57 protein-coding genes (1 of these 57 running past the window's edge) are annotated in these 57671 nt (G+C 64.4%); 11 read left to right on the top strand and 46 right to left on the bottom strand.

Features of this window, described 5'->3' with window-relative positions; all coding sequences use genetic code 11:
• On the top strand, positions 1-243 hold the 3' portion of the coding sequence (gene serB, locus EV698_RS01225; RefSeq protein ID WP_130502356.1) for a phosphoserine phosphatase SerB. Its footprint begins 990 nt before the window's first position; only the last 243 of its 1233 coding nucleotides appear in the window; the start codon falls outside the window, past its left edge; its stop codon occupies positions 241-243.
• 19 nt (positions 244-262) lie between these two features.
• Here the strand turns inward: serB and rplS are convergent, their stop codons facing one another.
• From rplS to ffh, 5 genes are read right to left on the bottom strand one after another with little or no spacing between them, the layout of a single operon-like run.
• Positions 263-640 carry a 50S ribosomal protein L19 gene (rplS, locus tag EV698_RS01220; RefSeq protein WP_130502355.1) on the bottom strand — a complete coding sequence of 126 codons (378 nt, stop codon included), beginning with the start codon at positions 638-640 and terminating at the stop codon, positions 263-265.
• A gap of 18 nt (positions 641-658) precedes the next feature.
• The gene (trmD, locus tag EV698_RS01215; RefSeq protein WP_130502354.1) at positions 659-1396 is read right to left on the bottom strand and encodes a tRNA (guanosine(37)-N1)-methyltransferase TrmD; all 738 of its coding nucleotides are present in this window, start codon (positions 1394-1396) and stop codon (positions 659-661) included.
• 4 nt (positions 1397-1400) lie between these two features.
• The gene (gene rimM / locus EV698_RS01210; protein ID WP_239016169.1) at positions 1401-1949 is read right to left on the bottom strand and encodes a ribosome maturation factor RimM; all 549 of its coding nucleotides are present in this window, start codon (positions 1947-1949) and stop codon (positions 1401-1403) included.
• The gene (rpsP, locus tag EV698_RS01205) at positions 1933-2202 is read right to left on the bottom strand and encodes a 30S ribosomal protein S16 (protein WP_130502353.1); all 270 of its coding nucleotides are present in this window, start codon (positions 2200-2202) and stop codon (positions 1933-1935) included. The genes rimM and rpsP overlap by 17 nt, the downstream gene beginning before the upstream one ends.
• Positions 2203-2256: 54 nt before the next feature.
• Positions 2257-3660, bottom strand: coding sequence for a signal recognition particle protein (ffh, locus tag EV698_RS01200; protein WP_130502352.1), 1404 nt, complete (start codon positions 3658-3660; stop codon positions 2257-2259).
• Positions 3661-3782: 122 nt separating this feature from the next.
• Between ffh and EV698_RS01195 the strand changes: the two genes are divergently transcribed.
• Positions 3783-4616 (top strand): cytochrome C assembly family protein, encoded by an 834-nt coding sequence (locus EV698_RS01195; protein WP_239016168.1) that lies wholly within the window; start codon positions 3783-3785, stop codon positions 4614-4616.
• Between the two features lie 7 nt (positions 4617-4623).
• Positions 4624-5913: an HlyC/CorC family transporter gene (locus EV698_RS01190; RefSeq protein ID WP_165385679.1), complete on the top strand. Its 1290-nt coding sequence runs from the start codon at positions 4624-4626 to the stop codon at positions 5911-5913.
• Positions 5914-5930: 17 nt separating this feature from the next.
• On the opposite strand, the gene cysS is transcribed toward EV698_RS01190, so the two are convergent.
• Together cysS and gltX are read right to left on the bottom strand one after the other, a co-directional pair.
• On the bottom strand, positions 5931-7325 hold the full coding sequence (cysS, locus tag EV698_RS01185; protein WP_130502351.1) for a cysteine--tRNA ligase: 1395 nt from the start codon (positions 7323-7325) through the stop codon (positions 5931-5933).
• Positions 7318-8745, bottom strand: a complete 1428-nt coding sequence (gltX, locus tag EV698_RS01180) for a glutamate--tRNA ligase (RefSeq protein WP_130502350.1) — start codon at positions 8743-8745, stop codon at positions 7318-7320. The genes cysS and gltX overlap by 8 nt, the downstream gene beginning before the upstream one ends.
• Positions 8746-8815: 70 nt before the next feature.
• Here gltX and EV698_RS01175 point away from each other — a divergent pair, with 70 nt between their 5' ends.
• On the top strand, positions 8816-9562 hold the full coding sequence (locus EV698_RS01175) for a UDP-2,3-diacylglucosamine diphosphatase (protein ID WP_239016167.1): 747 nt from the start codon (positions 8816-8818) through the stop codon (positions 9560-9562).
• Here the strand turns inward: EV698_RS01175 and EV698_RS01170 are convergent.
• From EV698_RS01170 to prmB, 22 genes are all read right to left on the bottom strand, one after another.
• Positions 9530-9907: a hypothetical protein gene (locus tag EV698_RS01170; protein ID WP_130502348.1), complete on the bottom strand. Its 378-nt coding sequence runs from the start codon at positions 9905-9907 to the stop codon at positions 9530-9532. The genes EV698_RS01175 and EV698_RS01170 overlap by 33 nt on opposite strands.
• A gap of 196 nt (positions 9908-10103) precedes the next feature.
• Positions 10104-10973, bottom strand: a complete 870-nt coding sequence (locus EV698_RS01165; protein ID WP_130502347.1) for a glycine betaine ABC transporter substrate-binding protein — start codon at positions 10971-10973, stop codon at positions 10104-10106.
• Positions 10974-11008: 35 nt separating this feature from the next.
• Positions 11009-11848: an ABC transporter permease gene (locus tag EV698_RS01160; protein WP_130503961.1), complete on the bottom strand. Its 840-nt coding sequence runs from the start codon at positions 11846-11848 to the stop codon at positions 11009-11011.
• A gap of 14 nt (positions 11849-11862) precedes the next feature.
• Positions 11863-13059, bottom strand: coding sequence for a glycine betaine/L-proline ABC transporter ATP-binding protein ProV (gene proV / locus EV698_RS01155; protein ID WP_130502346.1), 1197 nt, complete (start codon positions 13057-13059; stop codon positions 11863-11865).
• A 198-nt stretch (positions 13060-13257) separates the two neighbouring features.
• Positions 13258-14442 carry an O-succinylhomoserine sulfhydrylase gene (locus EV698_RS01150; protein ID WP_130502345.1) on the bottom strand — a complete coding sequence of 395 codons (1185 nt, stop codon included), beginning with the start codon at positions 14440-14442 and terminating at the stop codon, positions 13258-13260.
• Complete coding sequence (gene purF / locus EV698_RS01145) at positions 14439-15950, bottom strand: amidophosphoribosyltransferase (protein WP_130502344.1); 1512 nt, start codon at positions 15948-15950, stop codon at positions 14439-14441. Before purF ends, EV698_RS01150 begins: the two co-directional genes overlap by 4 nt.
• A gap of 4 nt (positions 15951-15954) precedes the next feature.
• Positions 15955-16545 (bottom strand): CvpA family protein, encoded by a 591-nt coding sequence (locus tag EV698_RS01140; protein ID WP_239016166.1) that lies wholly within the window; start codon positions 16543-16545, stop codon positions 15955-15957.
• A 27-nt stretch (positions 16546-16572) separates the two neighbouring features.
• Positions 16573-17085, bottom strand: coding sequence for an SPOR domain-containing protein (locus EV698_RS01135; RefSeq protein ID WP_130502343.1), 513 nt, complete (start codon positions 17083-17085; stop codon positions 16573-16575).
• A 27-nt stretch (positions 17086-17112) separates the two neighbouring features.
• Positions 17113-18405, bottom strand: a complete 1293-nt coding sequence (locus EV698_RS01130) for a bifunctional folylpolyglutamate synthase/dihydrofolate synthase (protein ID WP_130502342.1) — start codon at positions 18403-18405, stop codon at positions 17113-17115.
• 9 nt (positions 18406-18414) lie between these two features.
• The gene (gene accD / locus EV698_RS01125) at positions 18415-19299 is read right to left on the bottom strand and encodes an acetyl-CoA carboxylase, carboxyltransferase subunit beta (RefSeq protein WP_130502341.1); all 885 of its coding nucleotides are present in this window, start codon (positions 19297-19299) and stop codon (positions 18415-18417) included.
• Complete coding sequence (gene trpA / locus EV698_RS01120; protein ID WP_130502340.1) at positions 19296-20120, bottom strand: tryptophan synthase subunit alpha; 825 nt, start codon at positions 20118-20120, stop codon at positions 19296-19298. The genes accD and trpA overlap by 4 nt, the downstream gene beginning before the upstream one ends.
• On the bottom strand, positions 20117-21349 hold the full coding sequence (gene trpB, locus EV698_RS01115) for a tryptophan synthase subunit beta (protein WP_239016165.1): 1233 nt from the start codon (positions 21347-21349) through the stop codon (positions 20117-20119). Before trpB ends, trpA begins: the two co-directional genes overlap by 4 nt.
• Positions 21324-21953, bottom strand: coding sequence for a phosphoribosylanthranilate isomerase (locus EV698_RS01110; RefSeq protein WP_239016164.1), 630 nt, complete (start codon positions 21951-21953; stop codon positions 21324-21326). Before EV698_RS01110 ends, trpB begins: the two co-directional genes overlap by 26 nt.
• Before the next feature lie 9 nt (positions 21954-21962).
• On the bottom strand, positions 21963-22763 hold the full coding sequence (gene truA / locus EV698_RS01105; RefSeq protein ID WP_130502338.1) for a tRNA pseudouridine(38-40) synthase TruA: 801 nt from the start codon (positions 22761-22763) through the stop codon (positions 21963-21965).
• The gene (locus tag EV698_RS01100; RefSeq protein WP_130502337.1) at positions 22760-24319 is read right to left on the bottom strand and encodes a type IV pilus assembly protein FimV; all 1560 of its coding nucleotides are present in this window, start codon (positions 24317-24319) and stop codon (positions 22760-22762) included. The genes truA and EV698_RS01100 overlap by 4 nt, the downstream gene beginning before the upstream one ends.
• Entirely contained in the window at positions 24319-25431 is a 1113-nt protein-coding gene (asd, locus tag EV698_RS01095) for an aspartate-semialdehyde dehydrogenase (protein ID WP_130502336.1), read from the bottom strand. Before asd (EV698_RS01095) ends, EV698_RS01100 begins: the two co-directional genes overlap by 1 nt.
• A gap of 30 nt (positions 25432-25461) precedes the next feature.
• A complete protein-coding gene (leuB, locus tag EV698_RS01090; RefSeq protein WP_130502335.1) occupies positions 25462-26541 on the bottom strand; it encodes a 3-isopropylmalate dehydrogenase in 1080 nt (359 codons plus the stop codon).
• Positions 26538-27191, bottom strand: coding sequence for a 3-isopropylmalate dehydratase small subunit (gene leuD / locus EV698_RS01085; protein ID WP_130502334.1), 654 nt, complete (start codon positions 27189-27191; stop codon positions 26538-26540). Before leuD ends, leuB begins: the two co-directional genes overlap by 4 nt.
• Positions 27192-27194: 3 nt before the next feature.
• Positions 27195-28604: a 3-isopropylmalate dehydratase large subunit gene (gene leuC, locus EV698_RS01080; protein ID WP_130502333.1), complete on the bottom strand. Its 1410-nt coding sequence runs from the start codon at positions 28602-28604 to the stop codon at positions 27195-27197.
• Positions 28605-28670: 66 nt separating this feature from the next.
• Positions 28671-29849: an MFS transporter gene (locus EV698_RS01075; RefSeq protein WP_239016163.1), complete on the bottom strand. Its 1179-nt coding sequence runs from the start codon at positions 29847-29849 to the stop codon at positions 28671-28673.
• Complete coding sequence (gene aroC, locus EV698_RS01070; protein ID WP_130502332.1) at positions 29850-30953, bottom strand: chorismate synthase; 1104 nt, start codon at positions 30951-30953, stop codon at positions 29850-29852.
• A 31-nt stretch (positions 30954-30984) separates the two neighbouring features.
• Entirely contained in the window at positions 30985-31896 is a 912-nt protein-coding gene (prmB, locus tag EV698_RS01065; protein WP_130502331.1) for a 50S ribosomal protein L3 N(5)-glutamine methyltransferase, read from the bottom strand.
• Here prmB and EV698_RS01060 point away from each other — a divergent pair.
• Together EV698_RS01060 and asd (EV698_RS01055) are read left to right on the top strand one after the other, a co-directional pair.
• On the top strand, positions 31895-32608 hold the full coding sequence (locus EV698_RS01060; protein ID WP_165385678.1) for an SCO family protein: 714 nt from the start codon (positions 31895-31897) through the stop codon (positions 32606-32608). The two genes, prmB and EV698_RS01060, sit on opposite strands and share 2 nt — an antisense overlap.
• A 6-nt stretch (positions 32609-32614) precedes the next feature.
• The gene (gene asd, locus EV698_RS01055; RefSeq protein ID WP_130502329.1) at positions 32615-33520 is read left to right on the top strand and encodes an archaetidylserine decarboxylase; all 906 of its coding nucleotides are present in this window, start codon (positions 32615-32617) and stop codon (positions 33518-33520) included.
• Here the strand turns inward: asd (EV698_RS01055) and epmA are convergent.
• Positions 33479-34426 (bottom strand): EF-P lysine aminoacylase EpmA, encoded by a 948-nt coding sequence (epmA, locus tag EV698_RS01050; RefSeq protein ID WP_130502328.1) that lies wholly within the window; start codon positions 34424-34426, stop codon positions 33479-33481. The genes asd (EV698_RS01055) and epmA overlap by 42 nt on opposite strands.
• Positions 34427-34433: 7 nt before the next feature.
• Positions 34434-35003, bottom strand: coding sequence for an elongation factor P (gene efp, locus EV698_RS01045; protein ID WP_130502327.1), 570 nt, complete (start codon positions 35001-35003; stop codon positions 34434-34436).
• An 80-nt stretch (positions 35004-35083) separates the two neighbouring features.
• Between efp and epmB the strand changes: the two genes are divergently transcribed.
• Positions 35084-36088, top strand: coding sequence for an EF-P beta-lysylation protein EpmB (epmB, locus tag EV698_RS01040; RefSeq protein WP_130502326.1), 1005 nt, complete (start codon positions 35084-35086; stop codon positions 36086-36088).
• Between the two features lie 481 nt (positions 36089-36569).
• On the opposite strand, the gene htpX is transcribed toward epmB, so the two are convergent.
• From htpX to parE, 3 genes are read right to left on the bottom strand one after another with little or no spacing between them, the layout of a single operon-like run.
• Positions 36570-37454, bottom strand: coding sequence for a protease HtpX (gene htpX, locus EV698_RS01035; protein WP_130502325.1), 885 nt, complete (start codon positions 37452-37454; stop codon positions 36570-36572).
• Position 37455: 1 nt separating this feature from the next.
• Complete coding sequence (gene parC / locus EV698_RS01030) at positions 37456-39708, bottom strand: DNA topoisomerase IV subunit A (protein WP_130502324.1); 2253 nt, start codon at positions 39706-39708, stop codon at positions 37456-37458.
• A gap of 25 nt (positions 39709-39733) precedes the next feature.
• Positions 39734-41626 (bottom strand): DNA topoisomerase IV subunit B, encoded by a 1893-nt coding sequence (gene parE / locus EV698_RS01025; RefSeq protein ID WP_130502323.1) that lies wholly within the window; start codon positions 41624-41626, stop codon positions 39734-39736.
• Positions 41627-41698: 72 nt separating this feature from the next.
• Here parE and EV698_RS01020 point away from each other — a divergent pair, with 72 nt between their 5' ends.
• Both EV698_RS01020 and ispA read left to right on the top strand, forming a co-directional pair.
• On the top strand, positions 41699-41950 hold the full coding sequence (locus tag EV698_RS01020; RefSeq protein WP_130502322.1) for an exodeoxyribonuclease VII small subunit: 252 nt from the start codon (positions 41699-41701) through the stop codon (positions 41948-41950).
• Entirely contained in the window at positions 41934-42824 is an 891-nt protein-coding gene (gene ispA / locus EV698_RS01015) for a (2E,6E)-farnesyl diphosphate synthase (protein WP_130502321.1), read from the top strand. Before EV698_RS01020 ends, ispA begins: the two co-directional genes overlap by 17 nt.
• Positions 42825-42832: 8 nt before the next feature.
• Here ispA and typA read toward each other — a convergent pair whose 3' ends face one another.
• From typA to EV698_RS00990, 5 genes are all read right to left on the bottom strand, one after another.
• Positions 42833-44677: a translational GTPase TypA gene (typA, locus tag EV698_RS01010; RefSeq protein ID WP_130502320.1), complete on the bottom strand. Its 1845-nt coding sequence runs from the start codon at positions 44675-44677 to the stop codon at positions 42833-42835.
• Between the two features lie 95 nt (positions 44678-44772).
• Positions 44773-46239 (bottom strand): TrkH family potassium uptake protein, encoded by a 1467-nt coding sequence (locus tag EV698_RS01005; protein WP_165385677.1) that lies wholly within the window; start codon positions 46237-46239, stop codon positions 44773-44775.
• 4 nt (positions 46240-46243) lie between these two features.
• The gene (locus EV698_RS01000) at positions 46244-46924 is read right to left on the bottom strand and encodes a potassium channel family protein (protein WP_130502318.1); all 681 of its coding nucleotides are present in this window, start codon (positions 46922-46924) and stop codon (positions 46244-46246) included.
• Positions 46921-47913: a serine/threonine protein kinase gene (locus EV698_RS00995; RefSeq protein WP_130502317.1), complete on the bottom strand. Its 993-nt coding sequence runs from the start codon at positions 47911-47913 to the stop codon at positions 46921-46923. Before EV698_RS00995 ends, EV698_RS01000 begins: the two co-directional genes overlap by 4 nt.
• The gene (locus tag EV698_RS00990; RefSeq protein WP_130502316.1) at positions 47906-48739 is read right to left on the bottom strand and encodes a PHP domain-containing protein; all 834 of its coding nucleotides are present in this window, start codon (positions 48737-48739) and stop codon (positions 47906-47908) included. The genes EV698_RS00995 and EV698_RS00990 overlap by 8 nt, the downstream gene beginning before the upstream one ends.
• Before the next feature lie 116 nt (positions 48740-48855).
• On the opposite strand from EV698_RS00990, the gene EV698_RS00985 reads away from it, so the two are divergent.
• Together EV698_RS00985 and argF are read left to right on the top strand one after the other, a co-directional pair.
• On the top strand, positions 48856-50052 hold the full coding sequence (locus EV698_RS00985; protein WP_130502315.1) for an acetylornithine transaminase: 1197 nt from the start codon (positions 48856-48858) through the stop codon (positions 50050-50052).
• A gap of 18 nt (positions 50053-50070) precedes the next feature.
• Positions 50071-50973 (top strand): ornithine carbamoyltransferase, encoded by a 903-nt coding sequence (argF, locus tag EV698_RS00980; RefSeq protein ID WP_130502314.1) that lies wholly within the window; start codon positions 50071-50073, stop codon positions 50971-50973.
• On the opposite strand, the gene phoU is transcribed toward argF, so the two are convergent.
• The 7 genes from phoU to phoB form a co-directional block, all read right to left on the bottom strand.
• Positions 50970-51692, bottom strand: coding sequence for a phosphate signaling complex protein PhoU (phoU, locus tag EV698_RS00975; RefSeq protein WP_130502313.1), 723 nt, complete (start codon positions 51690-51692; stop codon positions 50970-50972). The two genes, argF and phoU, sit on opposite strands and share 4 nt — an antisense overlap.
• A gap of 39 nt (positions 51693-51731) precedes the next feature.
• Positions 51732-52610: a phosphate ABC transporter ATP-binding protein PstB gene (pstB, locus tag EV698_RS00970; RefSeq protein ID WP_130502312.1), complete on the bottom strand. Its 879-nt coding sequence runs from the start codon at positions 52608-52610 to the stop codon at positions 51732-51734.
• 5 nt (positions 52611-52615) lie between these two features.
• Positions 52616-53569, bottom strand: coding sequence for a phosphate ABC transporter permease PstA (gene pstA / locus EV698_RS00965; RefSeq protein WP_130502311.1), 954 nt, complete (start codon positions 53567-53569; stop codon positions 52616-52618).
• Between the two features lies 1 nt (position 53570).
• Positions 53571-54503, bottom strand: a complete 933-nt coding sequence (gene pstC / locus EV698_RS00960; RefSeq protein ID WP_207220468.1) for a phosphate ABC transporter permease subunit PstC — start codon at positions 54501-54503, stop codon at positions 53571-53573.
• Positions 54504-54562: 59 nt separating this feature from the next.
• The gene (locus tag EV698_RS00955; RefSeq protein WP_207220467.1) at positions 54563-55549 is read right to left on the bottom strand and encodes a PstS family phosphate ABC transporter substrate-binding protein; all 987 of its coding nucleotides are present in this window, start codon (positions 55547-55549) and stop codon (positions 54563-54565) included.
• Positions 55550-55611: 62 nt separating this feature from the next.
• Entirely contained in the window at positions 55612-56913 is a 1302-nt protein-coding gene (gene phoR, locus EV698_RS00950) for a phosphate regulon sensor histidine kinase PhoR (RefSeq protein WP_130502308.1), read from the bottom strand.
• A 12-nt stretch (positions 56914-56925) separates the two neighbouring features.
• On the bottom strand, positions 56926-57609 hold the full coding sequence (gene phoB, locus EV698_RS00945) for a phosphate regulon transcriptional regulator PhoB (RefSeq protein WP_130502307.1): 684 nt from the start codon (positions 57607-57609) through the stop codon (positions 56926-56928).
• Positions 57610-57671: the final 62 nt, after the last annotated feature.

Below are 57671 nucleotides of genomic sequence, written 5' to 3'. Positions count from 1 at the left end.
GACGCCGAAAGGAAGGCTGAGCTCCTCAAGCGCCTCGCCGGCGACATGGAGATTGATCTTGCACAGGTCATTGCCGTTGGCGACGGCGCCAATGACCTACCCATGTTGCGCAACGCCGGCCTCGGTATCGCCTTCCATGCCAAGCCTCTGGTCCAGAGAAGCGCCCGCCAGGCCATCTCGACGATCGGCCTGGATGGCGTCCTCTACCTGATGGGCATGAACGACGCCGAGAATCCGCACTGATCGGCGGGTCGGTGTCCGATCAGGAGGCGGTACGACGCTTGGAGCGCACCTTCTCCTTGATCCGCGCCGCCTTGCCACGCCGCTCGCGCAGGAAGTAGAGCTTGGCCCGGCGAACGTCACCCCGGCGTTTCACCTTGATGCTCTCGATGAGAGGGCTGTGGAGCTGGAAGACCCGCTCTACGCCCACGCCATGGGACACCTTGCGCAGCGTGAACGACGAGTTGACGCCACGGTTGCGCATCGCGATCACTACACCCTCGAAGGGCTGGGTGCGCTCGCGGTTGCCCTCGCGAACCCACACGTTGACGAGGACGGTATCGCCCGCGTTGATGTCATCAAGCGAGCGGCCGGTTTTCTCGACCTCTTCGCGCTCCAGTTCTTCGATGATGTTGGTCATGCCTGCATCCCCTTGTCTTTAATTCGATTGCAGTGCCCGATAATCCTCGAGCAATGCGTGTTCACTGTCACTCATCCCGCGCCTTTCAAGCAGGTCAGGACGCTTTTCCCGCGTTCGCCCCAGTGCCTGCTGCAGACGCCACCGGGCAACCGCCTGGTGGTCGCCGCTGAGCAGCACCGCCGGCACCTTCAACCCGTCGACCACTTCCGGTCGCGTGTAGTGCGGGCAGTCGAGGAGCCCGTCTGCGAATGCATCCTGCGAAGCCGACTCGGCATGACCGAGCACGCCCGGCACCAGCCTCGAGACTGCGTCGACGACGATCATCGCCGGCAACTCACCACCGCTGACAACGTAATCACCGACGGACAGCGTCGCGTCAACTTCCAGCTCGACAAGACGCTCGTCGATTCCCTCGTAGCGCCCGCAGAGCAGGATCACCCGCTCATAGCGGCCAAGCTCCTGCACGCGCGATTCGTTCAGCATCCGCCCATCAGGCGACAGGTAGATGACCGGCGCTGGATCCGCCGCCTCACGAGCGGCCCGAATCGTCGCCCGAAGCGGTTCGACCTTCATCACCATTCCCGGTCCGCCCCCGTAGGGCCGATCGTCGACCGTACCATGCCGATCATTGCTGAAATCCCGCGGGTTCCAGGTCACCAGCTCGATGAAACCCTTCTCGATGCCCCGGCCCACGACGCCATGCGTGGTCATGGACTCCACCATCCCGGGGAACAGCGTGATCACATCGAAACGCATCCCGTCAGAACTCCGGATCCCAGTCCACTCGCATCCGCCCGGCATCGAGCTCGACCGACTGCACATGCACACCCGGCGTATAGGGGATCAGTCGCTCTCGCTCGCCGCGAACCACCAGCACATCGTTTGCACCGGTCTCGATCAGTCCGGACACGACACCCAGATTAATGCCACCGAGTGTTTCGACCGCAAGCCCCTGGAGCTCGAACCAGTAAAACGCCTCCGGGCCGGCTTCGGGCATCAATGCCCTCGCTACCATGACATGGCTTCCAAGCAGTGCCCGCGCCGCCTCCCGATCGGCTATACCATCGAAGCGCGCAACAAGGTTCTTGCCTCGCCATCCACCGTCAGCAAGCGTCCAGTCACAAACTTCATCGCCTCGGCGGAGGGTCCAGACCGGATAATCGAGTATGTTCTCGCGTGGGCGCGTCCAGGAGTGCACTTTCAACTCACCGTTGACGCCCCTGACACCGGCAATCTCTCCCATCAGGACATGGGAGTCACTGAGCGCCACGCCCGCCTGTGCGGTTGCCGGTTCAGGCGCTCTCGGCACCCTCGGCCGCTCCACGGCGTGCCTGGCGGATCAACTGCCGTGCACGCTCGGACGGCTGAGCACCCTGCGAGATCCACTGCTCGGCGCGCTCCAGATCCAGCTTGTAGGAGATTTCCTGTCCACGGGCCACCGGATTCAGGAACCCGAGCCGCTCGATAAAACTACCATCGCGGCCGTTCCGGCTGTCGGTAACAACGACATGATAGAAAGGACGCTTTTTGGCGCCAGCACGCGCCAGACGAATCGTAACCATATTATTTCCCAGTCAGTTCTGGTGACTATTAAACCGCGCAGTTTACCTAGGTGTTCAGCGCCCGCCAAGTCCCGGCGGCAGACCACCCCCGGGCGGCATTCCTCCACCCGGTGGCATACCATTGCCACCGCCCATCTGGCGCATCATTTTTTTCATGCCACCGTTCTTGAACTGCTTCATCATTTTCTGCATTTGCTTGTGCTGCTTGAGCAAACGATTGATGTCCTGGACCTGCAGCCCGGAACCGCGAGCGATACGGCGTTTACGCGAGCCGTTGATGACATCCGGGCGCTGCCGCTCACCGGGCGTCATGGCGCTGATAATGGCTATCTGGCGCCGGATCTGGCTGTCGTCCATCTGCTGACTGGCCTGCTCGCTCAGCTGGCCCATGCCGGGGAGCTTTTCCATGACGCCGTTCATGCCACCCATCTGGGTGACCTGTTGTAGCTGGCTGCGCATGTCTTCGAGGTCGAAGCCCTTGCCCTTTTTCAGCTTGCCGGCCATGCGCTCCGCCTGCTGGCGGTCAACCTTGCGTTCGGCCTCCTCGACCAGAGAGAGCACGTCACCCATGCCGAGAATGCGTGAGGCCATACGATCGGGATGGAAAGGCTCCAGCGCGTCCGTCTTCTCGCCGATGCCGAGGAACTTGATGGGTTTACCGGTGATCTCGCGGATCGACAGCGCTGCGCCGCCACGGGCGTCGCCATCCGCCTTGGTCAGAATGACACCCGTCAACGGTAACGCCTCGTCGAATGCCCGCGCGGTGTTGGCAGCATCCTGACCGGTCATACTGTCGACCACGAACAGGGTTTCGATGGGGCTCACCGCCTCGTGCACACGGCGGACCTCGTCCATCATCTCGCCATCGATGTGCATCCGCCCGGCAGTGTCTACGAGCAATACATCGTAATATCCCGTGCGCGCCTGATCGTAGGCGGCCTGGACCGCCGCCACCGGATCGGCGTTGGCGTCGGTGGGGTGGAAGCCGATTGACACCTCATCGCTGAGACGTTGCAGCTGGTCAATCGCCGCCGGCCGGTAGACGTCGACCGAGACCGCCAGCACCTTCTTCTTCTCACGTTCCCGCAGCAGACGGCCGAGCTTCGCGATGCTGGTGGTCTTGCCCGAACCCTGCAGGCCGGCAACCATCACGACGGCCGGTGGGCGTGTATTGAGGTTGAGCGCATCATTCTGCTCGCCCATCACCTGCACAAGCTGGTCGTGCACGATCTTGACGAAAGCCTGCCCCGGGGAGAGGCTGCGGGTGATCTCGGTGCCAAGCGCCCGCTCGCGAACATTGGCCACGAAAGTCTTGACAACCGGCAGAGCCACGTCCGCCTCCAGCAGCGCCATGCGTACCTCGCGCAGCGTCTCCTGGATGTTGTCCTCGGTGAGTCGGCCCTTGCCCTTGATGCGCTTGCCAATCGCCTCGAGGCGATCACTCAGATTATCAAACATGTCCGTTGGGACCTCCGCGGCCACCTGCATTCAGTTTCCGGAATTGTATCAGCGCAGATCCGATCATCGCGCGCCGATGGTCGAAGACAGGGTTTTTCTGTGCGATGATCTTTCGGGTCGTAATGGCAGAAATCGGCGCGCAGATGATCCTTTCCCTGACTACCTGGATCGCGTTCGCGTTCTACGCGCTCGCGGTGGCGGTGCTACTCGCGGCACTGCGTGGACGCCTTGCCATGCAGCGGGCCGAGCCACTCGCGCTGGGCCTCGCGGCAGCAGCGGCACTGATCCATGGCGCGCATCTATGGTTTGCGCTCTGGACGCCGGCCGGCATTGATCTGTCACTGTTCAATGCGGTTTCGCTGCTCGGCTGGCTGATGGCGCTGATGCTGGTTGTCGCCGCCGTTCGTCAGCCACTCCATAGTCTGGGACTGGTTGTCTATCCGTTCGCCGCCCTGGCTCTCATCCTGGCACAGGCGCTCGGAGTTCCCACCGCGACAACGGTGCCGGTGGGGGCCTCCGTCGACATACACGTCATCACATCGGTGGTGGCGTACGCCATTCTCGGACTCGCCAGTGCCCAGGCACTGCTCCTCGCATGGCAGGAGGGCGCTCTGCGGCGACGTCGGGCGGGCCCCATTCTCGGGTTCCTCCCGCCGCTCCAGGGCATGGAGGCCCTGCTTTTCCAGCTCGTCGCGAGTGGTTTTGTCATGCTGTCCGTCGCACTCATCAGCGGATGGCTGTTCGTCGACAACCTGTTCGCGCAGGATCTCGTCCACAAGACCGTCATTTCGATGACCGGGTGGCTTGTTTTCGCAGGACTGCTGGTGGGCCGCAGTCTCGCCGGGTGGCGGGGGCGCACCGCGATCCGCTGGACACTGTGGGGCTTTGCGCTGCTGGCAGTCGCCTACTTCGGCAGCAAAATCGTACTTGAACTGATCCTCGGTAAGGCGGCGTAAAAAAACCTTGGACGTTATCCCCCTCCCCTTCCTGTTCGGAATGCTGGGCGTGCTCATCGTCCTTTCCGGCGCGTTTTCAAGTTCGGAAACCGCGTTGATGACCCTCAACCGCTACCGACTGCGCCACCTGTCCCGCCAGGGCCATCGAGGGGCGCAGCGGGCGGAACGGCTACTGGCACGCCCGGATCGACTGATCGGGATCATTCTTCTGGGCAACAACTTCGTCAACATCGCCGCCTCTTCAATCGCAACGCTTATCGCCCTTCGGCTGGGAGGACAGGGGGCGCTGGCAGCGGCAACCGGACTCCTTACGCTGACCATCCTGATCTTCGCAGAGGTGGCGCCGAAAACGCTGGCGGCGCTGCGGCCGGAACGCGTGGCCTTCCCCGCGGCCATCGTCCTCGGACCACTGCTCAAACTCCTCTACCCGCTCGTGTGGCTTACCAATATGGTCGCCAACACGCTGCTGCGTATTCTGGGCGTCAGCCCCACCGAAGGCGGTCAGACGGCCCTCAGTCGCGAAGAGCTCCGAACCGTGGTCAATGAGACCGGGGCCATGATCCCGCGTCGCCACCAGCGCATGCTGCTTGGCATCCTCGACCTGGACCAGGCGACGGTCGACGACATCATGGTGCCGCGCAACGAGGTGGTCGGCATCGACCTTAACGATGACTGGGGTCGGATCACCGAGCAGATCGCCGGCTCGGAGTACACGCGATTACCGGTCTTCGACGGCGGCGTGGATACGATTCGGGGCGTGCTTCATATCCGCCGCGTACTCACCGCCATGCTTGATGGCGCCCTGACCCGGGAGCGCCTTCTCGAGCATGTGCGCGATCCGTATTTCATCCCCGAAGGAACGCCACTGCACCAGCAGATGCTGAACTTCCAGGCGGAGCGGCGCCGGATCGGCCTGATCGTGGACGAGTACGGCGAGTTCCATGGCCTGGTTACCCTGGAGGACATCCTCGAGGAAATCGTGGGCGAGTTCACCACCGACCCTGCCGAGGCGATCCGCGACATACACCGTCAATCCGACGGCAGCTACCTCGCCGCCGGCAGTGCCAGTGTGCGGGAGCTGAAACGTCTACTGGGCTGGGAGTTGCCGGCGGAAGGGCCAAAGACCCTGAACGGGCTGATCCTCGAGCATCTCGAAACCATTCCCGAACCCGGCATCAGCCTGCTTATCGACGGCCACCCGGTCACCGTTCTCCAGGCAGAGGAAAACCGCGTGAAGGTGGCAAGGCTGGAACGTCGCGTCTATCCCCGGAATCGACCGGCGGGGATGGAAAACTAGCCGGATAGCGCCGGAAGTCACCCTCCGTCGCGACGCCAGACGGTGCCATCGGGCTTGTCCTCGAGCACGATGCCCTCGGCCAGCAGCGCATCGCGGATCGCATCCGCCCGCGCGAAATCCCGTGCCGCCCGGGCGGCGGCCCGCTCGGCTATCCTTTCCCGGATGCGCTCCGCACTGGCATCGTCCGCCGTCGCGCCGCCCTGGAGGTACTCCGCCGGCACTTGGTTGAGCAGCCCCAGGACCCGACCGAGTTCGCGCAGCGTGGTACCAAGCCCATCCGCCCGGTCCTCGTCATCGGCCTCGCGGGCCCGGTTGATCGACCGCGCCAGGTCGAAGAGAACCGCCATTGCCAACGGTGTATTGAAGTCGTCATCCATCGCCGACTGAAACCGATCCCGGAACGACTGGCTGTCGGTGTCCTCCGAACGCGCCCCGGGAAGTCCCCGCAGCGCGGTATAGAGGCGCTCCATGCCGCTGCGCGCCTGCAGCAGGGCGTCGGCCGTATAATTCAGCGGACTGCGGTAGTGGCTCGAGAGCAGGAACTGGCGCACCGTCTCCGCATCGTGCCGCGCGAGCACATCGCGGACCGTTGTGAAATTCCCCAGCGACTTCGCCATTTTCTCGTCGTCGATCCGGACATGACCGTTGTGCATCCAGTAGTTGACGAAATGCTCGCCGGTGGCGGCCTCCGACTGGGCGATCTCGTTTTCATGGTGCGGGAATTTCAGATCAATGCCGCCGCCATGGATATCGAACTGGTTGCCCAGACAGTGCGTCGACATCGCCGAGCACTCGATGTGCCATCCCGGACGCCCCCGCCCCCAGGGGGCATCCCAGCTCGGCTCGTCGGGCCGGGCGGCCTTCCAGAGGGCAAAGTCGGCCGGGTCCCGTTTCTCCTCCGCGGCATCGACACGGGCACCCGCGCGCAAATCCTCGAGGCGTTTGCCGGAGAGGCGGCCATACTCGGGGAAACGACCCACCGCATAATAGACATCACCCGCCGACTGGTACGCATAGCCACGCTCGATGAGCCGCTCGATCATGGCAATGATTTGATCGATGTGCGCCGTTGCACAGGGCTCTTCGTCCGGGCGTTCGCAGCCCAGCGCATCGGCGTCCTCGTGCATCGCGTCGATGAAGCGCGGCGTCAGCGCATCGATCGATTCACCCAGGGCAGCAGCACGGGCGATGATCTTGTCATCAATGTCGGTGATGTTACGGACGTAGCGAACGTCGTAGCCGCTGAAGCGCAGATAGCGCACGACCATATCGAAGACGACCATTGCGCGGGCATGTCCGAGGTGACAGTAGTCATAGACTGTCATGCCGCAGACGTAGAGATTGACGCGCGGCGGATCGATGGGCACGAAGGCAGACTTCCGTGCGCTCAGGCTGTCATGGATCTCAAGCATCCGAACCGGCTCCCGAGGCGACGGCCGCCGCCCGCTGTAAACGCAGCCGACGGATCGCCGCCGGCATGATGTGAATAATGGCGCCGAGCGCCGGCCCGTGATCGAGGCCGGTCAGGACCTGGCGCAGGGGCTTCATGAGGGCCCCGCCACGGCGGCCGGTCGCCTCCTCCAGCTGCGCACGAAGCGCTTTCCAGTCGCTGGTATCCGCCGACTCGAGCATCGTCAGGACGGTCTCGAAAAACTCTGGCCCCACCTCGGTGGCCCGCGCCCGGGTGGCGTCGGTCATAACGTCCCGATCGTCGAACAGCCGCACGGCCCAGTCGTTGAGCTCGCCGGCCGACTGGAGATTGGGCTGTACCAGGGCGATGAACGCCGGGATCAGTTCATGCGGGATGCAGCTCGCCTGCAGGGCCGGCCGCAGTGTCTCGAGTGGAGCCCGGGCCATGGCCAGGGATTGCCAGTGTCGCAACTGGCGCTCGTCAAAGCGGGCGGGACGCCGACTCAGCCGGGAGACGTCAAAGCCCGCTGCAAGCTGATCGAGCGTTTGCAGCGTCTCGTCGGGGACGGGGTTGCCGAGGCGGGCCAGATAGTTGCAGATCGCCTCCGGGAGCACCCCACGATCCCGCAGGTCATCGATGCCCGGTGCACCCCGGCGCTTCGACAGCGGCGCATCCCGTTCATCCACCACCAGCGAAAGATGCCCGTAGCAGGGTGCGTCCAGCCCGAGTCGTTCAAGAAGTACGAGCTGACGGGGTGTGTTGGAGAGGTGATCCTCGCCACGGAGCACATGGGTAATTCCCATCAGCGCATCATCCAGCGCGTTGGCAAAGAGGAAGGCCGGGCTGCCGTCGGCGCGCTGGATGACCGGATCATCCAGATCCGCGGCCGGAAATGACTGCTCACCCCGCAACCGATCGGTGAACCCGATTACCCCGTCCGCCGGCATACGCAGGCGCAACACCGATGGTTCGCCGGCCGCGACCCGCCGCGCCGCCTCCGCCGGATCGATGCCGGCGCAGCGGCCATCGTAACGCGGCGGTTCACCGGCACGCTGTTGTCGATCCCGCAGTGCCGCCAGGCGCTCGATGGAGCAGAAACAGGGATAGGCCGCATCAGCGGTACGCAACCGCTCCGCCGCATCGGCATGGAGCGCTGCCCGCCGGGACTGCTGCCAGTCCTCGGGGTCGTCGATGCCCGGACCGGCGTCCCACGCAAGCCCGAGCCAGCGCAGATCCGACTGCAACCCGTCGATCGCGGTGGCGTCGCTTCGTGCCGCGTCACTATCCTCGACCCGCAGCATAAAAACACCCTGGTGGTGTCGTGCCAGCAGCCGATTGAAGAGCGCCGTGCGGAGATTGCCGATATGCAGCCGACCCGAGGGGCTTGGCGCGAAACGTGTGCGGACGACCTTATCGTTCATCTTCTCAATGGTAATGGAACCACCGCTTGCATGCAGCCGTCGGCAACGTCATCTTGCCCGGATGGAGCGCATGCGTTTTGACACCGCTGAATCACCCGTCCTGTTCATTGCCGACCTGCATCTGGATACCGACCGTCCGGCGGCGACCCGCGCCTTTCTGCGATTTCTCGAAACCACGGCCGCCGAGGCCGCGGCGCTGTTCATCCTGGGCGATCTCTTCGAGGCCTGGGTCGGTGACGATGCCCGGCCGTCCGACGACCCCGTGGCGCCCGCACTGGCAACACTCAGTGCCCGGGGCACGCCGGTCTATCTCATGCATGGCAATCGCGATTTCCTCATCGGCACGGATTTCTGCCGGGCCGCACAGGCTCAATTGCTGGCCGAACCCACGGTTGTGGCGATAGACGGCGAGGCGGTGCTGCTCGAGCATGGCGATGCCCTCTGCACCGACGATGTCGCCTACCAGGCCTTCCGCCGGCAGGTCCGGGATCAAGACTGGCAGAGAACGTTCCTCGCCCAGCCCGTTGACCGGCGCATCGAACAGGCCCGGGATCTCCGCCGCCGCAGCGGCGAGGCCATGGCGGGGAAGACCGCGCGGATCATGGACGTCAACGCCGACACCGTCGACCAGCGCCTGAGGGACTGGGGCGTGCGACACCTGATCCATGGTCATACACACCGCCCCGCCATCCACCAACTGACAGTCGACGATCACCCGGGCACCCGCGTCGTGCTTGGCGACTGGTTCGAGCAGGGCAGCGTCCTGCGCATCGACAACGGTGTCTCAACGCTCGAGACGCTGGGTTTCGACGGCTAGGCGCTCGTCGGCCGCGGCCCGCACCGTTGCGTCGATATCGTGTTGACGGATCTCATCGAGCAGGCGTGGTTCGCGAATACGCCCGATCGCCAGGTGACGCAGGCATGGCTCCCGGGCGCTGCGCGCGACATGCGCGATGATCTGGTGATCGGAACAGGCCTGGAGTGCGGCCCGGCGATAACCGATATCGAGCATGTCACCGCCCGCCAGCAGCTGGCGGTAACGTGCGCGAGCCGCCTCGCGCACCGAGGCGTCGCGATCGCGCTCGAGAACCGATCGGAGGATCACCAGATCATGGAGCCGACCCACGGCCGCCTGCCGAACACCGTGGTCCGGATCATTCATCACGATCCGGCGAAGGGCGTTGTGGCCAACCGTGGCAGCGTCGATTGCCGCGCGGCGGCAGGCCGGATCGGTATCGTGAATATCAGGCCGCGGGCGTCGACGTAACCACATGCCGAGAGTGTAAAACAGAACACCCCGCGCGCGGCGGGGTGTGTATCGATCGGTTCAACCGATCAGGGTGCGTATGCACCATCCATTAGAACTCGCCGGTCAGCCAGTAGTCGACCTGCTCGGGGTTTTCGTCGATGAAGCGTGTAATCGCCTCTTCGTAGGAACCCTCGCGCGCCTCGAACATGTAGCCCTGGAGTTTCTCGAGTGACAGGTACATGCGCGAGAGGACCTGGGAGATTTCCGGGTAATCGGCGTCGAAGCCTTCGCGGGCAAGAATATGGACCCGTTCCGGTCCACCGAGTACGCCTTCCGGATCTTCCAGGTAACGCAGATCATAGGCACCGAACTTCCAGTGCGGGCTCCAGCCGGTCACGACAATCCACTCGTCGCGAGTCGTGGCCCGCTCCAGCGCGGCCGTCATGCCGGCACCGCTCGAGGTCTGCAGGCTGTAATCGTCCATGCCGTATTCTTCGATAGCCTTTTCGGAGAGCCGGGTCAGTCCGGCCCCCGGATCGATCCCGGTGATTGTCCCGTCGAGCTTGTCCTGAACGGAGTCCTTGCTGAGATCACTCAGCGAGTTCAGCTCTTCCTCCGGGACATGGTCCGGCACGATCCAGCCCAGTTTGGCACCATTGTAGAGCACGCCGAGGTTTTCAACGCCGGTTGCGACGTTCTCGTAATAGTCCTCGTGCGTTGCCGGCAGCCACGACATCATCATTGCATCGATGTCACCGGTCTCGATGCCCTGGTACTGCGGCGCGATGTCCGTCTGGATCAGCTCTACCGACTTGTCGGTGTTCTCATTGATAAGCCGGGACGCGAGCTTTGTCACGAATTCCGCATCGGACCAGGCCGTCCAGCCAATCTCGATCGTGTCGTCCTGAGCCTGGGCACCGCTTGCCACGGCCAGTCCCAGGGCTCCGGTCATAAGAAGTCGAGTTGATTGCTTAAACATAGAGTCTTCTCCTTTCTTCCATTGCATCGGAAACATCAATCCTTGCCACGGCGCAGGCCGAAGCTCTGCGTTAGCCGATCCAGCAGGATTGCGAGAATGACAACGCCCAGCCCGCCTTCGAACCCGAGGCCGACATCCAGCCGCTGAATGCCCGTCAGTACGGTGTTACCCAGACCACCGGCACCGATCATGGAGGCGATCACCACCATGGAGAGGGCAAGCATGATGGTCTGGTTGACGCCCGCCATGATCGACGGCATCGCCAGGGGGACCTGCACCTTGTAGAGCAGCTGGCGGCGGGTACACCCGAACGCGAGTCCCGCCTCGACGTTCTCCTGACTGACCTGGCGGATACCCAGGTTCGTCAGGCGCACCGCCGGCGGCATCGCAAAGATCACGGTGGCAATGGTGCCCGGCACCTTGCCCAGACCGAAGAAGATCGCCGCCGGAATGAGATAGACGAAGGGCGGCATGGTCTGCATGAAGTCGAGGATCGGGCGAACAACCATGGCCACCGAGTCCCGGCGGGCCATCGTGATTCCCAGCGGAAGCCCGGCCGCCAGAGCAATCAGACTCGCGCCGATCACCAGCGCCAGTGTCTGCATCGTCTCCTCCCAGAGACCGATGCCCATGACAAGGAAGAGCGCCAGGGCCGCAAAGATACCGAAGCGCCAACCAACCCGATTCCAGGCCAATGCGACCAGAAGCGGACCGAGCACGAAGTCCGGGAGAAACAGCAGCGTGTTCTCGAGGCCATCGGCAACAAACCCGACACCGGTGGCGAAGCCATCCAGCGGCCCGGCCAGGGTCGAACGGACCCATTCCACGCCGCCTTCCACCCAGTCCCCGATGGGAATATCGATCATTTCCCGCAGATCAGACGCCATTATTACTCTCCTGAGCGATCCAGTGTCTTGAGGACAGCCGTGCGGCTGACGCTTCCCACATAGCGACCGTCGGTATCGATGACGGGCAGGGGATAGCCGGTGCGTGCCGACTGGGTCACCACTTCATTGAGCGGTGTCTCCGCCGCCATCGACGTCACCGATTCCAGGAATGCCGCCCGGAAGCCGCCGTCACTACCGCTATCCATCGCCTGCCTGAGTGAATCCGCAGTGACTGTTCCCTGATAGCGCTGATCCGTGTCCAGTACCACCCCGAGGTCGCGATTATTGGCATGCAGCCGTTCCAGCGCCGCATGGAGACTCGTGCCCGGCCGGTCGAAGACCATTACCTGGCGACGATCGGCGAGATCGCCGGCGGAGAACACTCGGGTGACGTCAACCCCGTAGAAGAAGGAGCGAACGTATTCGTTAGCGGGCTGCGTAACGATTTCTTCCGGCGTACCGACCTGTACAACCCGTCCGCCCTGCATGATCGCGATGCGATCGCCGATACGCATCGCCTCATCAAGGTCATGCGAAATGAAAACGATCGTGCGACGGTTGTCACGCTGCAGTTGCACGAGCTCGTCCTGCATTTCGGTCCGGATCAACGGATCGAGCGCCGAGAAGGCCTCATCCATGAGCATGATGGACGGATCGGCCGCGAGCGCGCGGGCAAGACCGACGCGCTGCTGCATGCCGCCGGATAGCTCGTCTGGATAGCTCTGCGCATTGGGCTTCAGTCCGACCTGCTCGAGCGCCTGAAGCGCACGCCCTTCGCGCGTCTCCCGATCGGCACCCGCTACTTCGAGACCGAAGGCGGCGTTCTGCAGCACCGTCTTGTGCGGCATCAGGGCGAATGACTGGAAGACCATGCTCATCTCGTGCCGACGCAGATCGATGAGCTCGTTCCGCGGCATGGCGGTGACATCGCGACCATCGACGTACACATGGCCGGCGGTCGCATCGATCAGGCGGTTGAACATCCGCACGATGGTGGACTTGCCGGAGCCGGAAAGCCCCATGATCACGAAGATCTCGCCCTCTTCGATGTCGAAGGAGGCCCGCTGAACGCCCACGGTATTACCGGTCTTCTCGAAGATCGCGTCCTTTTCGTACCCGTCCCCGAGCAGGCGCATGCCCTCGTCGGGATTGGGCCCGAAGACCTTGTAGAGGTTATCGACGGAAATCTTGGTAGTCATCGCTGCATCGCCTGCTGGCGGCCGCGTGAGGGGAGTGAATCGGAGCGGATCACCGATATGCGCGGGACATCGGAGAGGGACTTGTAGCTTTTCAGCTGGCTTTTCATACTGCTCCGCAATGGCTTCGTTGCGTTAAACAGTACGTAACACCCGCCGGCGGTTCAAGCGGGGGCCAGACAACATTCAGTAGGGTGGCGTTCAGTTGGTCGGTTTGAGGCGCGATAATCCGCGGTCGAGATCGGTCTGTATATCGGCCAGATCCTCGAGCCCGACCGAGATGCGAACGAGGCCCTCGCGAATACCCATGGCCTCGCGCTGATCCACCGGCACCCGGCCGTGGGTGGTACTGGCCGGATGGGTAATGGTCGTGCGGACATCGCCCAGGTTCGCGGTGATGGAGAGCATTTCGGTACGATCGATGACCTCCCATGCGGCCGCACGGCCACCCGCAACCTCGAAGGAGACGATGCCGCCGAACGCCTTTTGCTGACGGGCGGCGAGGTCATGCTGGGGGTGATCGGCGAGTCCGCTGTAGAAGACGCGACTCACGGCCGGATGCGAGCGTAGCCATTCCGCCAGCGCCGCCGCCTGGTCACTGTGGGCCCGCATGCGCAGGTTGAGCGTTTCCAGTCCCTTGAGAAAAACCCAGGCGTTAAACGGGCTCATGGTCGGGCCGGCCGTTCGCAGGAAAGGGAAAACGTACCGATCAAGCGTATCCGCATCCCCGACCAGCGCACCGCCCACGCAGCGCCCCTGGCCATCCAGGTACTTGGTCGCCGAATGCGAGACGATATCGGCGCCCCAGTCCAGCGGGCGCTGCAGTGCCGACGTGCAAAAGCAGTTATCCACCACCAGCCGCGCATCGTGGGCGTGGGCCAGATCGGCCAACGCCCGGATGTCCGCCACTTCGGTAAGGGGGTTCGAGGGGGTTTCCAGGAAAAGCAGCTTCGTCTCCGGCCGCATCGCCCTCGCCCACGCCTCGACATCCGTGGGCGAGACGAAATCAGTAGTGACCCCGAAACGCGAGAGCTGGTTGGCGAAAAGCGAGGCGGTGGTCCCGAACACGCCAAGCGAGCAGATTACGTGATCGCCGGTACGCAGCAGCCCCATACAGAGGCTGAGGATCGCCGCCATCCCCGAGGCCGTACCGATGGCCCGTTCGCCGCCCTCCATCGCTGCCAGTCGGGTCTCGAAGGCGCGTACCGTGGGGTTGGTGAAGCGCGAGTAGATATTCCCGGATTCCTCGCCACCAAACCGCGCAGCGGCCTCGGCCGCGCTGCGGAAAGTAAAGCTGGAGGTGGGAAATATCGCCTCCGAATGCTCCTGCTCCGGTGTCCGCTCCCAGCCGGCCCGGAGCCCCGTTGTGTCCTCGCCCCGGGTCAAGAGCGCACCAGCCCCAGCTCGTTGACCGCGGTGCTCTCGTGGCCGACCTGCCGGGCTGCTTCACCGCGTTCGGCTTCGAGCCGGAGGAGGTAGTCGACACTGATGTCGTCGGTGACGTACTTGCCGTCGAAACAGGAACAGTCAAATGCCTGAAGATCGCGGTTGCCTTCTCGAACCGCCGTTTTCAGATCTTCCAGATCCTGGTAGATCATGCCGTCGGCACCGATGGTCTGGCGGATTTCCTCCACCGACCGGTCGTGGGCGAGCAGCTCGTGCGCCGCCGGCATATCGATTCCATAGACATTGGGATAGCGCACGGGCGGCGCTGCAGAGGCGAAGAAGACCTTGTTGGCGCCGGCGTCGCGGGCCATTTCGATAATCTGTTCCGAGGTTGTGCCACGCACGATGGAGTCATCGAGCAGGAGGACGTTTTTGCCACGGAACTCAAGCTCGATGGGGTTGAGCTTCTGGCGCACCGACTTCTCGCGCACCGCCTGTCCCGGCATGATGAAAGTCCGGCCGATGTAGCGATTCTTGATAAACCCCTCGCGGTAGCGGAGGTTGAGATCATTGGCCAGATCCAGCGCGCTTGTTCGACTCGTATCCGGGATCGGGATAACCACATCGATATTGTGATGCGCCCATTCACGCTTGATCTTCCGGGCCAGCATGCGTCCCATCCGGAGACGCGATTTGTAGACCGAGACGTCATCAAGCATGGAGTCGGGCCGCGACAGGTAGACATACTCGAAGATGCAGGGCGAGAGCTGGGTTTCCGAGGCGCACTGGCGGGTGTGCAGATTGCCTTCCAGATCAATGAATACCGCCTCTCCGGGGGCCACGTCCCGGATCAGCCGGAAGCCGAGCACGTTGAGTGCCACGCTCTCCGAGGCGATCATGTATTCGACCCCGGCGTCGGTCTCGCGACTGCCGAAACACAGCGGCCGGATGCCTTTGCGGTCGCGGAACCCGAGCACGCCGTAGCCATTGATCATCGCCACCGCGGCATAGCCGCCGTGACAGCGCTCGTGTATGCCGCTCACGGCATCGAAGATGTCCGACTCGCTCACCCGAAGCTTGCCGAGCTCGGCGAGTTTGTGGGCAAAGACGTTAAGCAGGATCTCGGAATCGGACGTGGTGTTGATATGGCGGAGATCTTCCAGGAACAGATCCCGTTTAATGTCCTCGGCGTTGGTGAGATTGCCGTTATGCGCAATGCTCAGACCATAGGGTGAGTTGACGTAGAACGGCTGGGCCTCGGCGGCGCTGGCACAGCCGGCCGTCGGATAGCGGCAATGCCCGATGCCCATGTTCCCCTGCAACTGCATCATGTCCTGGGTGCTGAACACGTCGCGAACCAGGCCATTGTCCTTGCGCAGATGCAGTCTGCCACGATCGAACGTCATGATCCCCGCGGCATCCTGGCCACGGTGCTGGAGGACCGTCAGGCCATCATAGAGGGCCTGGTTGACCGGATTTCGGGCCACCATGCCGATTACACCACACATAGATTCAGCTCCCGCTATCGCTATTCTGCTCCGAATTGATCTGGCAGTAGGCCTCCCAGTAGGCAAAGGCCGCCGCGCTGTTGACGGGTGCCCGGGCCACGCCGGGCATCTGCTGCGCCTGATCCAGCCAGCTTCCGACCCGGGCATGGCAGACCCAGGGCCGGTAGCCCTGGGCAATAACCGATTCCTGCCACCAGGCCTCGCCCGGAATCGCGGTCAGGCCGGCGCCCAGCACCACCGCGCCGGTGAGCAGCAACCCCCGCAGCGCACCGAACACCACGCCCAGCAGTCGATCGGTCCCGGTCAGCCCGGTGCGGCCCACCAGCACCCGCGCGGTGTAACTGATCAGTGCGCCGACCAGCAGGGTGAGGATAAACAGGCCCGCAAACCCTGCCACCAGCCGCAACATCGACGATGCCAGCCACGGCGAGAGATACTCCCCGACCTGGGCGCTGTAACGGGCGCCAATCCAGAAAGCCGCCACCCAGACAAGGACGGATATCACCTCGCGGACGAAGCCGCGGATTACACCGATGAGCACCGACAGGGCAATAACCCCGATAAACGCAAGATCAAGCCAGTTCAACGGTGTCATAACTTCACTATTGTAGCAGTCGATCCATCACGGCTCGACGATAAATCCGGGCAGGTCAAAGCCATCGGCCAGGCGCTGGGCCATCTGCTCCGCCGCCGCCTCACTGTCGAGGGGTCCGACCTGAACCCGGTAGGGCAACCGGCCCTCGCGGTCGTCTTCGGCGATGCGCACGTCCAGATCGTCATCGGTAAGGCGGCCGGCAAGCCGCCGGGCATTATCGAGACTGCCAAAGGCACCGACCTGGACATAGAAAGCGGAGCCGGCATCAGGACTCACGGGCGCCGGCGCCGGATCCGGAACCGCATCGCCCTCGCCCAGCGCTGGCTGGTCGGCCAGCGCACGGCCGGGCTGAGGTGATTCGACAGTCGATCCGTCGGGTAGCGCCGGGGCGTCATCCAGCACCGGCTCGGCGGGCATGTCCAGCTGGATATCGACGCGGGTCCGCTCCACCGGACCGCTCAGCAGCATAGGCAGGAATATGACACCGAGGGCCACGAGCACCACCGCTCCGACCAGCCGCTGTTTGATCCGCTGCTCCAACTGCGTGCTCCGCGTTATCCCACGTCGCTAGTCTCGGCCGCTGACGCGGTGGTTGCAAGGGACGACGCCCGCCCGCATGAAGGCCTCGACCACCCGGAACGACCCGGCCGCGACCGACAGATCATCCGCTTCGGCCCGTGCTTCCAGTATTGATCGGGCCAATCGCGCATCACCCTGCCCGATTACCGCCTGCCCCGCGTCATCCAGCGCCCGCTCGATGGCATCGGCTGAAAAACTCTGCGGATCATCGAGCGAGAGCGCGAACCACTCATCGACAACCGGGGCCAACCGGGCGATAAGCGCGCCCAGCGGTTTGCGGGCCATCAGGCCGAAGGCGAGCCGCACACGCCCATGCTGACGAAAGCCCTCGAGCCGGCGGGCGAGCAGATCGATGGCGGCCGGATTATGCCCCACATCGAGCAGCCATCCGGCGCCGCGCCCCGGCACCCATGTCTGACGACCGGTAATATGCGCATTCGCGAGCCCACGTGCGATGCTCTCTGCATCGAGATCAAGCGCCGGCAGTCCGTCGGTAATAGCGGCGATCGCACCCGCCGCGTTGGCAAGCGCATCCTCGCCCATCCAGTGGGGACGTGGCAGGTGGTCGAAAACGCGCTGGTCATTCCACCACGACCAGTCCGTTACCGTCGCCCGGTAATGGTAGTGCCGACCCAGTTGATGGAGCGGTGACGACAGCGCCCGGGCCGTTTCGCCAACCGGTGACGGTGGGTCCGGATCGGCACAGATAATCGGCCGACCCGGTCGGGCGATGCCCAGCTTTTCGGTCGCAATTGCCTCCCGCGTATTGCCAAGCCATTCCATGTGATCCAGATCGATCGCAGTAACCACTGCCACATCGGCGTCGAGGCAATTGGTGGCGTCGAGCCGGCCACCGAGCCCGACCTCCAGGATCCAGGGGCTGGCCCCCGCTTCCCGGAAACACCAGACGGCGGCTAGTGTCGCGAACTCGAAATAGGTCAGCGTGATTTCGCCGCGTTCGCGATCGATCGCCCGAAAGGCATCGAGGATGGCCTCGTCGTCCACCGGTTCGCCATCGATCCGGATGCGCTCGTTATAGGCGAGTAGATGCGGTGAGGTAAAGGCGCCGGGGCGGTAGCCACCGGCCCGCAACATCGATTCCAGGCAGGCGACGGTGCTGCCCTTGCCATTGGTGCCGGCCACCGTGATTAACGGGGCCTGCTCCGCCGGTAGATCGAGCCGCCGGGCCACCCTGCCGATGCGGCCCAGACCCAGTTCGATCTCGCGGGGATGCAGCCTCTCCAGCCAGGCCAGCCAGCCGTCGAGCGTCGTCGGCGCCACTGCGCCGGGTCAGCCCTGGCCGACAGCGGCCTGCTGCGGCGCCGGTGCCTGCGTAAGCATTGTGAGCAGCGACGCGATGCGCATGCGCTGCTCGCGTCGATCGACGATCAGATCCACGGCGCCGTGCTCGAGCAGAAACTCGCTGCGCTGGAAACCCTCGGGGAGCGTTTCGCGGACGGTCTGCTCGATCACGCGTGGACCCGCGAAGCCGATCAGCGCCCCGGGCTCGGCGACGATGACATCACCCAGCATCGCCAGGCTGGCAGAGACACCCCCCATGGTCGGATCCGTGAGGACGCTGACAAACGGGACACCGGATTCGGACAGGCGCTTCAGTGCCGCACTGGTCTTTGCCATCTGCATCAGCGAGAACAGGGCCTCCTGCATTCTCGCCCCACCGCTGGCGCTGAAACAGACCAGTGGGCAGCCGGTTTCGCGGGCCTGATCGACCGCACGGACAAAGCGCTCGCCAACCACCGCCCCCATGGAGCCACCCATGAAACGAAACTCGAATGCGACGGCGATCACCGGCTGAGCAACGAGCGTCCCTTTCATGGCGACCAGCGCGTCACGCTCTCCGGTAGTCCGCTGGGCCTGGGCGAGCCGATCCTTGTAGCGCTTGGTGTCCTTGAAACGAAGGGTATCCACCGGTTGTAGCTCGGCCCCGATCTCCTCCTGCCCGGCTTCGTCCAGGAAGACTTCGAGCCGCCGTCGCGCACCGATGCGCATGTGGGCCGCGCATTTCGGGCATACCTCCAGGTTGCGCTCGAGCTCCGGCCGATAGAGTACCGAGTTGCAAGCCTCGCACTTGGTCCAGAGCCCCTCGGGAATGCTGTGACTGCGCCCGCCCTCGGTCCGGATCCGCGAGGGCATGAGCTTTTCAAACCAGCTCAAGGCGCGGACTCCACCAGCGGCGAGTCCAGTCCCTGCCGCAACTCCTGCGTGATGGCATGGACCGCATCGCCGATCGCGGCATCGTCGCCCACATTCTCGGCGATCCGCGAGACGATGGCGGTACCGACAACCACTGCATCGGCCACCTGCCCCAGGCGCGCGGCGTCATCGCCGCTGCGGACGCCGAAACCGACGCCCACCGGGGTCTGCGTGGCTTCGCGGATGGTGTCGACATGGGAGCCCACGTCGTCGATATCCAGCGTGCCGGCACCGGTAACCCCCTTGAGCGAGACGTAGTAGACGAATCCTCGGGCCTGGTCGCAGATGGCATTGACTCGCTCCATGCGAGTGGTGGGCGCGATCAGCCAGATCGGATCGAGATCATGCGCGGTCAGCGCCGCAACGAACTCGCTACCCTCTTCAGGGGGCAAATCCACCGTCAGCACACCATCGACACCCGCCGCCGCGGCATCGCGGGCAAACGACTGGTAGCCGATCTGTTCGATCGGATTGAGATAACCCATCAGCACCACCGGGGTATCGTTATCCGTCCTTCGGAAAGCGCGAACCATCTCGAGCACACCGGCGAGACCGGTGCCGTTCTCGAGCGCGCGATCACAGGCGGACTGGATTACCGGTCCATCCGCCATCGGATCGGAAAACGGCATGCCGACCTCGATGATATCGGCACCGGCGCCCACCAGCCGGTGCATGATCGGGACGGTGGCCTCGGGATGCGGATCTCCGCCGGTAACATACGTGACCAGCGCCTTTCGCTGTTCGGCGCGACGCTGGGCGAAACGATGTGCGATGCGACTCATAGGTCCGCTCCCTCTACCTCGGCGACGGTGTCGATGTCCTTGTCACCGCGGCCCGAGCAATTGATGACGATAATCTGATCCGGATCCATCTGCGCGGCGAGCTTCTCGGCGTAGGCGATGGCGTGAGCGGTTTCCAGTGCCGGGATGATCCCCTCGAGCTGCGCCAGTCCATGGAAGGCCGCCAGCGCGTCGTTATCGTCCACGGCGACATAGCGCACACGTCCCGTGTCCTTGAGCCAGGCGTGCTCGGGCCCGACACCCGGATAGTCCAGTCCGGCGGAAACCGAGTGGGTGGGCATAATCTGCCCATCCGCGTTTTCCATGAGATAGGTCCGGTTGCCGTGCAGGACACCAGGGCGACCGGCCGACAGGGGCGCTGCGTGGCGCTCGGTCTCTACGCCCTCACCGCCGGCCTCGGCCCCGTAGATCTCGACGCCCGTATCACCGAGGAACGGATGGAACATGCCGATTGCATTGGAACCGCCGCCCACGCAGGCAACGAGTGCGTCCGGCAACCGTCCGTGTTGCTCCAGGCACTGTTCCCGGGTCTCGCGACCAATGACTGCCTGGAAATCGCGCACCATCTCGGGGTAGGGATGCGGTCCGGCGACGGTGCCGATGATATAGAAGGTGTCATCCACGTTCGCCGCCCAGTCACGGAAAGCCTCGTTAAGCGCATCCTTGAGGGTGCGCGTCCCGGACTCCACCGGCACGACTTTCGCCCCCATGAGGCGCATCCGGTAGACGTTGACCGACTGTCGGCGAACGTCCTCCGCACCCATGTAGACGATGCATTCCATGCCGAGTCGCGCGCAGACCGCCGCGGTCGCGACGCCATGCTGACCGGCCCCGGTCTCGGCCACGATTCGGCGTTTGCCCATGCGCGAGGCGAGCAACGCCTGGCCCATGGTGTTGTTGATCTTGTGAGCACCGGTGTGATCCAGATCCTCGCGCTTGAGGTAGAGCTGCGCCCCACCGACTTGCTCGGTCCAGTGCCGGGCGAAGTAAAGAGGCGTGGGCCGGCCGACGTAATACTGCAGATCGGCATAGAGCTCCGCCTGGAACTGCGGATCCGCCCGAAAATGCGCGTACGCCGACGCGAGCTCTTCGAGCGGTGCCATCAGCAGTTCGGGGACGAATCGACCGCCGTAGGGACCGAAATGCCCGAGCGGATCGGGAAACTCGCCGAAATCGGCGGGGGCTTCAATCGCCTGGATAACGTTGGACACGATAGACCTCTTCAATAAAGGCGGCGACGAGGCGCCGATCCTTGATCCCGGGGGCGGACTCGACACCGCTACTGCAGTCGACGCCCCAGGGCCGAATGGTTTTGACGGCCTCGGCGACATTATCGACGCGAAGCCCGCCGGCGACGATGATTCGGTGACTGGCAGGCAGCGGCTGACCCCAGTCGAAAGCCTCGCCACTCCCCCCTGCAGCGCCCGGCGGATGACCGTCGAGCAACAGGCCGGCAGCCCCGGGATGGTCACGGGCGATGGACCAGGGATCGCCACCGGCCATCCCGATCGCCTTCATGTAGCGGTAACCGAATCGTTCACAAAAAGCTGGCGACTCGGCGCCATGAAACTGCAACAGATCCAGCCCCACCTGCGAGGTTATGGCCCGGACCTGCTCGGCGTCGGCATCCAGAAACAGCCCCACCGCCGTCACCATCGGAGGCAGTGACGCGACGATTCGAGAGGCCTGATCCGCCGTCACATGGCGCCGGCTGGGCGGGTAGAACACCAGCCCGATGGCGTCCGCCCCTGCCTCGGCGGCCATGACCGCATCCTCGGGCCGCGTCACGCCACAGATTTTTACCCGACACCTCACATTCATATCCTACCCGTCGCCCCACGCCGGGGCAAAAACCGGTCCGGCCGGCGGCCCCGGCAACCCGAACCGCAGTGGATACCGCACACCCACGAGATATAGACCCGGCGCCGGCGCCGTAATTCCCGCGCGACGGCGGTCCCGCGCCGCGAGAACGTCACTCACCCACTCGACCGGCCGCTCACCGGTCCCCACCGCCATCAGTGTCCCCACGATATTGCGGACCATATGATGCAGGAAGGCGTTCGCCCGGATATCCACCATGATCACCCCCCGGTATCGCATGACCGTCAACGCATCAACGCGGCGAATCGGATGATGGGCCTGACACGCCGAAGCGCGGAAGCTACTGAAGTCATGCTCGCCAGTCAGCGACTCGGCGGCCTGCTGCATGGGTACGGTCTCCAGGGCTCGGAAGGTCCAGCCAACGCGATCGCGCAACAGCACCGGCCGCTCGGGGCTGTCGATGAGAAGATACCGATACACCCGCGAGGTAGCACTGCGTCGGGCATCGAAATCGTCCCCGGGATAGGCGATCCAGCGCACTCCGATATTATCCGGCAGGTGCGTATTGACACCCTTGACCCAGGCACGGTCGGGGCGGTTCGCGTCGGTATCGAAATGAACCACCTGCTCGCAGGCATGCACACCGGCATCGGTCCGCCCCGCCGCCACGGTGTCGATCGGGTGGCGGGCGATCGCACCCAGGGCCTTGTCGAGGTGCCCCTGAACAGAGTCGGCATGGTGCTGACGCTGCCAGCCGCTGTAGGCGGCGCCGTCATACTCGACGCCGATTGCGAGACGGGTCATGCCTGAAACAGCGGGTAGTCCGGTGACAGTCTCCGCCCCTGGATCGCGACCCGCTGCCAGCGCTCGTCCTCGGGATCGTTGATCTGCGCCTGCAGGACATGGGCCTCGGACTCGAAGCCGATCCGATCGTCCTGCATGGCCAGCACGTCAAGGAGCTTGACTCGCAGGTCGATGCTGTCCGGCTCCTCTCCCAGGGCCTCGTCGAGGATCGACTGTGCCCCCTCGAGCTGCCCGTAGGCGATTAATTCGCTCGCCCGTGAGAGCGGATCCTCGGGCGCATCGTCGAGTGGTCGCACCCGGGTCTCATTGAGCGATGGCTGCCAGTGCGAGGGCATGGCGGCGGCCGCTGCCTGCCGGGCGCGTCGCCGTTGTCGCATCCGGAACAGGATCAGCAGCAGCACGAACGCTGTCACCCCCAGCGTCCACTGTGCCCAGGGCATCCTGAGTGTGGAATGCGGGTTGTCGATGGCGGCTCGTGCCTGATCGACCAGCCACGCTTTGACCATCGCGGCCGTTACATTGTCGGCAGCCTCTTCCGTAGGAACGGCGGCGGTCGGCGCGGAAGCGGTCGGACGCGACGCCGATGTGGACTGCTCGAGGAGCCCCTCCAGCCGCAGAACATCCGACTGGAGCTGTAACAGCGTCGCCTGGAGGGAGCGGTTCTGCGCGCTCAAAGATTCATTGGACGTCTCGAGACGGTCCAGTTGTGACTTCAAGGGCGCCAGCGCCTCACTGACCGCTTGACTCCGCTCTGCCACCGCGTCCGCCGGCAGTAGCTCCAGCATAGGGCGAACATCGCCGGAGGGCTCAGCGGACTCTGTCGGCTCCGGGGGCGGCGCGGATTCGGATATTGAAGTCGGTCCCGTCTCCACCACTGACCGCTGGTCTGTCTGCCAGGCCCTTTGCTGGGCCAGCACGCGCTGGGTGGCCGTCGATTCATCCGGGAATCCGAGCGCTTCGCCACGCGGCACCGTCAGAAAGGCATCGCGTTGAAGCGCATTGACGTTGTTAGCATTGAAGCTGGCGCGGTTCTCGGCCAGCAGCGAGAGCATCATCTGATTGTTGGTGACCGCCCGGGGGCGCAGCTGCTCGGCAATACTGTAGAGCGTATCGTTGCGCCGGGTCGGACCGTAACGCGCGCTCGACGATGCCCTGCCCTGTAACGCCGTCCCGTCGCTTTCCACCTGGTAACGGCGCAGGATCTGCCCCTCCGGCCAGCGCAGCCGCACCAGGAACTCGAGCGTTGCCCCGGCCTCTGCCAGCCCCGGTGGATTGGCGGTCATCACCTCAATCCTGTCCGGTGCCGATTCGCTCCGTCTCAGCGCCAGCGTCGTCGGCAACGCTGCCGGGTTGATACCGGCCTCGGCATGCGCGCGTTCGCTGGCAAGGCCGACCTCGAGCCGGTTAACCGCAACGGCTTCGGTATCAGAAATCGCCAGGGTGCCCGACAGCGGTGCCCCGGGCGCCGAGTCCAGTTGCAAGTCGCCCAGTTCCAGCGCCCGCGCCGATGGCAGGGCCACCAGCAACAGGGCGCTCAGGACGACCGCACGCCACATCAGTTCTCCACCAGTAACCGAAGCATTCGCCGAAGCGGCTCGGCGGCCCCCCACAGCAGCTGGTCCCCCACGGTGAAGGCGGACAGATACTCGCCTCCCATCGCGAGCTTGCGCAGCCGGCCAATCGGGATATCCAGCCCACCGCTCACCGCCGCCGGTGTCAGCTGCCGTTGACTGGCCGCCGGCTCGTTGGGTACGACGCTTACCCAGTCATTGGCCTCGGCCAGCATCGCCTCGATATCGGCGAGCGGGACATCCCGGCGCAGCTTGATCGTTAGTGCCTGGGCGTGCGAGCGCATCGCCCCGATCCGGACACAGAGCCCGTCGATGGGCAGCGGATTGGTATGACGACCGAGGATCTTGTTGGTCTCGACGCCCGCTTTCCACTCCTCCCGGCTCTGACCGCTGTCCATGGGCTGGTCAATCCACGGGATGAGACTGCCGGCCAATGGCACGCCGAAGTGATCGGCGGGATAGTCCTCGCTTCGCAGCGCCGCGCTGACATCGCGATCGATATCGAGAATCGCGCCAGAGGGGTCGTCGAGTCGACTGCCCGCGGCATCATGCAGGTAGCCCATCTGCCGCAGGAGCTCACGCATGTGCTGCGCGCCGGAGCCCGAGGCGGCCTGGTAGGTCATCGGCGCAATCCACTCGACGAGGTCATGTTCCAGCAACCCGCCAATGGCCATGAGCATCAGACTGACCGTGCAGTTGCCACCGACGAAGGTCCGAACGCCGTCGCTGAGCCCCTGGCGGATAACACTGGCATTGACCGGATCCAGCACGATGATGCTGTCATCGGCCATACGCAGCGTCGAGGCGGCATCGATCCAGTAGCCGCGCCAGCCGGCCCGGCGCAGATCGTCATAAACGGCACCGGTGTAATCGCCGCCCTGGCAGGTAACGATGATGTCCATCTCCGCGAGCGCCTCGAGCGAATGGGCATCGCGAAGCTCGGCAACCGGCTTGCCGACATCCGGTCCCGGGCGGCCGGTCTGGGATGTGGAGAAAAAGACCGGCTCGATATCGGCAAAGTCATGCTCGTGGCGCATGCGATCCATGAGCACCGAGCCGACCATGCCGCGCCAGCCGACGAAACCTACCTTATGCATGGTTACCCCCAGAAAGAATCGAATGTGTCGCTAGCGATACAGGGCATTGATGACGGCGTCACCCATCGCCCGGGTCCCGAGCGCCCGTTTCGGGTCGGCGGCAAGATCGGCCGTTCGCTGCCCGGCGGCGAGCACGCTGCCGACCGCCTGCTCGATGCGGTCAGCGAGCGCACCTTCGTTCAGGCTGTAGCGCAGCAGCATAGCCACCGAAAGCAGAGTCGCCAGCGGGTTGGCGACGCCCTGGCCCGCAATATCCGGCGCGGATCCGTGGACGGGTTCGTAGAGCCCTCGGCCCGCTGCATCGAGCGAGGCGGATGGCAGCATGCCGATCGAGCCGGTCAGCATCGCCGCGCAGTCCGACAGCACGTCGCCGAAGAGATTACCGGTGACAATGACATCGAACTGTTTGGGGTCGCGCACCAGCTGCATCGCCGCGTTATCGACATAGAGATGACTGAGTTCGACGTCGGGATAGTCCGGGGCGATGGATGTCATCACCTCGCGCCAGAGCTCGCTGGATTCGAGCACGTTGGCCTTGTCCACCGAGCATAACCGGCCACCGCGTTGCATCGCCGCCCGGAACGCGGTGCGACCGATGCGCTCGATCTCGTCGGCTCCGTAGACCAGTGTGTTGAAGCCCTCGCGAATCCCGTCGTCGCGCGTTCTCAACCCGCGTGGCTGACCGAAATAAATCCCCCCGGTCAGTTCGCGGACAATCAGGATATCAAGCCCGGCCACGACCTCCGGGCGCAGCGACGAGGCGTCCACCAGCTCCGGGAAGAGTATCGCCGGGCGCAGATTGGCGAACAGACCCAGCGTCGAGCGGATGTTGAGCAGTCCCGTTTCCGGGCGCTTGTCCCGGGATAACCCATCCCACTGGGGACCGCCGACGGCTCCCAGCAATATCGCATCGGCGGCCTCGGCAAGCCGCCGCGTAGAGGTCGGGAACGGCTCGCCCTCCGCGTCAACGGCGCACCCGCCCAGATGGGCATATTCAAGCGTGGCATCCAGCCCGAAGTCGCTGATCAGGGCCTGCAGAAGCCGATCGGCTTCGGCAACAATCTCGGGGCCGATATGATCCCCCGGCAGCATCAGGATCCGGTGGGTCATGTCGGCTCCACGTCGGCGAACAGCCAGGGCGTAACCTGGCGCTGACGCTGCTCGTAGGCACGAATCTCTTCCGCATGCTTGAGGGTGACCCCGATCTCGTCGAGCCCCTCCACCAGCATGTGCTTGCGGTGGGGATCGATCTCGAATTCGTGCCGGGTGCCATCCGGCGTTGTCACCGACTGCGATGGCAGATCGACCGTGAGTGAATAACCCGGTTGCGCCCAGGTCGCCTCGAACAACGCCTGCACCGTCTCGGCCGGCAGCGTGAGGGGGAGGATCCCGTTCTTCGAGCAGTTATTGTAGAAGATATCGGCGAAGCTCGGTGCGATGAGCACCCGAAAGCCGAAGTCCGCCAGCGCCCAGGGCGCATGCTCGCGCGATGAGCCACAGCCGAAGTTGGCGCGGGTCAGCAGGATGCTGGCGCCCCCGTAGCGGGACTGGTTGAGCACGAAATCGTGGTTGATCGGGCGATCGCTGCAGTCCTGTCCCGGTTGTCCCTCGTCGAGGTAGCGCCACTCGTCGAACAGGTTCGGGCCAAACCCCGTCCGATGGATCGACTTGAGAAACTGCTTGGGGATGATCGCGTCGGTATCGACGTTGGACCGGTCGAGCGGCGCGACCAGGCCGTTGACTCGGGTGAGTGGTTCCATCGCCTACTGCTCCAGCTCTCTGATGTCGACAAAATGCCCGGCAACAGCCACCGCCGCCGCCATTTCGGGGCTCACTAGATGGGTTCGGCCACCACCGCCCTGACGCCCCTCGAAATTCCGGTTCGAGGTCGAGGCACAGCGTTCGCCCGGGCTGAGTCGATCGGGATTCATGCCCAGACACATCGAGCAGCCGGCATCACGCCATTCGAACCCGGCGGCCTTGAACACCTGATCGAGCCCCTCCTGTTCGGCCTGCCATTTCACCAGCCCCGACCCGGGCACCACCATGGCCTCGCGAATCCCCCGGGCGAGCCGCTTGCCGCGGAGGATTCGGGCCGCGGCCCGCAGATCCTCGATGCGGGCATTGGTGCAGGAGCCAATGAAGATTTTCTCCGGGCGGATCTCGCGGATCGGTGTCCCGGCCTTGAGCCCCATGTATTCCAGTGCCCGCTCCATGCCGGCACGCCGGGTCTCGTCGGGCTCCGCGGCCGGATCGGGCACGACCCCGTCCACCGGGACGACCATCTCCGGCGAGGTGCCCCAGGACACCTGGGGCTTGATCTCGGCGGCATCCAGTGTCACGACCCGGTCGAACTCGGCGTCTTCATCGCTCACCAGCGCCCGCCAGTACGCCTCGGCCTGGTCCCACATCTCGCCTTTCGGCGCATAGGGGCGGTCGCGAAGGTATTCAATGGTGGTGTCGTCCACTGCCACCATGCCGCAGCGCGCTCCCGCTTCGATGGACATGTTGCAGATCGTCATCCGCCCGGACATGGGCAGGGCGCGGATCGCCTCGCCACCGTATTCCACGGCATAGCCGGTGCCACCGGCGGTGCCGATCTTGCCGATAATCGCAAGCATGATGTCCTTGGCGGTCACACCGGGCCCCGGCCGGCCATCCACGCGGATCAGCATGCGCTTCGAGCGCGCCTGCACCACGGTCTGTGTCGCCAGCGCATGCTCGACCTCGGAGGTGCCGATACCGAAGGCAAGTGCGCCCAGCGCGCCGTGCGTCGAGGTGTGCGAGTCGCCACAGACCACGGTCATACCGGGCTGCGTAGCGCCCTGTTCCGGACCGATGATATGCACGATGCCCTGTCGCCGGTCCATCAGCCCGAACTGGGTGATGCCGTATTCGCGGCAGTTGCGACCGAGTGTCTCGACCTGCAGCGCGGAGATGGGATCGGCGATGCCGTTGGCACGGTTGGTGGTCGGGACATTGTGATCGACCACGGCGAGGTTGGCATTGACCCGCCACAGGGGCCGTTCGGCAAGCCGCAGCCCCTCGAATGCCTGCGGCGAGGTGACCTCGTGGACCAGCTGCCGATCGATGTAGAGCAGCGCCGTCCCGTCACCATTATCGCGAACGATGTGGGCATCCCAGAGCTTGTCGTAGAGGGTTTTACCGCTCATCAAATCCTCTCATGCAGCCGTGACAACTGTGTCCTAAGCGCAGTATACGCGCCCGGCTCGCACCGGTTAAGCGTGCGACGGATACAGTCGGGACCGGGCAGGGACGACCATCGCGGCCGTCACCGCGGCCAGCGCGGCGAACCCCGCCGCCAGGTAGAAGGTCTGCGAGCCGCCGGCCGTATCCCATAGACTGCCGGCCACGAAGCTGCCGAGGGCGACGCCGGCGCCAAAGGTCATGCTGCTGTAGATCGCCTGGCCACGGCCCTGCAGGCTTCCGGTGAAATAGCGATGAATCAGTGAGATGGCCGCCACGTGATAGACGCCGAAGGTCGCGGCGTGGAGAAGCTGGGCCAGTCCCTGGGCGGCGACCAGCTCGGGGAAGCGGGCGACCAGCGTCCAGCGCACCACCCCCAGGGCCATCGCGATGGTCAGCAGCCGGCGTGGCCCGAACCGGGGCAGCCAGCGCGGCATCAGCAGAAACACCCCGATCTCGGCAGTCAGCGCGATGGCCCAGAGCATACCGATGGCCGTCGCGCTGTAGCCGTGGTCTTGCAGGTAGATGCTGTAGAACGCGTAAAAGGGACCATGGCTGGCCTGGAGCAGGAAACAGGCGATCAACAGACCGAAGACCGGCGGTTGACGCAGGACCGCCAACAGCCCGCCCGCGTCGCTGGTGCGATCGTCCTGGCCAGCCTGTGGGACCGACAGACTCACCAGCGCCAGGAAGACAAACAGCCCGATCAGCACCAGTGGCACGATCTCCACACCAAGCCGGTCGATGCCCTCGCCCACCCCCAGCACCGAGACCATGAAGCCGACAGTTCCCCAAACGCGGATACGGGGATAGCGATGTGTCTGGTTGACCAGGTGATTCATGGTGTTGGCTTCGAACTGTGGCATCGCCGCATGCCAGAAGAAGCTGAAACCGATCATCACGAACGCCATCCAGGCAAAGCCGCCACCCGGCAGGAGCACACCGGAGAAGGCGATCAGCGCCATGACGCAGGCCATCCGTATAATGACGATCCGCTGGCCGGTATGGTCCGCCACCCAGGCCCAGAGATTGGGCGCGATGATCTTGGTGCCATGGAGCAGCGCGATCAGCGTACCGATCGCCGCCGCGTCGAAGCCCCGCGCCTTGAGGTAGGGCCCCCAGTAGGGCGAGAGCACGCCCAGCACCCCGAAGAATGCCAGGTAGAACGCCGACAGCCGGACAAAGGGGAGCGCCGCGCCCACGACCGCCATTCAGTCGTCGACGCGGGCCGGGATCACGGGCGTGCCCGAGTCGACGTCCGCATTCTGGCCGCGATGTCGCAGATAATGATCCATGAGGACCAGCGCCAGCATCGCCTCGGCGATCGGCGTCGCCCGAATCCCCACGCAGGGGTCGTGGCGCCCCGTGGTGACCACTTCCCGGGGATCGCCATGGATATCGACCGAGCGCCCCGGGATGCGGATGCTGGATGTCGGCTTCAGGGCCATGCGGGCCACCACATCCTGGCCGGTGGAGATGCCCCCGAGCGTGCCGCCGGCGTTGTTGGAGAGGAAACCCTCGGGGGTGATCTCGTCCCGATGCTCGGTACCCATCTGCGCGGCACTGGCAAACCCGGCTCCGATCTCGACGCCCCGGACCGCATTGATGCTCATCAGCGCATGAGCAATGTCGGCATCAAGCCGATCGAACACCGGCTCCCCCAGTCCCGGCGGGACGTTACGGGCCATCACACCCACCGATGCGCCCACGGAATCGCCCGACTTGCGCAGCTCATCCATATAGGCCTCGAGCTCGGGAAGGCGATCCGGCTGGCCGCAGAAAAACGGGTTGGTATCGACGCTCGCCCAGTCTTCGAGTTCGAGCTGAATGGGACCGAGCTGGCTCAACCATCCGCGGATCTCGATACCCAGGCGCTCGAGGAGGTATTTGCGGGCGATACCGCCGGCGGCAACCCGCACCGCTGTCTCACGGGCCGATGAACGACCACCGCCACGGTAGTCCCGAGTGCCGTATTTCTGCCAGTAACTGTAATCGGCATGTCCGGGGCGGAACAGCTCGCTGATTTTCGAATAATCCTTCGAGCGCTGATCCATATTCTCGATGAGCAGACCAATCGGCGCCCCGGTGGTCCGACCCTCGAACACCCCCGAGAGGATGCGGACCTCGTCGCCCTCACGGCGCTGCGAGGTGTGCCGGGAGGTCCCCGGCTTACGCCGGTCGAGATCGCCCTGCAGATCCGCTTCGTTAATCGCCAGGCCGGGCGGACAGCCATCGACTACCGCTCCGAGGGCGGGGCCGTGGCTCTCGCCGAACGTGGTCACCGTAAACAGTCGGCCAAAGGTATTTCCGGACATCTCCGTCACTCGTCTCCATCAAAGGGGCAATTCAGCGGGCGGTGAAGGCGCTCCGCAACGTACTGGCATCAACGGCGAAGACGCCCTGCCCGCCGCGTTCAAACTCCAGCCAGGTCACCGGCAGCTCGGGGAAGGCGGCCTCAAAGGTGTCCGCACCATGGCCGATCTCGACGATCAGCATGCCCTGGTCGGTAAGCCGCTCCGCAGCCTGCGGGAGCAGCCGCCGGACGGCATCCAGGCCATCGTTGCCCGCCGCCAGGGCATCCCGCGGTTCATGCCGGTACTCGGGCGGCAGCGCCGCCATCGCCGCTGCGTCCACATAGGGCGGGTTGGTAACGATCAGGTCAAGCACCGGTTCCGGGGCAATGGCGTCGAGCAGGTCCGAATCCTGCACGTGGACACGCTCGGCCACACCATGACGGGCCGCGTTGTCGCTCGCCCGCACGAGCGCCGCCGGCGCGTTATCCAGCGCATCGACCTCGACCTCGGGGAGCGCAAGCGCGGCGGCGATCGCGATACAGCCACTGCCGGTCCCGACATCGGCAATACGCGCCAGTCGATCAGGATCCACCCAGGGCGCAAACCCCGATTCGATGAGTTCGGCGATGGGTGAACGCGGGATGAGCACCTGTTCATCGACACCGAAGGCAAGCCCGCAGAACCAGGCCTCGCCGAGAATATAGGGTACCGGGCGGCGCTGCGTGACACGCTGATCGATACGCTCGAACAGCAGCGCGCGCTCGTCCGCTGTCAGCGCGCAGCCGAAATAGACCGAGTGTAGATCAGGGGGCAGATGCAGCGACCCCAGAACCAGTGCTGCGGCCTCATCAAGCGCATTGTCCGTGCCATGTCCGTAATGCAGGCCGGCTACCTGGAAACGACTGGCGGACCAGCGGATGAAGTCGCCCAGCGTGTGCAGCGCATCGGTTGAAGATCGGGTCATGTATCTAGTCTATCAGGCTCGCCAGGTCATGAAGGCCGCCGGAAATGGCATAATGGACGACATGATGGCCAGACAGAAATTCCGACTGTTCGCGCTGGTGGCGGTGGTCGCCGCGGTGATTGCCGGTGTCGTTACGGCATTCTGGCCGCAAGCGGAGACCGGGTCCGGCGCGGACAGCGGCGATGCCGTGGGCACGGTCCTGCCAGAGGCCCGCGAGCTGCCGTCCGTAACGCTCACCAACGATGAAGGCGAACGCTGGACGAATGCGGCGCTCGAAGGTGAGTGGCAATACCTGTTCTTTGGCTTCACGAACTGCCCGGATGTCTGTCCACTGACGCTCGCAACGCTCGCCGGAGCACTGGACCGTCTCGATGAGTCGGACGCGGAGGTCATTCCGGAGGTGGTCTTCGTCAGCGTCGATCCACAGCGCGACAAACCGGCCGCCATCAAGACCTACCTCGAGCACTTCCACGATGACTTCATCGGGGTAACCGGCGAGCGCGCCGCCATTGACCGGCTAACCGGCGCGCTCGGCATCAGCTACAAGCTCCACGAACCGGACAGCAACGGCGATTACGCCGTCGATCACAGTGCGGCCATTCTGCTGATCGATCCCCGGGGACGCCTGCGGGCGCTCTGGCAGCCGCCCCACGGCCGCGATGTCCTGGCGGACGAGTTCCGTCAGATCCGCCAGCAGTTCCCGACCGGATAGCACGCAATGATCTCCAGGCTCTTCCGTTACCTCGTCACCCTGCTCCCGCAGCATGCCATTTCCCGCGTGGTCCATCGACTCGCGCGCTGGCGCTGGCGCCCCTGGAAGAACCTTCTGATCAAGGGGTTCACGCGCGCCTACGGCGTGGATCGTGGCGAGGCCGCGGCGAGCGAGAGCAACGCCTACGTCAGCTTCAACGCGTTTTTCACCCGGCCGCTGGCCCCCGGCGTCCGCCCCCTCGCCGATACCAGAGGCGCCATGATCAGCCCGGTCGACGGGGTGATCAGTCAGCATGGTGCCGTGAGCAACGGGCGGTTGATCCAGGCCAAGCGCCAGGATTACAGCGTCGCCGAGCTGCTGGGCGGTGACGAGCAACTGGCGCGAGCCTTTCGCGACGGACACTTCGCGACGCTATATCTCTCGCCCCGGGACTATCACCGCGTGCACATGCCGATCGCCGGATCGCTGGTGCGAATGCTCCACGTCCCCGGCCGGCTTTTCGGCGTCTCCCGGCCGCTGGTTCGCCATGTCCCGCGACTGTTCGCCCGCAACGAAAGGGTGATCGGCCTCTTCGATACCGAGCACGGTCCGATGGCGATGGTGCTGGTCGGAGCGATCGGGGTCGGTAGCATCGAGACGGCCTGGGCCGGCGAAATAACACCGCCGCGCGGGCATCGCATCCGTAACTGGGATTACCGGCACGACTCGCTCACGCTTGAGGCCGGCGAGGAAATGGGCCGTTTCAACCTGGGCTCGACCGTGATCCTGCTGTTCGCCGACACCGCACTGCAATGGGCAAACGCGATTGCCGAGGATCAGCCCGTTCGCATGGGCCAGGCACTGGCCTATTTCGATATAGCGGCATCGCCCTCAGGCGCGCAGCCAGGGGAAGGCGAGCACGCCGGCGAGTGACTCCACCCCCGCGGCGATCGCAAACAGACGATCCAGACCCATCGCCACACCGGCGCAGTCGGGCAGCCCCGCCGTCATGGCCGCCAGCAGCCGTTCATCCATCGCCATGACGGCCTGACCCGCCGCTCGACGCGCGGCCTGATCGGCCTCGAATCGATCGCGCTGCGCCACCGCATCGGTCAACTCCCGAAACCCGTTGGCGATCTCGACACCCTGCACGAACAGTTCGAAACGCTCGGCCACGCTTGGATCCGTCGGATCGAGCCTCGCCAGGACCGCCTGGTCCGCCGGATAATGGGTAATAAAGCAACGCTCAGGTAGATGCGACGTCACGACCTGGCTGAACAGCCAGTCGAGCAGGTCTCGGCGCGAGAGCCCCGCCGGCACGGGACGGGCGGAGGGATTAGCAGCGGCCGCCGCCGCTAATCGGGCTTCGCTCGCGGTCAATGGATCCGGCAGACCCGCAGCAATGAACGAAGATTGATAGGTCAGGCGAGCGGTCTGACCGGCGCCGAGAACGCATGCGGTCAATTGTTCGACCTCGTCCATCATGGCATCGGCAGAGAAACCGACGCGGTACCACTCAAGCAGCGTGAACTCGGGATTGTGCCAACGCCCCTGCTCCCCTGCACGAAAGGCCGGCGTGATCTGGTAGCAGTCACCGATGCCGGCGGCGAGGAGTCGCTTCATGGCGTACTCGGGCGAGGGCTGAAGCCAGCGTTCGGTGGTCGATTCCTGTAGGCATTCGACCTGCGGGTCAGTGACGCCGGCCGCGGCCAGCACCGGGGTCTCGACCTCGATCACGCCCCGCTCGTGGAAAAACCGTCGCAGTCCAGCCAACCACTCCGCCCGCTGCCGGAGGACCGCGAGGGATGCCGCCGGCGCCCACTCCGAATCGGACTCCACCGAGAGATCAGTCCTTGGCGCGGGAGACGTACTCGCCGGTTCGGGTATCGACCTTGAGGACCTCACCTTCCTGGATGAACAGCGGCACCTGGACTACCGCGCCGGTCTCGAGGGTCGCGGGCTTGCTGCCACCACTGCTGGTATCGCCCTTCATGCCCGGATCGGTCTGCGTAACGGCGAGCGTGACATGCGGCGGTGGCTCCACAGAGAGCGGCTCCCCGTTATAGAGCGTAACGTTGCAGGTGTCCTGCTCCTTGAGCCATTTGCCGTTATTACCCAGCGCCGCATCGGGGGCGGCATGCTGCTCGAACGTCTCCGGCGCCATGAAGTAGTAGAACTCGCCGTCGTTGTAGAGGAACTGCATCTCCGTTTCCATCACGTCGGCGGCTTCAACGCTCTCTCCCGACTTGAAGGTCCGGTCAATCACCTTGCCGGTCTTGAGGTTGCGCACCTTCACCCGGTTAAATGCCTGACCCTTGCCGGGTTTGACGAACTCGTTCTCGACAATCGAATAGGGCTCGCCATCGAGCAGTAGCTTGAGGCCCGACTTGAACTGGTTGGTGCTATAAGTCGCCATTGGTTCTCCATTGCGCTGGCTGCCGCGTCCTGCACGGCGAACAGCGCTGCATGCTAACGGAAAAGACAAAGGGATTACACATGAGCGTAGCGCCCTGGCAGCGGGAGTGGCGGGACGCCATCCGCAACCCGGCAAGCCTGCTCGAGCGGCTGGGGCTGGATGCCTCGCTGCTGGCGCCGGCAAAACGGGCCGATCAGCTGTTCGGGCTGCGGGTGCCCGAGGCGTTCCTGGAGCGGATGGAACCGGGTAACCCCGCCGACCCGCTGCTGCGACAGGTCCTGCCGGTGGATGCGGAGGCCAGCGACACGCCGGGTTTCGCCGACGACCCGGTCGGCGACCACGCGAGCCTCGCCAATGGCGGCGTTATCCATAAATATCGGGGTCGGGCCCTGCTGATCGCCACTGGCGCCTGCGCCATCAACTGTCGTTACTGTTTCCGTCGCCATTTCCCCTACGCCGACGCCAGCGCCAGCAAAGGTCAGTGGGCGGAAGCACTCGACTACCTGGGCGGTGATTCATCGATCAGCGAGGTCATCCTCAGCGGTGGCGACCCCCTCAGCCTCAACGACCGCCGCCTCGGCGAGCTGAGCGAAGGGCTGGTCGCGATCCCGCATCTGCGCCGAATCCGCGTGCACAGCCGCATGCCGGTCGTACTGCCGAGCCGGATCGACGACTCGCTCATCGGCTGGCTGGCCGGGACCCGGCTGACGCCGGTGATGGTCATCCACGCCAATCATCCACATGAACTCGACGCACGCGTTGCCGAGGCCCTGCAACGGCTCGCCCGCCACGGCGTCCGGCTCTACAACCAGGCCGTACTGCTTCGCGGAGTCAATGACGACGCGCAGACACTGGGTGAGCTGGGTGAACGCCTGTTCGAGATCGGCGTCCAGCCCTACTACCTCCATCTGCTCGACCGCGTTCGCGGCGCGGCGCATTTCGAGGTGGACGAGCGCGAGGCCGGCGAGCTGATGCGGGCGCTGGCGGCGGTCACTCCGGGTTACATGCTGCCGCGGCTGGTCCGGGAGGTGGCTGGTGAGCCGTGGAAGGTACCGATTCAGTGGGCAACCGGAGACGGGAGTTAGAGCGGGTTTGGTGCCAGCGCCGATTCCGTCTCATTTCGCCGGGCTCATAAGAGACGCAGGGCAGATAAGTATCCGAGATCATACCGATAGGCGTCTCAAAATCGCCCGGAGAAACAAGACGGAATCGGCGATCCGGCGCGAGCAACAGATCATGGCGCAGGCGCGAAATGTGCCGCCACTATGTGCATAGACATGAAAAGGCGCCCGGTTTCACTGTCGAGTAGCTCGAATCCGCGTCGCGTGATTGTCGGGCCGGGTTAGTCGTCCGCGACCAGTTCCCGGCGCGCCTGGATCGCCCGCATTGCATCGCCCTTTTTTCAATCAGAGACTTTTTCGGGTCTTTCGTCTCCGGAGTGGCTCGACTGCCGAGTCCGTCTTGTTCCGCCGGGCGATTTTGAGACGCCTATCGGTATGATCTCCGATCCGGACCCACTGAGCGTCTCTCATGAGCCCGGCGGAACAAGACGGAATCGGCAGCACCCTATCCCCGCCGTAATGCCTCGATCCGCGCCTCAATCGGCGGATGCGACATGAAATAGCGCTTGAACCCCCCGCGTGCGATACGCCCGGAGATCCCGAAGGCCTCCATCTGATCCGGCAGGTCATCTGCCGGCGAGACGCCGCCCAGGCGCTGTAAGGCAGCAATCATTTTCTCACGACCCGCCAGATCGGCCGCGCCGGCGTCCGCACGGAATTCGCGCTGGCGGGAGAACCACATGACGATCACCGAGGCGAGCACCGCGAGCATGATCTCGGCGACGATGGTCGTGACCCAGAACCCGATGCCGTGACCGCGCTCGTTTTTCAGGATCACGCGGTCGACGAAATGACCGATTACGCGGGCGAAGAAGATTACGAATGTATTCACCACGCCCTGGATGAGGGCAAGCGTAATCATATCGCCGTTCTGGACGTGCATGACCTCATGGGCGAGCACCGCCTCCGCCTCATCAGCGCTCATTGTCTCGAGCAGACCGCTGCTCACCGCCACCAGGGCATTGTTCCGGCTCATCCCCGTTGCAAAGGCGTTCACCTGTGGCGAGTCGTAAATCCCGACCTCGGGCATACCGACACCGGCGGTCGTGGCCTGACGCTTGACGGTTTCCACCAGCCACCGTTCCCGGGCATTCGATGGCTTGTCGATCGCGCGGACACCCATTGCCTTCTTGGCCATCCACTTCGAGATTGCCAGCGACAGGAAGCTGCCGCCCATGCCGAAGACGGCGGCGAAGATGAGCAGTGCACCGTAATCAAGCGCGCCGCCATCGGCCTCGAGCAGACGATCGACGCCCAGTAGCCGGAGGACTGTTCCCAACACCAGGATGATGGCGATGTTGGTGCCGAGGAAAAGCAGCACGCGTTTCATGTCACGCTCCTGTTGATCGCGGCGAAAGACCATCGACGCGCTGGAAACCCCGTGGCAGTGACCGACCCCGGCGCCCGCGCTCCCCCTCGTAGGCTGCTAGGTCGGCGGGCTTGAGCGTGAGTGTGCGCTTGCCCGCTGCGACCACCAGCGGCTCATCAGCCCGCAGCGGACACACCCCCACGACTTTTTCACCGCTCTCCTTCCGGGCGGCGGCGGTGATGTCGATCAGCTTGTTGCCCTTTCCCCGCGACATTTCGGGCAGCTGTGCGAGCGGGAACACCAATAGCCGACCGGCGCTGGTGGCCACCGCCACCCGACTGGCATTGGCGGGCAGCATGACCGGTGCCAGTATATCGCTGTTCGCGGGCCGATTGATGATGGCCTTGCCGGCCTTCTGTCGGGCCTGTAGCGACTGCACCCGGGTCACGAACCCGTAACCGCCGTCGGATGCAAGGAGCACGCCCTCCTCCGGATCAGCGCACAGGACGTGCACGAAATATGCCCCCTCCGGTGGCTGCAGTCGGCCGGTGAGGGGCTCGCCCTGTCCCCTTGCCGATGGCAGGGAGTGGGCGGGAACGCTGTAACTGCGGCCGTGGGTATCGAGGAACACGGCCAGCTGATTGCTACGCCCGGCAGCCGCCGCGGCAAATCCGTCACCGGCACGATAGGAGAGCTTTTCGGGATCGACCTCGTGGCCCTTGGCGGTGCGTGCCCAGCCCTTGCGCGAGAGCACGACCGTTACCGGCTCGGTCGGGGCGAGTTCGCTCTCACTCAGCGCCCGCGCACTACTGCGGGTCACCATGACCGATCGACGTTCATCGCCATAGGTATCGGCATCGGCCTGGAGCTCGGTCTGGATCAGCCGGGTCATGCGGGTCTCCGAGCCCAGCGTTTCCCGGAGCTGGTCACGCTCGGTCGCCAGCTCGTCCTGCTCACCACGGATCTTCATTTCCTCGAGCCGGGCGAGGTGGCGCAGTCGCAGCTCCAGGATCGCCTCGGCCTGGGTCTCGGTCAGTCCGAAACGCTCCATCAGCGCCGGCCGGGGCTCATCGGCCTCGCGAATGATGGCGATGACCTCATCGATGTTCAGATAGGCGACCAGCAGGCCTTCGAGTACGTGCAGACGGGCCTCCACCTTCTCGAGGCGCCACTGCAGGCGTCGACGAACGGTATCCCGCCGGTATTCGAGCCATTCCGTCAGCATTTCGCGGAGATTGCGGACACGGGGCCGGCCATCGAGGCCGATGACGTTCAGATTGACCCGGTAGGTCTTCTCCAGATCGGTAGTGGCGAAGACATGCTGCATGACCTCGTCGGCATCCACCCGATTGGAGCGCAGGGTGATGACCAGGCGGGTCGGGTTCTCGTGATCGGACTCGTCACGCAGGTCGTCGACCATGGGCAGCTTGCGCGCCTGCATCTGGGCGGCGATCTGCTCGAGCACCCGGCTACCCGAGACCTGGAAGGGCAGCGCGGTGACGATCACGTCCCGGCCGTCGCGTTCCCAGCGCGCCCGCAGCCGCAGGCCCCCATGACCGGACTCGTAGAGACGCCGGATATCCGCGGCAGGCGTGATGATCTCGGCATCGGTGGGGAAGTCCGGCCCCTGGATGTGCTCACAGAGCGCCTCGACACCGGCATCGGGCTCATCCAGCAGGCGGATGCAGGCCGAGGCCACCTCGCGCAGGTTATGGGGAGGGATATCCGTCGCCATCCCCACCGCGATGCCCGTGCCGCCGTTCAGCAGCACGTTGGGGACACGGGCCGGCAGCGTCACCGGCTCGTCGAGGCTGCCGTCGAAGTTGGGCTGCCAGTCCACTGTCCCCTGCCCCAGCTCCTGGAGCAACAGCCGGGCGTAGGGGGCCAGACGCGCCTCGGTGTAGCGCATCGCCGCGAACGATTTGGGATCGTCCGCCGAGCCCCAGTTGCCCTGTCCATCCACCAGCGGGTAGCGGTAGGAGAAGGGCTGCGCCATCAGCACCATGGCCTCGTAACAGGCCGAGTCGCCATGTGGGTGGTACTTGCCCAGCACGTCACCCACCGTCCGGGCGGACTTCTTGTGCTTCGATACGGCCGACAGGCCGAGCTCGGACATCGCGTAGACAATCCGCCGCTGGACCGGCTTGAGGCCATCGCCGACATGCGGCAGGGCCCGATCGAGGATGACGTACATCGAGTAATCGAGATATGCCTTTTCGGTAAACTCCTGGAGCGGGCGACGCTCGAATCCGTCTGCCGGGGTGGGTTCGGTCATCGTCTCTGCCTGTCCTCTCGTGGATTCATACCAGCACATCCGCAAGGTCGCCCTTGCTCTCCAGCCACGCACGCCGCTTACCCGCGGCGCGCTTGCCGAGCAGCATCGCCATCAGCGCCTCGGTCTCTTCGGGGGCATCAACGGTCAGCTGCACAAGCCGTCGGGTGTCCGGTGCCATGGTTGTCTCGCGGAGCTGCAAGGGGTTCATCTCACCCAGCCCCTTGAAGCGCGTAATCGCCACCTTACCCTTGAGTTTCTCGGCCTCGATCCGGTCGAGGATCCCCTGTCGCTCGTCCTCGTCCAGCGCGTACCAGGTCTGTTTGCCGACATCGACCCGGTAGAGCGGCGGCATTGCCATGAATACATGCCCGGATTTCACCAGAGCCGGGAAGTGGCGCAGGAAAAGGGCGCAGAGCAGCGTCGCGATATGCGCCCCGTCCGGGTCGGCATCCGCCAGGACGCAGACCTTTGCATATCGCAGGCGGGTAAGATCGTCCGATCCGGGCTCGATCCCCAGTGCCACGGCGATATCGTGCACCTCCTGCGAGGCCATCACCTCGGCCGGGTCCACCTCCCAGGTGTTGAGGATCTTGCCACGCAAAGGCATGACCGCCTGGAAGTCGCGATCACGGGCCTGCTTCGCCGAGCCACCGGCGGAATCGCCCTCCACCAGGAAGAGCTCGCTGATCCCCGGATCCTGGTTACTGCAGTCGGCAAGCTTGCCCGGCAGGGCAGGCCCCTGGGTGACCCGCTTGCGGGTGACCTTGCGCGAGGCCCGCAGGCGACGCTGGGCGTTGGCGAGCACCAGCTCCACCAGCCGCTCGGCCTCGGTGGTGTGTTCGTTGAGCCAGAGACTGAAGGCGTCCTTGACCACGCCCGAGACGAAACCGGCACAGGCCCGGGACGACAGCCGCTCCTTGGTCTGCCCCGAGAACTGGGGCTCCTCGAGCTTGACCGATAGCACGTAGGTGACCCGCTCCCAGACATCTTCCGGGGCGATGCGGACGCCCCGTGGCAGCAGATTGCGAAACTCGCAGAACTCCCGCAGCGCCTCGGTCAGGCCGGAGCGCAGGCCATTAACATGCGTCCCGCCCTGCAAAGTGGGAATCAGGTTGACGTAACTCTCCTGCACCGGCTCACCCTGCTCGGGCAGCCAGGCGACGGCCCATTCGACCGCCTCGTGCCGGGCCGAGAACTCGCCGGTAAAGGGCGCCTCCGGAATCTGCGGCACGCCCTCCAGCGTCGTTTCGAGGTAGTCGGCGAGCCCCTTCTCGTAGTGCCACAGCGTCTCCTCGCCACTCGCCTCCTCGACGAGCCGGACCGCGAGTCCCGGGCAGAGTACGGCCTTGGCCCGCAGCACGTGGCGCAGGCGCGGCAGCGAGAAGCGGGCCGAATCGAAGTACTCCGCGTTGGGCCAGAAATGCAGTCGCGTGCCGGTGTTGCGGCGGCCGACCTCACCCACGGCCTCGAGCGGCTGGATCTTCTCGCCATTGGCGAAGGCCATCCGCCACTCCCGGCCATCACGACGGATCGACACGTCGAGGCGCGTCGACAGGGCATTGACCACGGAGACACCCACACCATGCAGCCCGCCGGAAAACTGATAGCTCTCGCGCGAGAATTTGCCGCCGGCGTGGAGCCGACCGAGGATAATCTCCACCCCGGGCGCGCCCTCCTCGGGGTGCATATCCACGGGCATGCCCCGGCCGTCGTCGGTGACCGACAGCGAGCCATCGCGATACAGCGTCACGTCAATACGCTGGCAATGGCCGGCAATGGCCTCGTCGACGCTGTTGTCGACGACCTCCTGGGCCAGATGATTGGGTCGGGTGGTGTCGGTATACATCCCCGGGCGACGGCGCACCGGGTCGAGGCCGGTCAGGACCTCGATGGCAGCAGAATCGTAGCGTTCACTCATGCCCGGGAGTGTAACGGCTGCCACCCCATCGGGCGAGTGCGTCGGTCGCCGCTGCGCGATAGACTTCGCACCATGAGTGAAAATGACGAAACACCAGACTTCGAAACCTCCCTGCAGACGCTGGAGGCACTGGTCGAGCGAATGGAGCGCGGCGAACTGACGCTGGAGCAGTCGCTACAGTGCTTTGAGCAGGGGATCCGCCTGACCCGCGAATGCCAGAAGGCACTATCGGAAGCGGAGCAGCGGGTGGAGATCCTCACCGGCAAGGATGCGGAGGCGGAGCCAACACCCTTCGAAGGGACCGACGATGGCCAGCCTGAGTGACTCGCTGACACAGGCCCGGGCCCGCGTCGAGGCGGTCCTGGATCAGGCACTGCCCGATGCCACGCTGGCGCCGGAGCGCCTGCATGAGGCGATGCGCTACGCGGCCCTCGCACCGGGCAAGCGCCTGCGCCCGTTCCTGGTCTACCAGGCGGGCCTGCTGTTCGATGCGATCGATACCGACCTGGACTCGCCGGCCTGCGCGGTGGAAATGATCCACGCCTATTCGTTGATTCACGACGATCTGCCGGCAATGGATGATGATGACCTGCGACGGGGGCAGCCGACCTGTCACCGCGCGTTCGACGAGTCGACCGCGATACTCGCGGGCGACGCCTTGCAAACGCTGGCGTTCCAGCGCATTGCGGAGACAGGCCCCGCCAATGCCGAGCGCCGCATCCGCATGATCGCGACTCTCGCCGAGGCGGTCGGCTCGCGCGGCATGGCCGGCGGTCAGGCGCTGGACCTGGGCGCGGTCAGGCATCGGATCGATGTCACCGAGCTCGAGACCATGCACCGTCACAAGACCGGTGCCCTGATCCTCGCGAGCCTTCGGCTGGGGTCACTCGGCGCCGTCGATGGACCCGATGCAGACCAGCACAGTGCCCTCGATCACTACGGCCAGTGCATCGGCCTCGCCTTCCAGGTCCAGGACGACATCCTCGACGTAACCGGTGACAGCCGTGATACGGGCAAGGCCCGCGGCGCCGACGCAAGGCGCGAGAAACCGACCTATCCGGGGCTGATGGGGCTCGAGGCATCACAGCGGTTCGCCCGGCATCTACGCGACGAGGCCATTCAGGCCATGGAGACCTTCGGCCCCCGTGCCGACACCCTGCGCTCGCTCGCCGACTACATCATCAGCCGCGAGCGCTGAGCCTACCCTTACTTGCCGCCCTTCTTCGCGGCCTTTTTACGCTCGTGCTCGAGAAGGTACTTCTTGCGAATCCGGATGGCGCCGGGTGTCACCTCCACCAGCTCGTCATCGTCGATGAACTCCAGCGCCTGCTCCAGCGTGAGCCGTTGCGGCGGCGTCAGGATCAGGGTTTCGTCGGTGCCGGCGGCGCGGACGTTAGTAAGCTGCTTGGCCTTGAGCGGATTAACCACCAGGTCGTTGTCGCGGTTGTGCAGGCCAATCACCATTCCCTCATAGACCTCGTCTCCATGGCCGACGAACAGCTTGCCACGATCCTGGAGGTTGAACAGCGCATAGGCGACCGCCTTGCCGGCGGCCATCGAAATCATCACACCGTTGGTGCGCTGCCCGTATTCCCCGGTCTTGGCAGGACCATAGTGGTCGAAGACGTGGTACATGAGGCCGGTGCCCGACGTCGCGGTGAGGAACTCGGTACGGAAACCGATCAGCCCGCGTGCCGGGATGATGTAATCGAGCCGGACACGACCCCGCCCGTCAGGCAGCATGTCGGTGAGCTCGCCGCCACGCTCGCCCAGTGCCTGCATGACCGCCCCCTGGTAGTCCTCCTCGACATCGACGGTCAGCTGCTCGAAGGGCTCTTCGAGCTTGCCATTCACCTCGCGGGTGATGACCTCGGGCCGGGATACGCCCAGCTCGTAGCCCTCGCGGCGCATGTTCTCGATGAGGATGCCGAGGTGCAACTCGCCACGACCGGAGACACGCATCCGTTCCGGATCGTCGGTATCCTCGACCCGCAGCGCGACATTGTGAACGAGCTCACGCATCAGCCGCTCGCGCAGCTGGCGCGAGGTGACGTATTTGCCCTCGCGCCCGACGAAGGGTGACGTATTGACCTGAAAGGTCATCGACACGGTTGGCTCATCGACCGTCAGTGCCGGCAGGGCCTCCACGTCGGCGGGATCGCAGAGCGTGTCGGAGATGTTGATCCGGTCAATACCGGTAAAGGCAATGATGTCGCCGGCGCTGGCCGAGGGAACCTCGACCCGGTTCAGACCCAGGAAACCGAGCACCTGGAGCAGACGCACGTTTCGCTTTTTGCCGTCGCGATCGACGCAGACCAGGTTCTGATTACTCCTGACACTGCCGCGCTCGATTCGGCCGATACCGATCACCCCGACATAGCTGTTGTAGTCGAGGGAAGTGACCTGCATCCGGAATGGTCCCTCAGCGTCCACCTGTGGCGCTGGCACCAGATTGCGCAGAAGTTCGAACAGCGGCGTCATGTCGCCACTGCGCACATCGGATTCGGTCCCGGCATAGCCATTCAGGGCCGAGGCGTAGATCACCGGAAAGTCGAGCTGTTCTTCGCTCGCGCCGAGGTTGTCGAACAGGTCGAAGGTCTTGTCCACCACCCAGTCCGGCCGGGCGCCGTCGCGGTCAACCTTGTTGACCACGACGATCGGCTTCAGGCCCAGGGCCAGGGCTTTTTCGGTAACGAACCGCGTCTGCGGCATGGGACCATCCACGGCATCGACCAGAAGCAGTACCGAATCGACCATGGACAATACGCGCTCGACCTCGCCCCCGAAGTCGGCGTGGCCCGGGGTATCGACGATGTTGACGCGCAGCTCCTGCCACTCGATCGCCGTATTTTTGGACAGGATCGTGATGCCCCGCTCTTTCTCGAGGTCGTTCGAATCCATGATGCGATCCTGCGCCTCGCCGCGCGACTCGAGGGTACCCGACTGTTGCAGCAGCTGATCCACCAGGGTGGTCTTGCCGTGGTCGACGTGGGCGATAATGGCGACGTTACGCAGATTGCGTACGTCGGACTGGGCTGGATCGGTACTCATGGAATCTTCCTGACGGCTCGTGAACGAGCGATTTATGTAAACTCCCCAGTATACAGATTAAGCGGATTCATTCGAATTGATCCATCCCCATGCTTCTAACGCCGTCCGAGGAGGAACGCCACCAGCAGCAGAAGCGGGAACACCTCGAGCCGCCCCAGCAGCATCAGCACACTGAGTACGACCGCCGCGCCCGGCTCCAGATCGGGGCCGGCAACCCCGGTGCCAAGGCCGGAGTTGAAGAGCGCCGAGGCGGTATCGAAAAACACGTGGGCGAGTCGGGTATCGGCGGGCAGCCAGTGGAGCATGACGAACACCCCCAGCAGCCACAGCAGCATGAAGATACCCACCAGGCGCAGGGCGGTATGGCCGAGTGAGGCCATCTGCGCCGGGGTGATACGCGCACCGTCGTAGCGTAGCACCACCACCTCGTGCGGCGTCGCACGCAGCGAGCGGAGCTGGCCGACCAGGTCCTTGAGCAAGAGCCCCACCCGGAGCAGCTTGATGCCGCCGCTGGTCGATCCGGCCATCCCGCCCATCAGTACGGCCATCAACACCAGAAGCAGTGCCGCATCCGCCCAGGCCGACAAATCGGCGGCCGCGAATCCCGCGGACGTGATCGCCGACACCCAGACCAGCACCGAGCTGATGAGCGTATCGCTGCCGAGGGTCAGCCAGCGCTGCCCCCAGAGCAGCAGAAAACCGCCCAGCAGCACCCAGACCAGCACCCGCACCTCGACGAGCTCCCAGAGGGACCGGGGCGAGACCCGCTCGACAATCAGCCGGTAGTGGATAAGGAAACTCACCGCGCCGGCGAGCATGATCGGCACATACGCGAGCTGAACATGCTCCGGGGCGCTCATCAGGCTGTCATCGGTGATCGTGAATCCACCGGTCGCGATCGCCGTCATCCCGTGATTGATCGCCCGCCAGGGCGGCTCGCCGACGATCCATAGCAACGCGATCGCACTAAGCGTATACCCCACGTAGATCGCCCACATGGTCTGTACAGTCGATTTGACAGTGGGCAGGATCTTCTCGTCGCGCGCCTCGGAGAAATAGAGGTTAATGGCGCCGCGCTCGGCCGGAACGATCGCGAGCAGCAGCAGAATGACGCCGATTCCGCCGACCCACTGACTGAAACTCCGCCACCACTGGATGTGATGTGGCAGCTCCGAGGCCGCCGCCACCACCGTCAGCCCGGTGGAGGTGAACCCCGAAACCGATTCGAAAAACGCATGTGCCGGCTGCCGGAACAGCTGCATCGCCGCCTCTGCCGACAACGGCGCCAGATGCGCGCTGACGAATACCGGGATCGCGCCAATGATCGCAATAAGCACCCAGCTGATGCCCGCGATCAGCATCGAATGATAGCGATAGAACCGATCCCGGCCCCGTGTCGCCCGGACCAGCGACTGGCCGGTGATCAGTGCGATCGCCGCAGTCAGGGCAAACCCCCATGCGCCCCACCACTCGTCCGCCCAACCGGCCACCGGGATCGAAAGCAGCGCCATCAGGCCGGGGACATGCAGCAGAAAACCGGTACCGCGCAGTACCTCGCGCACGCTGTCAGCCTTCCAGGTGACGCTCGCGGAAGGCGAGCCGGCGCCGGCCGCGAAGGCGCTCCGCCGCGAAAAGGATAACCCCGTCCCCCGCCGCCAGCTTCTCGCCATCGGCAAGCCGTCGGGTCTTCCCCTCGCGGACCCGGGCGAGCAGCTGGAGATCCTCCCCCAGCAGCTCGCGACGGCGGATTTCAGCGGCTTCCAGACCCACGAGCGGCGACTTCTCGCCGAGCTTGAGCTCAATGATTTGCTGGCCACCGCGCAGCGTCGTCACGTCGTGGGTCTCGGGTAGCAGGGTGATATCCAGCAGATGCTGGGCGACCAGCCGTTCCGGATCGGACAATACCCGAACCCCGAGGCGACGGAAGATGGGGATATGCGAATCCCGGTTCACGGTGGCGGTTAGCGTCTCCACGCCCACCTCTTTCGCGAGCAGCACCGCCATGAGATTGGTGGAATCGTCATCCGTGGTCGCGATCAGGGCCTCGGCCCGGGCCAGCTGGCTTTCCGCCACGAATGCGTCGTCGCCGACGTCCATGGCGAGCACACGTACGTCATGCCGCTCGGCACAGGCATCCGCGAGTGTCGGATCGCTTTCCACCACCACAAGGTTGTTATTGGTGGTCGCCAGTGCCTGTTCGATCAGGCTGTTACCGACCGTTCCGGCCCCGATCACGACTATCATCATACGCTCAGCACCGGTGCCTCCATCGCCGCGACCTGCTCGCGCAGGGTCAGCACATGGTCTTCCCAGTAACGCTCGGTCCCGAACCAGGTGAAGGTCGCGGGGAACGCCGGGTCGTCCCAGCGCCTTGCCAGCCACGCGGCGTAGCTCATGATTCTTAACGTGCGCAGGGCCTCGAGCAGGTGGAGCTCGCGCGGGTCGAACTCACGGAACTGCTCGTAACCGGCCACCAGGTCACTGAGCTGTAGCGTTCGCTCGGCGCGGTCACCACTGAGCAGCATCCAGAGATCCTGAATCGCCGGTCCGGTCCGGCAGTCATCGAGATCCACCAGGTGAGGCCCCCGATCGGTCCAGAGGATATTACCGGGGTGGAAGTCGCCGTGCAGGCGAATGGAGGCACAGCCCGCCGCCCTTTCCCGGGCCTCATCGATCGCGGCGAGCAATTCGTCGGTGACCGCCCGGTAAGGCGCCTGGACGCCCGCCGGTATCCAGTCGGCCGCAAGCAGCCAGTCACGGGTCTGACGCCCCATGACATCGGCGTCGAGAACCGGCCGGTGCTCGAACACGCCGGCCTCGCCCACGGTATGCATGCGTCCCAGCAGTCGGCCGAGCCACTCCCGCGTATCCGGGTTATCGAGTTCGGGCGCATGACCGCCGCGCCGGGGATAGAGCGCGAAACGGAAACCGGCGGCATGATGCAGGGTCCGGTGACCGAGGCTGATCGGTGCCACCACCGGGATGTCGTGTTCGGCCAGCCGGGCCGCGAAGGCATGCTCCTCGAGGATCGCCTCATCCGGCCAGCGATCGGGCCGATAGGCCTTGAGAATCATCGGATCGCGTTCCTCGACGCCCAGCTGATAGACCCGGTTCTCGTAGCTGTTGAGCGCCAGCAGGCGGCCGTCGGCATGAACGCCGGCGGCCTCCACCATGTCCAGCAGCAGGGCGGGCTGGAGGCAGGCAAACGGATGCTCGCCGGACCGCGGATCAGTCATTGGCCGGCGTATCCGGTGTCACGCGAAGAGTCTCCCAGACCGGCGTGAGATCGCGGGGAATGGGCTCGAGCCGGCCAATCTCGATCCAGGGGAAGTCGGGGTCGTGGAAGTCCGAGCCCTTGGAGGCAGTCAGGCCGAATCGGCGCGCCAGCGCCGCGGCCGCCGACAAATCGTCGCGCCCGCCGCCACCATTGGCGACCTCGATCGCCCCACCGCCCGCGTCCACAAAGGCCTGAATCACCGCCCGCAGGGCGCCGCGAGACAGGCCATAGCGCAGCGGATGGGCGAAAACCGCGGTGCCACCGGCCGCATGGATCCAGGCGACCACCTCGTCGATGCTCGCCCACTGCACGGCGGCGTAACCCGGACGACCGCGCTTGAGATAGCGCTCGAACGCCGCCTGGAACGTCGGCGATGCCCCCTGCTCGACCAGTGCGCGGGCAAAGTGTGCACGTCCCGGAACGCCACTCGCCAGTTGCGCTACCCGATCACCCATGCCGGGAACACCTGCCCCCGCCAGCCGCTCGGCGATCCGGGCGGCGCGGTCGTGGCGCTCGGCCTGCTGTCGCGTCACGCCCTCGACCAGTGCCGGAGAGGTGATATCGATATCGAGGCCAACAATATGCACCACACCGCGAGCCCATCGCGCCGAAAGTTCGATGCCGGCCAGACACGCAATGCCCTGCTCGCGAGCGCTTGTCTGCGCCTCGGCCACGCCATCAACGCTATCGTGATCGGTCAGTGCCATCAGCCGAACACCTGATTCAGCCGCGCGCTCCACCACGGCCGCCGGCGACAGGTGGCCATCCGAGGCGGTACTGTGCATATGGAGATCAACGCGGCTAACGGACACGGGCGTCTTACTTGTGGCCTTAATGGCCCCATCCTATAATGAAATGCTCGGCAGCCGCAGGCTGCCGTTTGTTTTTGGAGGTCATCACCATGTCAACGGCCCTGATGCCCACGTACAAACGCCTGTCGGTCGCGTTCCAGCGCGGCGACGGGGCATGGCTCGAAGATACCGAGGGATACTGGTACCTCGACGCACTGTCGGGCATTGCCGTCTGCGGACTGGGCCATGCCCATCCGGACGTCGCTACCGCCGTTGCCGATCAGGCGCAAACTCTGGTGCACACCTCCAATCTCTACGAGGTGCCGCACCAGTCGCGCCTCGGCGAGCGGCTCTGCGCCCTGTCCGGCCTGGAGCAGGTCTTTTTCGCCAACAGCGGTGCCGAGGCCAACGAAGCGGCCATCAAGCTGGCACGGCTCTACGGCTACAACCACGGCATCGAGGCACCGGAAATCATCGTCGCCGAGAACGCGTTCCACGGCCGCACGCTGGGCGCACTCACGGCCACCGGCAACCAACGCGCCCAGACCGGTTTCGGTCCCTTGCCCGAGGGCTTCGTGCGGGTTCCCTACAGCGACACCGGCGCGATCCGCGCGGCCGCGACCGACCGGACGGTTGCGGTCTTTGTCGAACCCATCCAGGGCGAAGGCGGCATCGTCGTCCCCGATGATGACTACCTCCCGGCCCTGCGCCGCCTCTGTGACGAGCGGGGGTGGCTGCTCATGCTCGACGAGGTGCAGTCAGGGGTCGGTCGCACCGGCCGCTGGTTCGCCCATCAGCACGCCGGCATCCGCCCGGATGTGGTGACACTCGCCAAGGCCCTCGCCAACGGGGTACCCATCGGCGCCTGCCTCGCCGGTGGACCGGCGGGTGGCGTGCTGGGCCCCGGCAGTCATGGCACGACTTTCGGCGGCAATCCGCTATCCAGCCGGGCGGCACTCGCGGTCCTCGATGTCATCGAGCGCGACGGTCTGCTGGAGCACGCGGCGGCGGTCGGAGACCGGATGATCGGCCGCCTGCGTGAGGCCCTCGCCAACGTCCGGGGGATTCACGAGATCCGCGGACGGGGGCTGATGATCGGTGTCGAGCTGGACGGGCCCTGTGCCGATCTGGTCCCGCAGGCCCTCGAGGCGGGCATTCTGATCAACGTGACGGCGGGGCGGGTTGTGCGCCTTCTGCCGCCACTGACTTTCACCAACGAGCAGGCCGACCGACTGGTCGACACACTGACGCCATTGATCGAGAAGACCGCAGAGGCAATCGCCGATGAAACGGCCGAGCTTGCCTGAGGCTTACAGGGGAAACGGATGTCATCGCGCCACTTTCTGACTCTCGCCGATATCAGCGCCGAGGCGCTCGAGACCCTGCTACGGCGGGCTGCCGAACTGAGGGAACTGCACCAGGCCGGGAGTCTCCACGAGCCTCTGCGTGGCCGGGTACTGGGAATGATCTTCGAGAAGTCCTCGACCCGCACCCGGGTGTCGTTCGAGGCCGGCATGGCCCAGCTCGGCGGAAGCGCCCTGTTCCTCTCACCGCGGGACACCCAGCTCGGCCGCGGCGAGCCGGTCGAGGACACCGCACGGGTGCTGTCAGGGATGGTGGACGCGGTCATGATCCGCACATTCGCCCACGAGACCGTTGAGCGCTTCGCCCGGGCGTCCCGCGTCCCCGTCATCAACGGCCTGACCGATGAGCATCATCCCTGTCAGCTGCTCGCCGATCTGCAGACCTGGCAGGCTCACCGGGGCGAGCTCCGCGGTCGGACCGTCGCCTGGATGGGCGATGGCAACAACATGTGCCGATCGTGGATGCAGGCCGCCGAGCTCATGGACTTCCACCTGGCGATCGGTGCGCCGTGCGCTTACGCACCGGCGGACCTGGCCGAGTACCCCAACAGCCGCCACGAGCCCGACCCGTTCGCCGCGGTGGCCGGTGCGGACCTGGTTGTCACCGACGTCTGGGCGAGCATGGGGATGGAGGACGAGCAGGACGCGCGCCTGTCCGACTTCAGCGCCTACCAGGTCAACGAAGCCCTGATGGCGGCGGCCGGCGAGGACGCACTGTTCATGCACTGCCTGCCGGCCCACCGGGGGGAAGAGGTCACCGCCGAGGTCATTGACGGTGACCGGAGCGTGGTCTGGGAGGAGGCGGAGAACCGCCTCCATGCCCAGAAGGCGCTGCTGGAGTGGCTGATCAGCGGGACCGCCTAGCGGCGGTCGCCGGTGGCCTCCTCGGCCATCTGCTCAAAGCTGATATGGCGGACATCCTTGCCGCGCACGAAATAGATCACGTACTCGCAGATATTGCGGGCACGATCACCAATCCGCTCCAGTGAGCGCGTCGCCCAGAGCACATCCAGCACCGGCGGCACGGACTTCGGGTGGTCTTCGAGGTTTTTCACCAGATTACGGATGATCGAGTCGTACTGCGAGTCCGCCTTGATGTCTTCCTGTGCCACGTGAACCGCCTGCTCGGCGTCCATGCGAGTGAAGGCATCGAGGGCTCCCCGAAGCATTCGCTTGATCTGTTCGCCCAGCGCCGAGATTTCCGCCATCGGACTGCGTTGCCGATCCTCTTCGAGCAGGTGAAGCGCCATACGGCCCACCCGCTCCGCTTCGTCGCCGATACGCTCAAGATCGGTAATGGTCTTGATGACCGACATAATCAGCCGGAGATCGCTGGCAGTCGGCTGTCGGCGCGCAAGCACATGGGTGCAGGCCTCGTCGAGTTCCACTTCCATGGCATTGACCCGATAGTCGGAGGTGACCACCTGTTGGCCCTTCTCCTGGTTGCCGGTCACCAACGCCTCGAGGGCCCCGTCGAGTTGCTGTTCAACGAGCCCGCCCATCGTCATCACGCGGGTGATGATCTGCTCGAGGTCCTCGTTGAACTGCTTCGAGATATGTTGCGAGAAATCTTTCTTATCCATGGAACTCGTTCCTGTGTCCTTGCGTTAAGCGCAACCCCGTCAACCGTAGCGCCCGGTAATGTAGCTCTCGGTCCCGGGGTGTTGCGGGTTCGTGAAAATGTTGTCGGTAACGCCGAACTCGATCAGCTCGCCGAGATACATGAACGCGGTTCGATGGGAGATTCGTGCCGCCTGCTGCATGTTGTGCGTCACGATCACCACGGTCACCGTTTCGGACAGTTCCTGGACCAGGTCTTCGACCTTGGCCGTGGCGATCGGATCGAGCGCCGACGTGGGCTCGTCAAGCAGCAGGATTTCCGGGTTGGGGGCGAGCGCACGGGCGATGCAGAGCCGCTGCTGCTGACCGCCGGACAGCTCGTAGGCCGAGCCGTGCAGCTTATCCTTTACCTCGTCCCAGATGGCCGAGCGCCGCAGTGCCTGCTCCACCGCCTCGTCAATCACCGAGCTGTTCTTGATTCCACGCACCCGCAGTCCGGCAGCGACGTTTTCGTAAATCGATTTCGGAAACGGGTTGGGCTTCTGGAACACCATCCCCACCCGCAACCGGACCAGCACCGGATCGGAATCATCACCGATAAGGTTTTCTTCCTCGGGCTCGAGGACGATCTTTCCTTGATATCGATTGCCGGGATAGAGGTCATGCATCCGGTTGAGACTGCGGAGCAGCGTCGACTTGCCACAGCCTGATGGCCCGATGATCGCCGTGACATGCCGGTCGAGAATCGGCATCGAGACGTTCTTGATCGCCTGTGTTCCATCGGCGTAGAAAAAGCTGAAATCCTCCATCCGTGCGCGGAGGGGATTGCTTTCCGCGGCCGGCGGGATCGGCGGGAGTGATTCCGTCGTACTCTCGGGTGTCGCGTCTTTCACGGTCTCACTCGCGGTGTTTCGGGCACTAAGGGTTTCGGTATAGCTCATTGTATTCAGTTCCTGTATCCACGACGAAGCCGGAACCTGACCCAGATCGCCAGCCCATTGAGCGACAGCGTCAGTGCCATCAGCGTGACACCCGTTGCCGCTGCGATGATGTGAAATCCCTCCTGCGGCCTGGAGGTCCAGTTGAACATCTGGATCGGCAGCACGGTGAAGCTGTCATTCAGCCAGGCGAAGGAGATAAACGGGAAGTCTCCGGTCACCGGCGCCGATGGCAGGAAGGCGATGAAGGTCAGTGCGCCGATCGTAATGATGGGCGCCGTCTCGCCAATCGCCCGACTCAGGCCAACGATCGCCCCGGTCATGATCCCGGGCTTGGCAGCCGGAATAATGTAGTGCCACATCACCTGCCACTGGTCAGCCCCGATACCGTACGCCCCCTCCTTGATGATCGGTGGTATCGAGCGCACGGCTTCCCGTGTCGAGACAATAACGATGGGAAGAATCAGCAGCGCGAGGGTCATGCCTGCCACGAGAATGGTCTTGCCCAGACCGAGCCCGTAGACAAACAACCCCAGCGCGAGGAGCCCGTAGATAATCGACGGCACCCCCGCCAGGTTGGCGACATTGATCTCGATAATATTCGAAAGCCATCCCTTCTTTGCGTACTCCTCGAGATAGAGACCGGCGGCGACCCCCAGCGGGACCGCCAGAAGCCCCGTCACCACCATCACCAGGAGCGACCCGACCAGCGCGGAGAGGATCCCGGCATCCTCGGGATTCCGCGAGGGGAAGCTGGTAAGGAAATTGCCATCAATGGCGCCAAGCCCCCGGACCAGAAGGTCGCCGATGAGAGTCAACAGCAGCGTCATGGCGATTGCCATGACCAGCAACCCCCCCAGGGCAAAGAAGATATCCTTTTGATTGGCTTTGCGGACCGCTTCGAATGCCGATGCATCCGTCTTGGTTGCCGGCGCGGCTTTTGGGCCTTTAACCGTTGCCATATCAGTAAGCCTCGCGGAATTTCCGGCGCAGGTAGAAGCCGATTACATTGAATGACAGCGTGATGAGGAACAGCAGCAGACCCACGGCGAAGATCGTTGTATAGGCAAGCGATCCGTGGGCGACATCCCCCAGACTCATCTGGACGATATAGGCCGTAATCGTTGCCGCACCCTCACGCACATCCCAGGTGAGATTGGGATTCTGCCCGGCTGCCACTGCGAGAACCATTGTCTCGCCAATGGCGCGGGACAGTCCGAGGATGAAAGCCGCGGTGATGCCGGAGAACGCCCCGGGAATAACAACGCGGACCGCCACCTGCCAGCGCGCCATACCGAGGGCGTACCCCCCCTCGCGCAACCCGTTCGGCACTGCCCGCATCGCGTCTTCCGACACCGAGACGACATAGGGCAATATCATGATGCCGAGGATGATCCCGGGAACGAGCAGGTTGATACCCCTGAGCCCCGGAATGAACTGCTGGAGAAACGGGGTCATCACCAGGAGGGCGAAGTAGCCGTAGACCACCGTTGGAACGGCCTCGAGCATTTCCAGCGCCGGCTTGATCGTCTCTCGCACTGCCGGCTGCGCGTACTCGCTCAGGTAGATGGCCATGATCAGACCGAATGGAACGGCGATCAGCATCGCGATCCCGGATGTCTGGAGCGTCGCCGCCAGAAGCGGCAGCACGCCGAACTTCGGATCAATGAAAACGGGCGCCCACATCGTCGTGAACAGGAACTCCGACAGCGGCACCTGCATGAAGAAATCCCAGGATTCACTCACGAGGATGAAAACAATGGCGGTGGTGACAAACACGGACAGGCTGGCGCTGAGGAAAAGGAACACCTCCATGCTCCGCGCGATCAGCTTGCGCCGCTTCACAAACCCCTGCTCACGGAGCTCGGTCGCTGTCGGTATTTTCGGGTTAGCCACATTCGCTCCCATGTATTAAAACGGCGGGCCGCCTGGCCCGCCGTGATCAAAACGGGTCCTTAGTTTGACAGGAGATCGCTGACGCTTACACCGATCTCGGAGCCGCCATCGAAATAGCTACCGGTGGTCCCTGCCTCGATCTTGGCAAGGCCCTGGTCGAACGCCGAATCAGGCAGCGCCAGGTAGCCCGTTTCACGGACCAGCTGAGGGGCCTTGTCCGCGTTGAACATGTACTCGGCAAAGTCGAGGACCTGCGGATCCTCTTTCAGATCCTCGGCATTGGCGTACATAAACAGCGGACGCGTCAGCGGCTGATACTCCCCGCTACCTGCCGTTTCGGTGGTCGGCGCCACGCAGTCGCCACCGTTGTAGGAGATTTCAACGGCATTCACGCGGCTACGGTTTTCCTCGACGTACGCCAGCCCGAGAAAGCCCATCGCATTCGGGTTCGTCGAGACGCCCTGAATGGTGATGTTGTCGTCCTCCGTCGCGGTGAAGTCGCCACGCGAGGCGCCCTCCTCGCCCACAACGGCAAAGGTGAAGTAGTCATACGTGCCGGAGTCGGTACCCGCGCCGAAGAGCGCCAGATCGCGATCCGGATAATCCGGGTTGATCTGGTTCCAGTTATCAACCTCGCCCTGCGCCTCGGGCCCGTAGGCCGTCGCCAGCTCGTCGGTGGTCATGCAGGACGCCCAGTCATTCTGCGGATGGACGATCACGGCAAGCGCGTCCATCGCGACCGGCATTTCGACAAACTCGATACCGTTCTCTGCACAGAGCTCCTTCTCGGAGTTCTTGATCGGACGCGAAGCCCCGCTGAAAGAGGTTTCGCCACGGCAGAATTTCTTGAAACCACCCCCGGTTCCGGAAATACCCACGACGACACGATTGCCCGTCTCGTTCTGATACTCCTCGGCGAAGGCCTCGGAGATCGGAAACACCGTCGATGAACCATCGACCTGAATCGCACCGGACTGAGCCATGACAGACAGAGGAGCCATCGCGACCAGCGACAGGGCGGAGGCGGTAAGCAGTGAATGTTTCATCGGGTTCAACTCCTGACTACGTCAATTAGGAGCCTTGAGACTAGCAACCATTGATGACGTTTTTATTGCAGCTCGTATCCGTGGCCGTGAGGGAAGACCGCCGTGAAGGTGCTCCCCTCTCCCACCGTGCTGTTGATTTCGAGCTCGGCGTCGTGACGTGACAGGACGTGTTTGACGATGGCAAGCCCGAGCCCCGTCCCCCCGCTTTTCGCGGATCGACCGCTGTCGGCACGGTAGAAGCGCTCAGTCAGCCGCGGAATGTGGTGGGGCGCGATACCGGGCCCGGTATCGGCGACGGCCAGGCAGGCCTTTCCTCCCGCCTGAAACCACTGGACATCGACAATGCCATTCTCCCCGGTGTAGCTGACCGCGTTGGCCAGCAGATTCGAGAACGCACTGCGCAACTCGTCCTCGTCACCCCGGATCATCAGCTCGCGATCAATCTGCGACTGTATCCGGTGACGCCCCCCGCTCAGGGATTCGGCCTCTTTCAGCACGTCATCGAGCACCGCTGGTATATCCACCGCGGTACTGGCCTTGCTACTGGCCTCCGTCTCAAGGCGGGAGAGGAGCAGCAGGTCCTCGATCAACCGACTCATCCGGTCGATCTGCTGTTCCATCAGCTGGGCCGGCCTTACCAGGGATTCCGCGTCCGGCGACTCCATGCTCGCGATCTCCTCCGACATGCCCCGCAGCACCGTCAGCGGCGTTCTGAGCTCATGGGTAATATTGCCGACGAAATCCCGCCGCATCGTCTCCAGGCGATGGATCTGTGTCAGGTCGCGGACCAGTAGCAGATGCTGGGCGCTGCCGTAGGCGCCAAGCCGTATCTCCAGTGTGCGGCGGCTATTCCGCGGGGCGGGGATGCGAACCGCCGCATTCAACTCGCCGGCAACAATGTGCTCGGCAAAGTCCGGATGGCGGATAAGATTTCCGATGCGCAGGAAGCGATCCCGCGGCCATTGCAAACCGAGATAGCGGGCTGCGAGCTCATTCCACCACAGCATTTCGCCGGACTCGGACAGAATGATCGTGCCATCAGGCATCGCCTTGACGCTGTCACTCAGCCGATCCATCAGCGCCACCAGGTACTGCTGACGCTGCCGGTAATGCCCGTGACGGCGAACGATGCTGTCGGCCAGGGCCCGCCAGACCCCGGATAACTCGGGTGGCCGGGACTTTCGACTTACCCGCAGCCAACGCTCGAGGCGATAGAAATTGACACCGTGGTAGACCAGAAAGCAAACCAGCGCGACGAGCAGCGCCTCCGGCAACACCCCGAAGATGAAACCGGTGAGAGCAATCACCGTGAACAGCGCCAGGGTCTGGGCAAGGAAACGGGGCCAGGGGTTGCTGGAAACCATGATCAGAAAACCCTATTCGACGGAAAACCGATAGCCCGCACCCCGCACGGTCTGCAGCAGATCATGGTGGCCCGAAGGCTCGAGCGCTTTACGCAACCGGCGGACATGGACATCAACGGTCCGTTCCTCGACATAAATATTCGCCCCCCAGACATTATCGAGGAGTTGCGCGCGATTGAAGACGCGATCGGGATGGGTCATGAAAAAATGCAGCAACCGGAATTCGGTCGGGCCCATCTCGATGGGTCGACCCGATTCCGTCACGCGGTGGCTGACCGGATCGAGCCGCAGGTCGCGGGACTCAAGGGGGGCATCGCCGTTGGTGGGCTGGACTCGGCGCAATACCGCCTTCACGCGTGCCACCAGTTCGCGGGGCGAGAATGGCTTGGGCACATAGTCATCCGCGCCGGCATCCAGTCCGCGGATGCGATCCGCCTCCTCGCCGCGGGCCGTCAGCAGGATGATCGGAATATCACGCGTGGCCCGCTCACGTTTGAGCCGTCGAGCGAAGTCGATGCCACTCTGTCCCGGCAGCATCCAGTCGAGCAGGACCAGATCCGGCTGGCTCAGGCGCATCGCCGCCTCGCCATCCTCCGCCGACTCGGCGTGGCGGACCCGATACCCGGCCCGCTCCAGGGCCATTGCCACCATCTCGCGGATCGCCGCCTCATCCTCTACAAGCAGAATGCTGGCCAAAGTCGCTTCCCCCTAACACTGTCACGGCGACAGTATAGAGTCATCCAGATTGCGACTCTGTG

Source organism: Spiribacter vilamensis, from assembly GCF_004217415.1.
Classification (GTDB): Bacteria; Pseudomonadota; Gammaproteobacteria; order Nitrococcales; family Nitrococcaceae; genus Spiribacter; species Spiribacter vilamensis.
The sequence above is the reverse complement of the archived record's forward strand: the minus strand, read 5'-3'. Positions and strand labels throughout refer to the sequence as shown.

Excerpts from the sequence above, each read along its gene's own strand:
- rplS (WP_130502355.1), bottom strand. The coding sequence starts at position 640 with ATGACCAACATCATCGAAGAACTGGAGCGCGAAGAGGTCGAGAAAACC.
- trmD (WP_130502354.1), bottom strand. The coding sequence starts at position 1,396 with ATGCGTTTCGATGTGATCACGCTGTTCCCCGGGATGGTGGAGTCCATG.
- rpsP (WP_130502353.1), bottom strand. The coding sequence starts at position 2,202 with ATGGTTACGATTCGTCTGGCGCGTGCTGGCGCCAAAAAGCGTCCTTTC.
- ffh (WP_130502352.1), bottom strand. The coding sequence starts at position 3,660 with ATGTTTGATAATCTGAGTGATCGCCTCGAGGCGATTGGCAAGCGCATC.
- EV698_RS01195 (WP_239016168.1), top strand. The coding sequence starts at position 3,783 with ATGGCAGAAATCGGCGCGCAGATGATCCTTTCCCTGACTACCTGGATC.
- cysS (WP_130502351.1), bottom strand. The coding sequence starts at position 7,325 with ATGCTTGAGATCCATGACAGCCTGAGCGCACGGAAGTCTGCCTTCGTG.
- gltX (WP_130502350.1), bottom strand. The coding sequence starts at position 8,745 with ATGAACGATAAGGTCGTCCGCACACGTTTCGCGCCAAGCCCCTCGGGT.
- EV698_RS01175 (WP_239016167.1), top strand. The coding sequence starts at position 8,816 with ATGCGTTTTGACACCGCTGAATCACCCGTCCTGTTCATTGCCGACCTG.
- EV698_RS01170 (WP_130502348.1), bottom strand. The coding sequence starts at position 9,907 with ATGAATGATCCGGACCACGGTGTTCGGCAGGCGGCCGTGGGTCGGCTC.
- EV698_RS01165 (WP_130502347.1), bottom strand. The coding sequence starts at position 10,973 with ATGTTTAAGCAATCAACTCGACTTCTTATGACCGGAGCCCTGGGACTG.
- proV (WP_130502346.1), bottom strand. The coding sequence starts at position 13,059 with ATGACTACCAAGATTTCCGTCGATAACCTCTACAAGGTCTTCGGGCCC.
- purF (WP_130502344.1), bottom strand. The coding sequence starts at position 15,950 with ATGTGTGGTGTAATCGGCATGGTGGCCCGAAATCCGGTCAACCAGGCC.
- EV698_RS01140 (WP_239016166.1), bottom strand. The coding sequence starts at position 16,545 with ATGACACCGTTGAACTGGCTTGATCTTGCGTTTATCGGGGTTATTGCC.
- trpA (WP_130502340.1), bottom strand. The coding sequence starts at position 20,120 with ATGAGTCGCATCGCACATCGTTTCGCCCAGCGTCGCGCCGAACAGCGA.
- truA (WP_130502338.1), bottom strand. The coding sequence starts at position 22,763 with ATGACCCGTCTCGCAATCGGCGTCGAGTATGACGGCGCCGCCTACAGC.
- EV698_RS01100 (WP_130502337.1), bottom strand. The coding sequence starts at position 24,319 with ATGTGGCGTGCGGTCGTCCTGAGCGCCCTGTTGCTGGTGGCCCTGCCA.
- asd (WP_130502336.1), bottom strand. The coding sequence starts at position 25,431 with ATGCATAAGGTAGGTTTCGTCGGCTGGCGCGGCATGGTCGGCTCGGTG.
- leuB (WP_130502335.1), bottom strand. The coding sequence starts at position 26,541 with ATGACCCACCGGATCCTGATGCTGCCGGGGGATCATATCGGCCCCGAG.
- leuD (WP_130502334.1), bottom strand. The coding sequence starts at position 27,191 with ATGGAACCACTCACCCGAGTCAACGGCCTGGTCGCGCCGCTCGACCGG.
- leuC (WP_130502333.1), bottom strand. The coding sequence starts at position 28,604 with ATGAGCGGTAAAACCCTCTACGACAAGCTCTGGGATGCCCACATCGTT.
- EV698_RS01075 (WP_239016163.1), bottom strand. The coding sequence starts at position 29,849 with ATGGCGGTCGTGGGCGCGGCGCTCCCCTTTGTCCGGCTGTCGGCGTTC.
- aroC (WP_130502332.1), bottom strand. The coding sequence starts at position 30,953 with ATGTCCGGAAATACCTTTGGCCGACTGTTTACGGTGACCACGTTCGGC.
- EV698_RS01060 (WP_165385678.1), top strand. The coding sequence starts at position 31,895 with ATGTATCTAGTCTATCAGGCTCGCCAGGTCATGAAGGCCGCCGGAAAT.
- prmB (WP_130502331.1), bottom strand. The coding sequence starts at position 31,896 with ATGACCCGATCTTCAACCGATGCGCTGCACACGCTGGGCGACTTCATC.
- asd (WP_130502329.1), top strand. The coding sequence starts at position 32,615 with ATGATCTCCAGGCTCTTCCGTTACCTCGTCACCCTGCTCCCGCAGCAT.
- efp (WP_130502327.1), bottom strand. The coding sequence starts at position 35,003 with ATGGCGACTTATAGCACCAACCAGTTCAAGTCGGGCCTCAAGCTACTG.
- epmB (WP_130502326.1), top strand. The coding sequence starts at position 35,084 with ATGAGCGTAGCGCCCTGGCAGCGGGAGTGGCGGGACGCCATCCGCAAC.
- htpX (WP_130502325.1), bottom strand. The coding sequence starts at position 37,454 with ATGAAACGCGTGCTGCTTTTCCTCGGCACCAACATCGCCATCATCCTG.
- parC (WP_130502324.1), bottom strand. The coding sequence starts at position 39,708 with ATGACCGAACCCACCCCGGCAGACGGATTCGAGCGTCGCCCGCTCCAG.
- parE (WP_130502323.1), bottom strand. The coding sequence starts at position 41,626 with ATGAGTGAACGCTACGATTCTGCTGCCATCGAGGTCCTGACCGGCCTC.
- EV698_RS01020 (WP_130502322.1), top strand. The coding sequence starts at position 41,699 with ATGAGTGAAAATGACGAAACACCAGACTTCGAAACCTCCCTGCAGACG.
- ispA (WP_130502321.1), top strand. The coding sequence starts at position 41,934 with ATGGCCAGCCTGAGTGACTCGCTGACACAGGCCCGGGCCCGCGTCGAG.
- typA (WP_130502320.1), bottom strand. The coding sequence starts at position 44,677 with ATGAGTACCGATCCAGCCCAGTCCGACGTACGCAATCTGCGTAACGTC.
- EV698_RS01000 (WP_130502318.1), bottom strand. The coding sequence starts at position 46,924 with ATGATGATAGTCGTGATCGGGGCCGGAACGGTCGGTAACAGCCTGATC.
- EV698_RS00995 (WP_130502317.1), bottom strand. The coding sequence starts at position 47,913 with ATGACTGATCCGCGGTCCGGCGAGCATCCGTTTGCCTGCCTCCAGCCC.
- EV698_RS00990 (WP_130502316.1), bottom strand. The coding sequence starts at position 48,739 with ATGCACAGTACCGCCTCGGATGGCCACCTGTCGCCGGCGGCCGTGGTG.
- EV698_RS00985 (WP_130502315.1), top strand. The coding sequence starts at position 48,856 with ATGTCAACGGCCCTGATGCCCACGTACAAACGCCTGTCGGTCGCGTTC.
- argF (WP_130502314.1), top strand. The coding sequence starts at position 50,071 with ATGTCATCGCGCCACTTTCTGACTCTCGCCGATATCAGCGCCGAGGCG.
- phoU (WP_130502313.1), bottom strand. The coding sequence starts at position 51,692 with ATGGATAAGAAAGATTTCTCGCAACATATCTCGAAGCAGTTCAACGAG.
- pstB (WP_130502312.1), bottom strand. The coding sequence starts at position 52,610 with ATGAGCTATACCGAAACCCTTAGTGCCCGAAACACCGCGAGTGAGACC.
- pstA (WP_130502311.1), bottom strand. The coding sequence starts at position 53,569 with ATGGCAACGGTTAAAGGCCCAAAAGCCGCGCCGGCAACCAAGACGGAT.
- EV698_RS00955 (WP_207220467.1), bottom strand. The coding sequence starts at position 55,549 with ATGAAACATTCACTGCTTACCGCCTCCGCCCTGTCGCTGGTCGCGATG.
- phoR (WP_130502308.1), bottom strand. The coding sequence starts at position 56,913 with ATGGTTTCCAGCAACCCCTGGCCCCGTTTCCTTGCCCAGACCCTGGCG.